Source organism: Granulosicoccus antarcticus IMCC3135, assembly GCF_002215215.1.
In the GTDB taxonomy this organism is placed as follows: Bacteria; Pseudomonadota; Gammaproteobacteria; order Granulosicoccales; family Granulosicoccaceae; genus Granulosicoccus; species Granulosicoccus antarcticus.
In genome coordinates, this window is the sequence record NZ_CP018632.1 from 2,344,756 (window position 1) to 2,402,426 (window position 57,671).

Annotated in this window: 55 protein-coding genes (2 of these 55 only partly in view); 32 read left to right on the forward strand and 23 right to left on the reverse strand. The window is 53.8% G+C overall.

The window, feature by feature from the left end; all coding sequences use genetic code 11:
* A protein-coding gene (locus IMCC3135_RS10215) for a BCCT family transporter (RefSeq protein ID WP_088917510.1) crosses the window boundary here: on the forward strand, positions 1-12 show its 3' portion. Its footprint begins 1,602 nt before the window's first position; 12 of the gene's 1,614 nt are visible here — the last part of the coding sequence; its start codon lies off the left edge, out of view; its stop codon occupies positions 10-12.
* A gap of 600 nt (positions 13-612) precedes the next feature.
* Positions 613-2,661: a DNA topoisomerase 3 gene (locus IMCC3135_RS10220; RefSeq protein WP_236994765.1), complete on the forward strand. Its 2,049-nt coding sequence runs from the start codon at positions 613-615 to the stop codon at positions 2,659-2,661.
* A gap of 84 nt (positions 2,662-2,745) precedes the next feature.
* Here IMCC3135_RS10220 and IMCC3135_RS10225 read toward each other — a convergent pair whose 3' ends face one another.
* The 3 genes from IMCC3135_RS10225 to IMCC3135_RS10235 all read right to left on the reverse strand — a co-directional run bounded on the left by IMCC3135_RS10225 (position 2,746) and on the right by IMCC3135_RS10235 (position 5,399).
* The gene (locus IMCC3135_RS10225) at positions 2,746-3,156 is read right to left on the reverse strand and encodes a thioredoxin family protein (RefSeq protein WP_088917512.1); all 411 of its coding nucleotides are present in this window, start codon (positions 3,154-3,156) and stop codon (positions 2,746-2,748) included.
* A 315-nt stretch (positions 3,157-3,471) separates the two neighbouring features.
* Entirely contained in the window at positions 3,472-3,909 is a 438-nt protein-coding gene (locus IMCC3135_RS10230; protein WP_088917513.1) for a response regulator, read from the reverse strand.
* Positions 3,906-5,399: a sensor histidine kinase gene (locus tag IMCC3135_RS10235; RefSeq protein WP_088917514.1), complete on the reverse strand. Its 1,494-nt coding sequence runs from the start codon at positions 5,397-5,399 to the stop codon at positions 3,906-3,908. The genes IMCC3135_RS10230 and IMCC3135_RS10235 overlap by 4 nt, the downstream gene beginning before the upstream one ends.
* A 290-nt stretch (positions 5,400-5,689) precedes the next feature.
* On the opposite strand from IMCC3135_RS10235, the gene IMCC3135_RS10240 reads away from it, so the two are divergent.
* Positions 5,690-6,598, forward strand: coding sequence for an ATP adenylyltransferase family protein (locus tag IMCC3135_RS10240; RefSeq protein WP_088917515.1), 909 nt, complete (start codon positions 5,690-5,692; stop codon positions 6,596-6,598).
* A 51-nt stretch (positions 6,599-6,649) separates the two neighbouring features.
* Here IMCC3135_RS10240 and IMCC3135_RS10245 read toward each other — a convergent pair whose 3' ends face one another.
* The 7 genes from IMCC3135_RS10245 to IMCC3135_RS10275 form a co-directional block, all read right to left on the reverse strand.
* Positions 6,650-7,789: a M20/M25/M40 family metallo-hydrolase gene (locus IMCC3135_RS10245; protein WP_088921788.1), complete on the reverse strand. Its 1,140-nt coding sequence runs from the start codon at positions 7,787-7,789 to the stop codon at positions 6,650-6,652.
* 80 nt (positions 7,790-7,869) lie between these two features.
* On the reverse strand, positions 7,870-9,036 hold the full coding sequence (locus IMCC3135_RS10250) for a M20 aminoacylase family protein (protein WP_088917516.1): 1,167 nt from the start codon (positions 9,034-9,036) through the stop codon (positions 7,870-7,872).
* Positions 9,033-10,718 carry an ABC transporter ATP-binding protein gene (locus IMCC3135_RS10255; RefSeq protein WP_088917517.1) on the reverse strand — a complete coding sequence of 562 codons (1,686 nt, stop codon included), beginning with the start codon at positions 10,716-10,718 and terminating at the stop codon, positions 9,033-9,035. The genes IMCC3135_RS10250 and IMCC3135_RS10255 overlap by 4 nt, the downstream gene beginning before the upstream one ends.
* 2 nt (positions 10,719-10,720) lie before the next feature.
* Positions 10,721-11,608, reverse strand: a complete 888-nt coding sequence (locus tag IMCC3135_RS10260; RefSeq protein ID WP_088917518.1) for an ABC transporter permease — start codon at positions 11,606-11,608, stop codon at positions 10,721-10,723.
* 1 nt (position 11,609) lies between these two features.
* Positions 11,610-12,551, reverse strand: coding sequence for an ABC transporter permease (locus IMCC3135_RS10265; RefSeq protein ID WP_088917519.1), 942 nt, complete (start codon positions 12,549-12,551; stop codon positions 11,610-11,612).
* 66 nt (positions 12,552-12,617) lie between these two features.
* Positions 12,618-14,216 (reverse strand): ABC transporter substrate-binding protein, encoded by a 1,599-nt coding sequence (locus IMCC3135_RS10270; protein WP_088917520.1) that lies wholly within the window; start codon positions 14,214-14,216, stop codon positions 12,618-12,620.
* Between the two features lie 2 nt (positions 14,217-14,218).
* Entirely contained in the window at positions 14,219-15,718 is a 1,500-nt protein-coding gene (locus IMCC3135_RS10275; RefSeq protein WP_169727437.1) for a M81 family metallopeptidase, read from the reverse strand.
* Positions 15,719-15,854: 136 nt separating this feature from the next.
* On the opposite strand from IMCC3135_RS10275, the gene IMCC3135_RS10280 reads away from it, so the two are divergent.
* From IMCC3135_RS10280 to IMCC3135_RS10300, 5 genes are all read left to right on the forward strand, one after another.
* The gene (locus IMCC3135_RS10280; RefSeq protein ID WP_205737990.1) at positions 15,855-16,664 is read left to right on the forward strand and encodes an IclR family transcriptional regulator; all 810 of its coding nucleotides are present in this window, start codon (positions 15,855-15,857) and stop codon (positions 16,662-16,664) included.
* 398 nt (positions 16,665-17,062) lie between these two features.
* Entirely contained in the window at positions 17,063-18,268 is a 1,206-nt protein-coding gene (locus IMCC3135_RS10285; protein ID WP_088917522.1) for a cystathionine gamma-synthase family protein, read from the forward strand.
* 340 nt (positions 18,269-18,608) lie between these two features.
* Positions 18,609-19,739 (forward strand): spondin domain-containing protein, encoded by a 1,131-nt coding sequence (locus IMCC3135_RS10290; protein WP_157735903.1) that lies wholly within the window; start codon positions 18,609-18,611, stop codon positions 19,737-19,739.
* A 200-nt stretch (positions 19,740-19,939) separates the two neighbouring features.
* Positions 19,940-21,364, forward strand: a complete 1,425-nt coding sequence (locus tag IMCC3135_RS10295; RefSeq protein WP_157735904.1) for an HTTM domain-containing protein — start codon at positions 19,940-19,942, stop codon at positions 21,362-21,364.
* Between the two features lie 241 nt (positions 21,365-21,605).
* Complete coding sequence (locus tag IMCC3135_RS10300; protein ID WP_088917525.1) at positions 21,606-22,070, forward strand: methylglyoxal synthase; 465 nt, start codon at positions 21,606-21,608, stop codon at positions 22,068-22,070.
* Positions 22,071-22,279: 209 nt separating this feature from the next.
* Here IMCC3135_RS10300 and IMCC3135_RS10305 read toward each other — a convergent pair whose 3' ends face one another.
* Positions 22,280-23,752 (reverse strand): hypothetical protein, encoded by a 1,473-nt coding sequence (locus IMCC3135_RS10305; RefSeq protein ID WP_088917526.1) that lies wholly within the window; start codon positions 23,750-23,752, stop codon positions 22,280-22,282.
* 204 nt (positions 23,753-23,956) lie between these two features.
* Between IMCC3135_RS10305 and IMCC3135_RS10310 the strand changes: the two genes are divergently transcribed.
* The 6 genes from IMCC3135_RS10310 (at position 23,957) to IMCC3135_RS10335 (ending at position 29,757) form a co-directional block, all read left to right on the forward strand.
* A complete protein-coding gene (locus IMCC3135_RS10310) occupies positions 23,957-24,697 on the forward strand; it encodes a zinc metallopeptidase (RefSeq protein ID WP_205737991.1) in 741 nt (246 codons plus the stop codon).
* A 251-nt stretch (positions 24,698-24,948) separates the two neighbouring features.
* Complete coding sequence (locus IMCC3135_RS10315; protein ID WP_088917528.1) at positions 24,949-25,710, forward strand: amino acid ABC transporter substrate-binding protein; 762 nt, start codon at positions 24,949-24,951, stop codon at positions 25,708-25,710.
* Between the two features lie 6 nt (positions 25,711-25,716).
* Positions 25,717-26,391, forward strand: coding sequence for an amino acid ABC transporter permease (locus IMCC3135_RS10320; RefSeq protein ID WP_088917529.1), 675 nt, complete (start codon positions 25,717-25,719; stop codon positions 26,389-26,391).
* Positions 26,388-27,119 (forward strand): amino acid ABC transporter ATP-binding protein, encoded by a 732-nt coding sequence (locus IMCC3135_RS10325; protein WP_088917530.1) that lies wholly within the window; start codon positions 26,388-26,390, stop codon positions 27,117-27,119. The genes IMCC3135_RS10320 and IMCC3135_RS10325 overlap by 4 nt, the downstream gene beginning before the upstream one ends.
* A gap of 121 nt (positions 27,120-27,240) precedes the next feature.
* The gene (locus IMCC3135_RS10330; RefSeq protein WP_088917531.1) at positions 27,241-27,762 is read left to right on the forward strand and encodes a dihydrofolate reductase; all 522 of its coding nucleotides are present in this window, start codon (positions 27,241-27,243) and stop codon (positions 27,760-27,762) included.
* Between the two features lie 3 nt (positions 27,763-27,765).
* Positions 27,766-29,757 (forward strand): acyltransferase family protein, encoded by a 1,992-nt coding sequence (locus IMCC3135_RS10335; protein ID WP_088917532.1) that lies wholly within the window; start codon positions 27,766-27,768, stop codon positions 29,755-29,757.
* 5 nt (positions 29,758-29,762) lie between these two features.
* Here IMCC3135_RS10335 and IMCC3135_RS10340 read toward each other — a convergent pair whose 3' ends face one another.
* Genes IMCC3135_RS10340 through IMCC3135_RS10365 form a run of 6 tightly spaced genes read right to left on the reverse strand, consistent with a single transcriptional unit; the run spans position 29,763 to position 36,455 of the window.
* A complete protein-coding gene (locus IMCC3135_RS10340) occupies positions 29,763-30,569 on the reverse strand; it encodes a symmetrical bis(5'-nucleosyl)-tetraphosphatase (RefSeq protein ID WP_088917533.1) in 807 nt (268 codons plus the stop codon).
* Positions 30,570-30,621: 52 nt separating this feature from the next.
* A complete protein-coding gene (gene apaG / locus IMCC3135_RS10345) occupies positions 30,622-31,005 on the reverse strand; it encodes a Co2+/Mg2+ efflux protein ApaG (protein ID WP_088917534.1) in 384 nt (127 codons plus the stop codon).
* Between the two features lie 26 nt (positions 31,006-31,031).
* The gene (gene rsmA, locus IMCC3135_RS10350) at positions 31,032-31,841 is read right to left on the reverse strand and encodes a 16S rRNA (adenine(1518)-N(6)/adenine(1519)-N(6))-dimethyltransferase RsmA (protein ID WP_088917535.1); all 810 of its coding nucleotides are present in this window, start codon (positions 31,839-31,841) and stop codon (positions 31,032-31,034) included.
* Positions 31,838-32,872, reverse strand: a complete 1,035-nt coding sequence (gene pdxA, locus IMCC3135_RS10355) for a 4-hydroxythreonine-4-phosphate dehydrogenase PdxA (RefSeq protein WP_088917536.1) — start codon at positions 32,870-32,872, stop codon at positions 31,838-31,840. Before pdxA ends, rsmA begins: the two co-directional genes overlap by 4 nt.
* Positions 32,869-34,206, reverse strand: a complete 1,338-nt coding sequence (locus IMCC3135_RS10360; RefSeq protein ID WP_088917537.1) for a peptidylprolyl isomerase — start codon at positions 34,204-34,206, stop codon at positions 32,869-32,871. The genes pdxA and IMCC3135_RS10360 overlap by 4 nt, the downstream gene beginning before the upstream one ends.
* Complete coding sequence (locus IMCC3135_RS10365; protein WP_157735905.1) at positions 34,203-36,455, reverse strand: LPS-assembly protein LptD; 2,253 nt, start codon at positions 36,453-36,455, stop codon at positions 34,203-34,205. The genes IMCC3135_RS10360 and IMCC3135_RS10365 overlap by 4 nt, the downstream gene beginning before the upstream one ends.
* A 131-nt stretch (positions 36,456-36,586) precedes the next feature.
* Here IMCC3135_RS10365 and ung point away from each other — a divergent pair, with 131 nt between their 5' ends.
* From ung to IMCC3135_RS10405, 8 genes are all read left to right on the forward strand, one after another.
* Positions 36,587-37,285: a uracil-DNA glycosylase gene (gene ung / locus IMCC3135_RS10370; protein ID WP_088917539.1), complete on the forward strand. Its 699-nt coding sequence runs from the start codon at positions 36,587-36,589 to the stop codon at positions 37,283-37,285.
* 47 nt (positions 37,286-37,332) lie between these two features.
* A complete protein-coding gene (gene mltB / locus IMCC3135_RS10375) occupies positions 37,333-38,400 on the forward strand; it encodes a lytic murein transglycosylase B (protein WP_157735906.1) in 1,068 nt (355 codons plus the stop codon).
* A complete protein-coding gene (locus IMCC3135_RS10380) occupies positions 38,397-39,308 on the forward strand; it encodes a septal ring lytic transglycosylase RlpA family protein (protein ID WP_088917541.1) in 912 nt (303 codons plus the stop codon). The genes mltB and IMCC3135_RS10380 overlap by 4 nt, the downstream gene beginning before the upstream one ends.
* A gap of 73 nt (positions 39,309-39,381) precedes the next feature.
* Positions 39,382-40,557, forward strand: coding sequence for a D-alanyl-D-alanine carboxypeptidase family protein (locus tag IMCC3135_RS10385; RefSeq protein ID WP_088917542.1), 1,176 nt, complete (start codon positions 39,382-39,384; stop codon positions 40,555-40,557).
* 4 nt (positions 40,558-40,561) lie between these two features.
* Complete coding sequence (locus IMCC3135_RS10390; RefSeq protein WP_088917543.1) at positions 40,562-40,822, forward strand: YbeD family protein; 261 nt, start codon at positions 40,562-40,564, stop codon at positions 40,820-40,822.
* Positions 40,819-41,427: a lipoyl(octanoyl) transferase LipB gene (gene lipB, locus IMCC3135_RS10395; protein WP_088917544.1), complete on the forward strand. Its 609-nt coding sequence runs from the start codon at positions 40,819-40,821 to the stop codon at positions 41,425-41,427. Before IMCC3135_RS10390 ends, lipB begins: the two co-directional genes overlap by 4 nt.
* A gap of 45 nt (positions 41,428-41,472) precedes the next feature.
* Positions 41,473-42,435: a lipoyl synthase gene (gene lipA, locus IMCC3135_RS10400; RefSeq protein ID WP_088917545.1), complete on the forward strand. Its 963-nt coding sequence runs from the start codon at positions 41,473-41,475 to the stop codon at positions 42,433-42,435.
* Positions 42,436-42,514: 79 nt separating this feature from the next.
* Positions 42,515-44,275 (forward strand): response regulator, encoded by a 1,761-nt coding sequence (locus IMCC3135_RS10405; RefSeq protein WP_088917546.1) that lies wholly within the window; start codon positions 42,515-42,517, stop codon positions 44,273-44,275.
* On the opposite strand, the gene IMCC3135_RS10410 is transcribed toward IMCC3135_RS10405, so the two are convergent.
* From IMCC3135_RS10410 to IMCC3135_RS10420, 3 genes are read right to left on the reverse strand one after another with little or no spacing between them, the layout of a single operon-like run.
* Positions 44,246-44,704, reverse strand: a complete 459-nt coding sequence (locus IMCC3135_RS10410; RefSeq protein WP_088917547.1) for a DUF1499 domain-containing protein — start codon at positions 44,702-44,704, stop codon at positions 44,246-44,248. The two genes, IMCC3135_RS10405 and IMCC3135_RS10410, sit on opposite strands and share 30 nt — an antisense overlap.
* Before the next feature lie 19 nt (positions 44,705-44,723).
* Complete coding sequence (gene pdxH, locus IMCC3135_RS10415; RefSeq protein WP_088917548.1) at positions 44,724-45,392, reverse strand: pyridoxamine 5'-phosphate oxidase; 669 nt, start codon at positions 45,390-45,392, stop codon at positions 44,724-44,726.
* A gap of 32 nt (positions 45,393-45,424) precedes the next feature.
* On the reverse strand, positions 45,425-45,829 hold the full coding sequence (locus IMCC3135_RS10420) for a DUF423 domain-containing protein (protein WP_236994766.1): 405 nt from the start codon (positions 45,827-45,829) through the stop codon (positions 45,425-45,427).
* Between the two features lie 72 nt (positions 45,830-45,901).
* Here IMCC3135_RS10420 and IMCC3135_RS10425 point away from each other — a divergent pair, with 72 nt between their 5' ends.
* Entirely contained in the window at positions 45,902-46,384 is a 483-nt protein-coding gene (locus IMCC3135_RS10425) for a YajQ family cyclic di-GMP-binding protein (RefSeq protein WP_088917550.1), read from the forward strand.
* Between the two features lie 17 nt (positions 46,385-46,401).
* Here the strand turns inward: IMCC3135_RS10425 and IMCC3135_RS10430 are convergent, their stop codons facing one another.
* Complete coding sequence (locus IMCC3135_RS10430; RefSeq protein WP_088917551.1) at positions 46,402-47,235, reverse strand: class I SAM-dependent methyltransferase; 834 nt, start codon at positions 47,233-47,235, stop codon at positions 46,402-46,404.
* Between the two features lie 53 nt (positions 47,236-47,288).
* Between IMCC3135_RS10430 and IMCC3135_RS10435 the strand changes: the two genes are divergently transcribed.
* Positions 47,289-47,873, forward strand: a complete 585-nt coding sequence (locus IMCC3135_RS10435) for a Rieske (2Fe-2S) protein (RefSeq protein ID WP_157735908.1) — start codon at positions 47,289-47,291, stop codon at positions 47,871-47,873.
* Positions 47,874-47,877: 4 nt separating this feature from the next.
* On the opposite strand, the gene IMCC3135_RS10440 is transcribed toward IMCC3135_RS10435, so the two are convergent.
* Positions 47,878-48,114, reverse strand: coding sequence for a SlyX family protein (locus IMCC3135_RS10440; RefSeq protein WP_088917553.1), 237 nt, complete (start codon positions 48,112-48,114; stop codon positions 47,878-47,880).
* Positions 48,115-48,199: 85 nt separating this feature from the next.
* Here IMCC3135_RS10440 and gatC point away from each other — a divergent pair, with 85 nt between their 5' ends.
* From gatC to IMCC3135_RS10470, 6 genes are all read left to right on the forward strand, one after another.
* Positions 48,200-48,487: an Asp-tRNA(Asn)/Glu-tRNA(Gln) amidotransferase subunit GatC gene (gene gatC / locus IMCC3135_RS10445; RefSeq protein ID WP_088917554.1), complete on the forward strand. Its 288-nt coding sequence runs from the start codon at positions 48,200-48,202 to the stop codon at positions 48,485-48,487.
* 14 nt (positions 48,488-48,501) lie between these two features.
* A complete protein-coding gene (gene gatA, locus IMCC3135_RS10450) occupies positions 48,502-49,956 on the forward strand; it encodes an Asp-tRNA(Asn)/Glu-tRNA(Gln) amidotransferase subunit GatA (RefSeq protein ID WP_088917555.1) in 1,455 nt (484 codons plus the stop codon).
* A gap of 38 nt (positions 49,957-49,994) precedes the next feature.
* Entirely contained in the window at positions 49,995-51,431 is a 1,437-nt protein-coding gene (gene gatB / locus IMCC3135_RS10455) for an Asp-tRNA(Asn)/Glu-tRNA(Gln) amidotransferase subunit GatB (RefSeq protein WP_088917556.1), read from the forward strand.
* Positions 51,432-52,367, forward strand: coding sequence for a hypothetical protein (locus tag IMCC3135_RS10460; protein ID WP_088917557.1), 936 nt, complete (start codon positions 51,432-51,434; stop codon positions 52,365-52,367). It abuts the gene before it with no gap.
* Between the two features lie 6 nt (positions 52,368-52,373).
* Positions 52,374-53,291: an Hsp33 family molecular chaperone HslO gene (gene hslO, locus IMCC3135_RS10465; RefSeq protein ID WP_088917558.1), complete on the forward strand. Its 918-nt coding sequence runs from the start codon at positions 52,374-52,376 to the stop codon at positions 53,289-53,291.
* 141 nt (positions 53,292-53,432) lie between these two features.
* Positions 53,433-55,412, forward strand: a complete 1,980-nt coding sequence (locus IMCC3135_RS10470; protein ID WP_088917559.1) for a glycoside hydrolase family 16 protein — start codon at positions 53,433-53,435, stop codon at positions 55,410-55,412.
* 18 nt (positions 55,413-55,430) lie between these two features.
* Here the strand turns inward: IMCC3135_RS10470 and IMCC3135_RS10475 are convergent, their stop codons facing one another.
* Positions 55,431-56,189 (reverse strand): HesA/MoeB/ThiF family protein, encoded by a 759-nt coding sequence (locus tag IMCC3135_RS10475; RefSeq protein ID WP_088917560.1) that lies wholly within the window; start codon positions 56,187-56,189, stop codon positions 55,431-55,433.
* A gap of 29 nt (positions 56,190-56,218) precedes the next feature.
* Between IMCC3135_RS10475 and IMCC3135_RS10480 the strand changes: the two genes are divergently transcribed.
* Together IMCC3135_RS10480 and ppk1 are read left to right on the forward strand one after the other, a co-directional pair.
* Entirely contained in the window at positions 56,219-56,842 is a 624-nt protein-coding gene (locus tag IMCC3135_RS10480; RefSeq protein ID WP_088917561.1) for an acyl carrier protein phosphodiesterase, read from the forward strand.
* A gap of 35 nt (positions 56,843-56,877) precedes the next feature.
* A protein-coding gene (gene ppk1 / locus IMCC3135_RS10485; RefSeq protein WP_257790422.1) for a polyphosphate kinase 1 crosses the window boundary here: on the forward strand, positions 56,878-57,671 show its 5' portion. Its footprint extends 1,333 nt past the window's final position; only the first 794 of its 2,127 coding nucleotides appear in the window; it begins with the start codon at positions 56,878-56,880; its stop codon lies off the right edge, out of view.

Consider the following 57,671-nt stretch of genomic DNA (forward strand, 5'->3'; position numbering starts at 1 on the left):
GAGCCGCGTTAGTAGATATTTCAACGGTTAATCAGGCACCTCCCTTTTTAGGGGGGCGCCTGTAGCAGTGAGACTACCGGACTCAATGGCGGTTGGACTTCCGGCAAATTTCCCGACAAAAACCCAGAAAATTTATCCCGTAACTGTCACCAAACTTGTCCTGGCTAGGCATGATTTAATTCAGGAAATGAAGAATTTGTCAAAGAACGATTCTTCGATCCATACGGTTTTGATAGTGCAGGATTTGGCCCAGATACGACCGTCATGGACGCCTTCGGCTCATTCGCCTGACGCGTGATTGCTGGCAACACGTACAGTACGTCGGTTCTGTGACGGCGTATGGATTATGTACACAACGCCATTGCCTTGGGCATCAATCAAAAATTTACTGCTAGAATAAAAACTGTTATTAATTACAGTAAAATCGGTATGATGCCGTATTCCAGCAAGGTGCCATGAGACAATTTTCTGGTCGACTTTCATGGTTACGAAGCGAGCAAACGAGTTGCGGCTCGCCAGCCATCGGCTTCATGACAGCTGCTTTTCAAATACTGCTTGACGATTGCTATACGCAAATGTGCATCAAGCAAAAAAATTTACAGGATGGACTCGGTGGGACGCTTATTCATTGCAGAGAAACCGTCGGTAGCCAAGGCCATTGCTGCCGAGTTAGGCAAAGCATCGCGCTCGGATGGTTATTTATGCTGTGGTAACGATGTAATCACCTGGTGTTTCGGGCACATGCTGGAATTGGCTTCACCGGATGAATACACGAGTGATGATGTGCCAAGGAGCAAAGCGGGCAGAAAGCGCTGGCGTGTTGACGAGTTACCGATCATTCCCGATAAGTGGAAGTCTCATCCTAAAGAGACCGCACGCAAGCAACTGAAAATCATGGGCAGTCTGTTGAAACGGGCTGACCTGACAGAAGTGGTTCATGCTGGAGATCCGGACCGCGAAGGACAGTTATTGGTTGATGAGGTGTTGGCGCATTTCAAGAATCGCAAACCGACGAGGCGTTACTGGGTATCAGCACAAGATCCGGTAACGGTGCGTCGAGGCCTGTCATCGCTTGAAAACAATAGCCAGTATCAGGGTTGGGCTTCTGCAGCCAGAGCCCGTGCACGCGCAGATTGGCTCACCGGCATGAATCTTTCTCGTGCGTATACCTTGGCTAGTGAGCGTAGTGGTGCCGGGGCGTTACTCACCATCGGTAGAGTTCAGACACCGACGCTTGCACTGGTGGTGCAGCGTGATCAGGATATCGAGAGCTTTGTATCGATTCCGTTTTATACGCTGGAAGCTACCTTCATTCACAAGGTTGGTAAATTCTGCGGTACATGGCAGCCTGCAGATGATCAGGCTGGTCTGGATTCAGAGGGGCGTTTGCTGGACAAGGCGGTTGCCGATTCCATCATTGCCAAGGTGCAGGGTAAGCAGGGTGTGGTATCTGTGTTCAAGCAACAGAGGCGCTCGCAACCTCACCCGCTGGCTTTTTCGTTAGCTGATATAACATTGCTCGGATCCAGAATTTATGGCTTTAGCGCCGAAGAGACGCTCAAAGCCTGTCAATCGTTATACGAAAAGCACAAATTGACCAGCTATCCACGAACCGATACCGGCTACTTGCCCGAATCTCAGTTTGCCGATGCACCCACTGTGCTGGCCTCTTTGCGCTCGATGCATTCCGGTCTGCAAAGTGCAATTGATGGAGCCGATACCGCCATTCTATCGCGAACCTGGAATGACAAACAGGTCACGGCACATCATGGCATCATTCCCACGCAATACAAATCCTCATTGAGCGCTCTGACAGATACTGAACGCAAACTCTACGAGCTTATTGTGCGGCGTTATATCGCCCAGTTTTATCCAGAACATCAGTTTATGGCAACAACCATCGAGGTCCTGATCAAGGCAGAGCGGTTCAGGTCCTATGGTAAGCGCATTCTGGTGGAAGGGTGGAGAACCGTGTTGTCCAGCGGGCATTCCGACAAGGAGCAGGCTCTGCCAGCAGTTGCATTGAAGGATAAGGTGGATTGTGACAATGTCATGCGTCGAGATGCAAAGACCAAGCCGCCTGCTCGATTCAACGAAGGTACATTAATCCAGGCGATGGCCAATATCCATCGCTATATTGTCGAGGCTGCCCAGAAAAAAGTATTGCGAGAGGGTGATGGTATTGGTACCAGTGCAACCCGTGCAAGCATCATCAGCGAGCTTAAAAGACGGACGTATCTGGAGACATCCGGTAAGCACATCATCAGTACTACATTGGGTCGTAGCCTGTGTTCTGCACTGCCTGAAGTGCTGAAAAGTGCCGTCAGTACAGCCGTAAACGAACGATTATTAAAAGAGATTGAAACAGGGGCGCCGGAGTTTGATGCTTTTTTGCGAGCACACGAAACGTTCATCAGGGGACAGGTGTGCAGTGTTAATCAGAGTGCTATCGTGGTTAAAGGGGCTGAGAGCCAGCAGTCCGGGAAAAAACCGAAAAAGCGTCAATCGCTCGCGGTATCAAAGCACAAATGCAATGCCTGTTCAAAAGGACTGGTGCGTCGTCCCTCAGTCAAAGCCAAGGGCGATTGGTGGTGGGGATGCAGCGGTTTTCCGGAATGCAAGAATACTTACAGAGACAAGGCGGGTAAACCGGTGTTTTGAATAGTCCGGGTAGGGTAGGGGAAGATATGAAACAGGCCGCACCGACTATTCGTGTGCGGATGACTGTCGAGGGTAAAGTAGGGGTTACGTTGCCGGTGGAAAACTGCGTGCAAACAGACTTTCAAGCTGTACATTGGTCTGCAAGCCCACGACCGTATCTATCAGCTTACCTTTCGCATCAAACAGTAAAAGGGTGGTTTTTTGAACACCATATTTATTCTGTAGCTCACGCCCTTCGGAGGTTGAGATATCAGCCAGTCTAAATTGAATTTCCGACTGATTCTCGAGAACGTTCAGAGAACGCGACTTGAGGCTTCGGCAATCAGGACAGCTGGTATCGTGAATTTGTACGACGACGGGTTTGCCTGCACCTATGCTGGTCAAGTCATGTAATTCGCGCTGTTGGGTGTCGTAACCTGAAATTGCGCCAGCGGCAACGCCCAGTACGCCCAGTGATACGACTGACTTGATCAGTAGACGACGCTTTTTTTCCATGGGCAATTGCTTGAAACGCTCCAAAGCGCCAGGGCTTGTGGAAACTTGTTTTTTTCGTTTGATGCTGATTCTCCCTGTTTATCTGTTTTCAGCTGGACTTTCTCCACGGCACCGCGTTTCTTGTTCTGTGTTGCGTATTGCATACAACTGAGCGAGCCAAGGTGCACGTGATCTGGTTGCGTCTGACAACTATATGACCAGTTCGTTCACACCAAATTACGTGGATCGCAACCCATTGACAAGATTGTTAGTGTAATGATCGTTGTGTAATACAGACTTCAAGTCACTCGTTTGATCAGCTTGACTGGTCGCTGATCAGTCGTTGACCTGCCAGCTATCAAGTTTGTCTGCTAACGCGTGCGCATCCGCTGTGCTGAAGGGCTTGACCAGGTAATCAACAACCCGAGTGTCGCTTAGTGCCTTTTGTCTGTCTGTGACGGCGCTGGAAGAGGTCAGCATCACGATAAAGCGCGGATCATCGGTAATGCTCAACGTGGCTAGTCGATCAAGCAAATCGAAGCCATTCATGACCGGCATGTTGATGTCCAGCAGCATGAGCATTACCGGGAATCGCTCTGGTTCTGCTAACCGGCTGGCCGCGTGTTTCTCCAGAATTTCCAGTGCTTCCTTGCCAGACTGTGCAGTTTTGACGGTGTCGAATCGGCCACTACGTTTGAGCGCTCGGCAATGCACCATAATGTCGATCTCATTATCATCGACGAGAAGTACACTGTGCCTTTTGGTGGTCATCATTGTGGTTTATCCGGCAAGCTGATACTGAATGTTGTCGGTTTGCGATGATTTGTGATCTGCACCTGGCCGCCGACTCTGTCGATATGCTTTTTAACGATGTACAGGCCAAGGCCGTGGCCAGAATGTTGCGCCGAACCACGGGTAAATATCGTAAAAACGTCATGACTCAGATCGTTGTCAATGCCAAGACCATTATCACTGACTTCCACGACAGTACAAAAACCTTGTTTGAATGATCTGACTGAAATTCTGGGTTCAGCTTCAGATTCATCACGAAACTTGCGAGCGTTCGATAATAAATTGGTCATCACCTGAGTGATGCGGGTTTTGTCTGAATTGAGTGTTTTGACCTCCAGATGCAGTTCGACATCATTGGTAGAGTCAGGGTCGTTGTCCAGATGCTGAGTGGCACCGATTTCATGGATCATTGCGGCCAGATCGAGCTCAGTGGCGTTAACCGTTGCGGTATCGGCTCGTGCAAGTACCATCAGATCATTGACAAGATTGCTCAGCTTGAGTAATTGCCCCTCCGCCATGGCTATCATCTCAGGCAACTGTTCATATTCAGCGTCTTTGATGTCCTCAGCGATTGTGCTCAATAAGCCGCGGGTGCTGGTGATCGGTGACACGAGATCGTGTGAGACGTGGTAATTGAACTGAGAGAGCTCATCATTGGCTTGCAGCAGTTCTTTCTGGGCAAGGTGCTGCTGAGTAACGTCGTATAACACTGCGACGCTACCCGAGATGGTGCCGCTGGCGTCGTGCCAGGGCCTGCTCTCGATTTCAATCCAGCTATCTACGTTTCCTGGTGACGATATCGCTTCGACTCGTCTCGGTGGCTGCATGCCCTCCATAGTCGCATCGATATCGCTTAGCAGAGGCAGAATTGCTTCCAGTTGATTAACGTAATCTTGCCCGAGAAGCTCTTCGATTGTGATCGGTTGTGCGAGCAGGGTGGTCAGCAATCGTGCAAACTCTTCACTGCAGGCCAGAATGCGATGTGCGGAGTCGAACATGACCACGGCGCTAGGCATGGCTCTGACCAGTGTGCGCAGTGACTCTGTTGACTCCTTGCTTTCGGTCCTTTTTTTTGATGTTTGCGCGATCAGGGCAGAATCAGTCACGGGGCGGCTGACACCGACCTGTCGGACGACCTCTCCATCAGCGTGGATCGGACTCTTGATCGTATGCATATAGCGTACGGTGCCGTTTGCATCGGTGATAGGCTCTGCCGGTATATCGATATTCAAGCCTGTTTGAAACACTCGGTGATCATCTTTGACGTATTGCAGAGTGTCGTCAGGATCGCTGTGTTTTCCATCGATTAGCTGGCGCAGCTCTTCGTTGGAGAGGCCGTAGTATTCACGAAATGTGCGGTTGGCCCATAGCAGACGCGACTTCGGCCCTTTGACCAGAACCATGTCTGGCATGGCGTCCAGAATCTGTTCGTACCAGTCAGCGCTGTGGGTCGTCGTTTGTTCGTCGGTCATATTGACTCTGCGAAGTGGGTCCGAAAGAAAGTCGAACTCTGGCTGTTATCAGTAGAATTCTGGCGCAGGCTGTGATTGTGTGCTCGGTGGTCGTTGTCCCTACATGAAGGGTAGCGGCATCACGAGAGTAAACATGAGGTATTGATATCTGATTCGCCTGTTTCTCGGCGCTCGATTGCAGAGCTGTGCGTTCAATCGATTGACCTTCATGCCACAATTGCCATACCGTTGTCTTTGAGAATCATGTCGCTTTTTGCAGGCGGCGATAAGCGAGTCACGAGAGGGTTGAAATGACAAGCACGTGGATGAATGCGATTGACAAGTGCAGTGCGAGTGCACTGACTTCTGGTGATTTGCAACCGGTGCAAGTGGAGCAGGACGTTATGGAGGATGCCGGCATGCGGTTCGTCGTACGCTGGGTCTCTTCGCTGGCAGCCAAAGATGCGCTCAAGAATGATGCGCCCAAAAATGAGGTCAGGAACGAAGTCAAGGTTGCGATTCCGGGTGGGCCGCGTGATCCCGATTTCAACCCGTTCCTGAATCCTGATCCGGAGTTGACGGTGGGAGCACTGGGTGATGAGCATGTGGTGATCCTGAACAAATTCCCGCTATGCGATCGGCATCTGGTGCTGGCGCGGCGCAGCTTTGAGGAGCAATTGCTGCCGCTGACGCGCAGTGATTTTGCAGCGCTGGCAACCATCATGGGTGAGGCTGGTGGCACCGGGCTGTACAACGGCGGTGCGGCGGCGGGCGCTAGCCAACGCCACAAGCATTTGCAGTGGATTCCAGCAACACACGGCAATGCAAGTCTTGAATTCTATGCTGCCGGACTACCGACTGATCTCCAGGAGCAAGAGGTGGCGACGCATGCTTCTCTGGTGATGAAGCACTGTTTTGTGCGTGTGAACTGTGGGCAGGACGTGCCGATAGATGCTGCCGCGGATAGCCTGTTCGCAGGCTTTGAGCGTGCCTGTCATCAGCTGGATCTGACGCCGGGCGTCGATGGGCTGCTGGCGCCATTCAATCTGTTAGCGGGCAACGGCTGGTTATTGTTGGTACCACGTAGTCAGGAATGCTTCGAGCAGATCTCGATCAGTGCGGTGGGTTTCGGCGGCACTCTGTACACCCGCACGCCTGAGCAGATAGAAGCCATACGTCAGGAGGGTCCCTTACGCGTACTGGCGGCTGTGAGCTGCTGACGCTGTTAGAGTCACGTCAGCCTCACTAGCCGCTTTTATTGGCCTTTGTTTCTATGCCTTCAAACGGCAGAAAAGCGCGGCAGCGAGGCGTGCGCGTTCGACCAGACTATCGACTTCGATATGCTCGTTCAGTGTGTGCAGCCCTTTGCCGCGCACCCCGATGGAGTCGAGTGTTGCCAGGCCGAGAGAGCCGGTGAAGTTGCCGTCAGATCCACCTCCGTCGGAACAACCTGACATCTCGAAGCCGATCTCGCCAGCGATTTCCTGGGCGATTGACAACATGGCCATGGTACCGGGCTGATCCGGCTCCCATACTGGACGGGTTACGCTCTGACAGACATTCATCACCACGTCGCCAGCGTCAGAGTTGAGCGCCAGCATCATGGCCACACCTTCGTCCAGAAGTTCCTGCGTCTTGGCCATGCTCAACACTTCAGCATCGCAGACTGATGATACGCAATTTACCCACTGACCCGCGTGAAACACACCAAGAGAGAAGGATCTGTCCTCTGTGGTCATGTTCTCGATTTTTGCGACAGATTTGGCCATTTCGGCAATTGCCGAGCGGCCGTCTTTCAAGGCCCAACTTGCATGGCTCGGCCTGCCTCGTGTCTGAAGTTTGAAACGGGCTATCGCATAACGCCCGATCACGGCACCCCCATCCTGACGAGCGGGTTCGGGAACAAGAATGTATTTATGCCGTTTTGCTTCTGTTTCGATCAGCTCACGGGTCGAGGGGGTACCTATCTCTTCATCCGGTGTGAAGAGAACGGTGACAGGAAGAGAGGTCTCAATACCTGCCGCCAACAGTTTGCGCAGGGCATCAAGGTAGACATAATTGCCGCCTTTCATGTCCATGAGGCCGGGGCCATAGCAGATGTTTCCCTCCCGACGGAACGGCAGTTTCTCCAAGGTACCAATAGGATGTACAGTGTCGAGATGGCCGAGTAACAAGATGCCTCCCTGGCCTGTATTCTTGTGCGGCATGGTTGCCCGTACGCTATCACCAAGACCCATGCGTCCCGGAATCCGTTCGACTCGGGCGCCTAGTGCTGCCAGTTCGTACTGAACCAGATCCATCATGCGATTCACGGATGCAGCGTCGAAAGTCGGACTTTCAGTTTCGATCCAGGGTTTGAGTCCCAGAAGCATTTCATCTGTGTTAAAGGGCAGGTCAAGAGGGTTAGTCATGTAAGCGGTCTCTGCATATGCCAGACTCACGCAAGGTGAGCCGGAGGTGTCTGAAAGTGATTAATCAGGGAGCAAGTGATTCAGCTATTGGGTAGACGGGTCTCGACAATGCGCGCATAAATAGATGCACCTACAGGCAAAATGCCGTCGTCAAGTACAAAGGCTGGGTTGTGTAGTGGAATGCTGCCCGCATGGCCAACCCGGCAATAGGCACCCGGGACCACCTTGAGCATATCGGCGAAATCCTCAGAGCCGGTCGACTGTTCAGTGGATTCCGTCGCCATGTCCGCACCGACGATATCGGCAGCTGCAGCGACATAGGCGGTAGTGAGTTCGGCATCATTTATCAGCACATCGAAGACGTTGCGCAGCTCTACGGTGATCTCGACCCCATAGGCCTGTGCCATTCCTGCGCAGAGTTCACGGATACGTGTATCTGCCATCTGCGAGACCTCGTCGTGGAAATACCGGACCGTACCCGATAGGGTGGCTGTGTCGGGTACTACGTTATAGGCTGAACCTGCATTGAACGTGGTTACCGATAGCACAATGGGTTTGTTCGGCGATGTATTACGACTGACGATGCTCTGTAACTGCTGGACCAGGCTAGTGCCGATGACAATAGGATCCTTTGACTGGTGCGGCATGGCGGCATGGCTGCCGGTACCTTTGATAGTGATATCAAAGAACGAGGCGCCGGCCATGGCTGGACCGGGAGTCACTGTCACAACGCCTGGGTCGGAATTAGGGTCGTTGTGCATGCCGTAGATTTCCTCGCAGGGGAATTTATCAAACAAGCCCTCACTGATCATGCGTCGTGCACCGCCCAGCCCTTCTTCGGCGGGTTGGAAGATCAGTACGACAGTACCCGCAAAGTCGCGAGTCTCCGCCAGGTAGCGCGCCGCACCCAGCAGCATGGTGGTATGACCGTCATGCCCGCAAGCGTGCATCCTTCCTGTGTTGGTCGAGGTATAGGGCACGCCTGAGGTTTCCTCAATGGGCAGGGCGTCCATGTCGGCGCGCAAGCCGATGCGGCGATTACTATCACCCTTGCCCTTGATCAGCCCGACCACCCCTGTGCCGCCCAATCCTTCAAACACCTCATCCACTCCATAGCTGTGAAGTTGTTGGGCAACGATGCCGGAGGTGCGGGTCTCTTCGAAGCCCAGCTCGGGGTGGGCATGAAAATCCTGACGGATTTGTGTCAATTCTGGGGCAAATGCTTCGATCTGAGGGATAACGTTCATGCTGCAGTTCCTGTAAAAGTTGAGGCGCGATCCAGCGCGCAGAAATTGGCGAAATCCCAGTCACGTCCAGGGGCTGCCTCTATCAGATTTCTTGTGTAGTCGTGGTGTGGGCTGGCCAGTACCTCGCCAGCGGGCCCGTGTTCTACGACCAGTCCCTTTTGCATCACCAGAACTTCATCGCATATCTGCGCCGCGACACGCAGATCGTGGGTAATGAAGAGCATGGCGACACCAAATTTGTCCTGAATGTCGTCAAGCAGATCCAGAACCTGTGCCTGTACGCTGACATCGAGTGCCGACACCGCTTCATCCGCAACCAGTAGGTCAGGTTTCATGGCCACGGCTCGTGCTATAGCGATTCGTTGACGTTGCCCGCCCGAGAACTGATGAGGATAACGCTCCAGAGCATCGCGAGGCAGGTCCACCAGTTCCATTAGCTCGGCAGCATGCTCCATGGCCACTTCGCGGGAGGTGCCGAAGTTAATGGGCCCTTCGCACAAGCTGCGTGCGACGGTCCAGCGCGGGTTGAGTGAGCGGTAGGGGTCCTGAAAGACAATCTGAAAATGTTTGCGATGCGGCTGCAATTGGCGGCGGGTGAGTTGGGCTATCTCTGAACCTGCGATGGTGATCTTGCCCGCGGTAGGATCAATCAGCCGCATGATACAGCGTGCCACTGTGGATTTACCGGATCCTGACTCACCGACGATTCCCAGTGTGCGGCCCGGAGCAATGGAAAAGTTTACGTTGCGGGCAGCCTTGACCCCTTCGGATTTAAAGAAAAAGCCGTTGCCGCCATAGGTCATGTCCAGGCCTTCGACGGCGACGATGTCCGGTCCCGCCGAGACCTGTCGTGCGGCGCGCGGTGCAAGGTTCGGCACGGCGCTTAGCAGTTTTTTGGTGTAGGCCACTTGCGGGTTTGTCAGCAGATCCCGGATCGGTGCATGTTCGACAATCTGACCCTTTTGCATGACGCTGACCGTGTCGGCAATCTCGGCCACAACACCCATGTCATGGGTTATGAACAGTACGGCGGTGCCGTTGCGTTCCTGCATCTCGGCTATCAGTTTCAGAATCTGGAGCTGCGTGGTGACATCCAGCGCCGTCGTTGGTTCGTCCGCGATGAGCAGGTCAGGGTCGAGGATCAGTGCCATCGCAATCATGATGCGCTGCCGCTGGCCACCTGAAAGTTGATGTGGAAAAGCGGTGTAGATCCGCTCCACATCCGGCAGATGGACCTGTTCCATCATGTCGATGGTGCGCTTTTTAACTTCTGAGCCGGTCATGTTGGTGTGCGTATTGAGTACTTCCTCGATCTGCTCGCCGACTCGCAGAACAGGGTTCAGTGCAGTCATCGGCTCCTGAAAGATCATTGAGATTTTACGGGCGCGCAGATCGCGCATCTGCGGTGCGGTGGCATTTGTGATATCAAATCCATTGAGATCGATCAGACCGCCCTGAATTTCCAATGCATCCTTTGGCAGCAAGCTCATCGCGGCCAATGAAGTGACGGATTTTCCCGATCCGGACTCGCCGACAAGGCAGTGCGTTTCTCCGGCGCGGATATCAAGGTTGATGCCGTTGAGTACGAGCTCGGCATTGGGTCGACCCGTCAGGCGTACTTCAAGGTTGCGAATCTTGAGAACGGGCTTGGCGTCACTGAAGTCCTTTGATTTGAATTCCATGTTCAACCCTCCCGTTTTTTCATACGTGGATCAAGTAGATCGCGCGCTGTATCACCCAGCAGGTTGATGGCGAGAATACATAGGGACAGCAACAGTCCTGGCCAGAAAATCAGCCCCGGTTTAATCTGAAAGTAGGTGCGTCCCTCAGCCATGATATTGCCCCAAGTAGGAATCTCTGTTGAAACGCCGGCACCCAGGAAGGACAGAATTGCCTCGATCAGGATAGCTGATGCGCATATATAAGTGCCTTGCACGATCAGCGGCGCAAACGTGTTGGGCATCAGATGTTGAATCAGAATCTTTGGCATGGAAGAGCCAAGTGCGATGGCTGCTTCTACAAAAGGTTCTTCGCGGGCCGACAATACAACCGAGCGGACAAGGCGCACGACACGCGGTACCTCCGGTACGGTGATTGCGATGATGATCGAAGACAGGCTCGGGCCGTTCAAGGCAACCAGGGCTATGGCCAGCAGGATTGCCGGGATCGCCATGAGGCTATCCATTATCCGCATGATCACGCCATCGGCGGCGTGAAAGAAACCTGCGACCAGGCCGATCATCATGCCGACAGAGATGCTGACCAAGGCGGTGCCTATACCGATCAACAGCGATACCCGCCCACCCATCATGACACGGGAAAAGGTGTCCCGACCATAGGGATCGGTGCCCAGAAGATGTGTGTCGGAAGGTGGTTTCAGGCGTGCCATTGCATCCATTGCGAGCGGATCATAGGGGACATAGAGTGGTGCGAAGAGTGAGGCCAGAACGATCACCACGAGGATCACGGCAGCAATCATGGGACCTATACCTATGCGGGCATCGGCAGGTAGGGAAAACAGGCCGCTCAGTACCTGAAAGGCACTATGCCGCGAATTGGAAATGGCTGTCATGTCAGTACCGGATCCTTGGATCGAAGAAGGAATATGAGATGTCGACGAGCAGGTTCACAAAGACATAGATGCCCGCGGTCAACAGGATCATGGCCTGAATTACCGGATAGTCGCGCGCCAGGATGGCGTCGACGGTGAGACGTCCAATACCGGGAATATTGAATACACTTTCTGTCACGACCACACCCGAGATCAGTAGTGCGAAACCGGTACCGATGATCGTCAGAATGGGTACCGCAGCATTGCGCAGTGCATGGCGGAACAGTACAACGTTTTCACGCACACCCTTGGCACGGGCAGTACGGATATAGTCCTCGCCCAATACTTCGAGCATGGAGGCTCGGGTCATTCTTGCGATCAATGCGATATAGATGGTTGCCAGCGTAAGAGAGGGTAGGAGCGCTCGCGAAAAGAAGGCGCCAAAGCCATCTGAAGGATCCTTGTAGCCTTGCACGGGTACCCAGCGCAGCTCGATGGCAAAAATCTGAATCAAGATGTAGCCGATAACGAAGACCGGTACGGAAAAACCAAGCACTGAAAAGGACATTACAAGAAAATCGATCCAGGTGCGATGGCGCCAGGCAGCGATAACCCCCATGGGGACCGCCAGCAGGACCGAGATTGTGATGGTCATCAGAGCGATATTGATTGTCGGTCCCAGTCGTTCAGCGACCATGCCCGCAACGGGTGTATTGGACAGCAGCGAGGTGCCCAGATCGCCATGTAACAGCTGGTTCATCCAGGTCATGAATTGCGTGATCAGTGGGTCGTTCAAGCCAAGTCCGTCGCGAATGCGTTCGAGTTGGGCAGGAGTTGCAGCATCTCCGGCTAGGATCGCAGCAGGGTCGCCGGGCGTCAGGCGCAGGAGCAGGAACACAAAGATGGCGACGATGATCATCACCGGGATCGTGGCCAGCACGCGTTTGAGAATATAGAGAAACATGGTCCGTGCTTTCCTTATGAGCTGGCGAGGCGGAGGCTGCGTAATACACAGCCTCCGGGACGGGGGTTACTCGTCTTCTTTGGTCATGTTCCAGAAAACAGGGACCGGTGAGGGAAGCATGTTCTGAATGGTGGTTCGACGCGCCTGCGGAATGATGTATTCGCCCATCATTATGTAGTTGACGTTGTCCATCACATGTTCCTGAATCTCAAGGGCCACTTCTTTCTGGGCTGCCATATCGCCAGCTGCGACAAAGTCGGCACGCAGCTTTTCAATCTCAGGATCAGTCGGCCAGCCAAACCAGGCCTCGTCGCCACGACCGTTTGCCATGACGTTGATCAATGGATCGGAAACCTCAGGCACTATCCAGTTGGTGAAAAACAGGTTCCAACCGCCCTCGGACACGGGTTGTTGCTGGGCACGTCGTTGTACAACTGACTGCCAGTCCATGGATTGCATATCAACCTCAAAGCCGGCTTCTCGCAGAGCCTGTGCCGCAACGACGGGTTGGTTGATCAAGCTGATGACATCCGTTGGTGCCATCAGGACGATGGGTGTTCCGTCATAGCCGGCCTCTTTAAGAAGGGCTTTGGCCGTATCGACATTGGCACCACTGGTCAGAACTTCAGAGCCAGCTTCATCCCCAAGCGGCGTTGAGCAGCCGAAGATTGCGCCACAGACATTGTAGTATTCGGGATCGCCCTGCATCGTTGCAAGCATCGACTCCTGGTCAAGTGCTGCCATTGCGGCCTGGCGAATCAGTTTGTTATCGAACGGAGGCAACAAGTGGTTAGGGCGTCCGATGGTCACGTAACCCAGTTCATCGCGTTTTTCGACAATAACGTCCGGATTGCCTCCGACGATCGGCATCAGGTCGATCTGAACCTGTTCAAGGTAATCGATCTCACCGGCTGACAAGGCGTTGAGTGCTGTCAAAGCGTCGGGCATCGTGGTCCAGATTACCTTGTCTACGTTGACAACCTTGCCACCTGCCATCCATGAGGCGGGTTCGGAGCGCGGTACATAGTCGTCGAATTTTTCGTAAGTGACATTGACACCGGGCTTGTATTCCGATTCGTTGAACACGAAAGGTCCTGAACCGACATACTCAGTGATAGTCTCGTCTGCCGATGTCTCGGCGACTCGAGCCGGCATGATAAAAGGCGGTACAGCAGATTGTTTGGAGATCACGTCAAGCAGCGGTCCGAACTGCTTGCTCAGTCTCCAGACAACGGTCTTTTCGTCTGTAGATTCAAGGCTTTCAGTGACATCAAAGATGAGCTGGCCGCCCGAATCCTTTTTACCCCAGCGTTTGAGCGAGGCGACTACATCAGCTCCAGTCACGGGCGCACCGTCATGAAACATCAGTCCGTCACGCAGAGTGAATGTGTAGCTCAATCCGTCCTCGGAGATCTCCCAGCTGGCCATTTGCGGTTGGGGGGCAAACTTGTCGTCCACTGCTGTCAGCACGTCATAGATCATGTAACCATGGTCTCGCGTGATATGGGCCGTGGTGATTACCGGGTCCAGAACACGCAAACCCGAATGCATCACAGCGGTGACGGTTGTCTCGTTTTCCTGTGCGCTTGCAAGCAGCGCAGTTCCCATCAGTAGCGCTGCGGTAATATAGTGTGTGTTTTTCAGTACAGACCTAAAAGTCGACATTGCTATTTCTCATCTTGGTTTGTGTTTGGTGACAACCGTAATCCCGGACGTAGCCGGGTAAACGGCAGTTTGGAAGGGTTGAACGGCATTGGGCCAGGTGCCAGAGCGACGATTATGTTTCGGGCAATGGGGGCAAAGTCAGCTCGGAAATGCGTTGAGCTTTTGACAACCAGAATCGATTGTTCCTCTGGGGCTACCCCGATAAAGCGGAACATCTCTCGGTCAGCCATTTGTGCTATCTGGCTGGTGACGACGACACGCACGCCACCAATGCGCAGACAAGCAGAGAGGCCTAGATCCAGATGAGTGCCGCCATAGTAGGGGCCTGTTGCACGCAGCCGTCCATCTGACAGACTCTCGACGATGGCCATGGTTGAGACGGGCACCTCATCGGGCAGGCCGGGGTGACCACCGATATTGAATTGTGCGGTGGCGCCTTGTCCTGCATCGTGTGCCGCTTGAGCGGTGGCGGGATCCACGATCAGCCCGATGGCGGCATCGGTTGTGTCAGCCGCAATCATCGCACGCAACATCCCTGTGGTCGCGGAGACGCCACCGGCTCCGGGGTTATCCTGCGTGTCGGCTATGACAACAGGTCCTCGGCCTTCAATTGCCAGAAGCCTTGCAGCCTCCACCATTGCATTCTCAGGTGTGTAAGTCACTGTGTTGAAGTCAGATTCCGCCGCTTCGTATGCTGCGAAAATACGTTCTGCCGCTTGATCTGCCGCAACTTGCGTATTGGCAAAGGCGATAGCTGTCGGGCCACAGTCAGGCGTGTCGGTTGCTGGAAATCCCATAAAGAGCGAGGCGGATAAAGCGCCTTCTGCCTCGACTGCGGCAAGCTCTGCATAGAGTTTTTTCGCAGGCGCCAGGTCAGTAGATTGGGATGGAATGGGTACAAGGTAGGACATTTTCCGATAGGCTTTGGCAGGACGTATTCCCGTTTTCATCATGTCGTCCAGGATCCGGGCTGCACTGGCTCCGGTGACTGCCATATCGACATGTGGGTAGGTGCGAAAACCGACGAGTGCATCAACGAGATCTACCATTTGTTCTGAAATATTTCCGTGTAGATCCAGCGCGACTGCTATTGGGACCTTGGGGCCGACAACGGCCCGCACACGTCGTACAAGTTCGCCTTCACCATCGTCGATATGCTCCGCCACCATCGCGCCGTGAAGATCGAGGAATACGCCGTCAAGAGGTCCTGCATCACGAATGCCTGACACAATTTCTTCTGCGATCTGTTCAAAGGCGATTTGTGTGACATGTGCCGAGGGAATGGCTCCAGCCCACAGAACAGGAATCAAGTGCCAACCTTGTGTTTTAGCCACAGAGATTGCACCTGACATTCCCAGGTTTACATCCCGGAAAGCTTCAAGCAATTCAGGGCCGCGTACCATAGGTACGTAACCACCACCTGAACGAAACTCTTCAAGACCCGCTTTTGACGGGGCAAATGTATTGGTTTCATGAAGAAATCCAGCCAATGCTACTCGCAATTCTGACTCCTGTTCTTCGGCAACCTACAGTGTCAGCAGAAGGTTGCTATTATGGTGTATCGCACTGCGATATAACTATAGTGCAATAGAACGATCATACAATCACATTTTAAGCTTTGTCAAGCGAGAACAATTCATGTCTATAACTCATAGAGCAGTCCCGACTACAGTGCCCAATTATGAGGCAGACGGTGATCGTTTATTCATCCGCTCGGCAGCACGTGCAATGCAGGTTTTAAGTGCCTTTCATAATGCAAGTGGTGCACTCAGTTTGTCGGACATTGCCAGGGAGGCCGATATTGATCGTTCGGCTGCGCAGCGTCTGGTGCACACTTTGGTGAAGCTTGGCTATATGCGGCGCAGCGCAGATGACCGAGGTTATCTTCCCGGAATTCGATTGCTTGATCACACACTGGATTTGCTTCGTCTGGATCCTGTTGTGCAAAAGGCGACGCCAGTTTTACTGGAGCTACGCAGGACAATTCAGGAGCGTGTTGATTTCAGTCTGTATGACGACACTCGCCTGATCTATGCTCTTCGGATGCAAAGCAAGCGCGAAACTTTCTACGCATCTCTCGTTGGTCACAGTGTTCCGGCCTATTGCACAGCGGGAGGTCGTGCGGTTCTGGCAGCACTACCTGAGGCGCAAGTGAAGGATGTTTTGAAGCGATCCGTACTTCAAAAACATACCGGCAAAACCGTCATCAATCCAACCACTCTCATGAAGCTTGTGCGACGAGCAAGCAAGGACGGTTACGCGGTCGTTGTCGATGAATTCGTACAAGGCGAGGTGGCTGTCGGTGTCGCGGTGAAAAGTCCTGACGGGGCGCCCCTTGGTGCTATTCATGTAGCAGGATCACTCTCGGAATGGACACCAGAGGAGTTCGTCGGACAGGCGTCCCCTTTGGCGAGCGAGGCGGCGCTGGCGATCAGTGGCAGTCTGTAAAGCTGTAATGATTGCCTGAGCGCTTGCGCATGGCTGGTTCAGTTCTGGCCCCTGATTGTTCATGATAATAGGGACATGCTTGTAAATACTATCAACAGATTCATGTTTGTACAGAGCCGGACAAGGTTCATTAGTGCGTCAGTTATCTGTGCCGGAATGCAGGATGTGGCGATCAATGGAGATCTTGGTGCGCGGTCGCACCAATCAGGGGCGTAATAGTTGGCATGGCTTTTGGCTGTCAGGCCCAGTTTGCTGAATCAAAGGCGCGGGTTTGCTAAAACTCGCTCTGCGTGTATGATCCGTCTATCAAGATAAAGGCTTTTAAAGCGCTGCCTTGAAATTAACTCGGGTTTTCATCGACTCGTCTTTTTTCTCAAATCAGTTGCAAAGGAGCATTTATGACTGATACATCCCCAAAAAGCCAAACACCTGGTCAATCCACACTCAGTATCTGGGGTGGCGAGCAGGAGCACGAGCTGTACGAGCGCTCGACACAAGTTCCCGTGGTGCACAGCGTATCCTTTGCGTATAAGGATATTGATACCTGGCATGCGGTCGCGTTAGAACAAGCGCCTGGACATATCTATTCGCGCAACACCAATCCGACCGTTCGTGCCTTTGAAGATAAGGTCAAAGAGCTGGAAGGCGCTGAAGCTGCCACCAGTTTTGCCAGTGGCATGGCGGCTATCAGTAATATCTTTGGAACATTCTTGCGCCCGGGTGATCGTGTTGTGTCTATCAAAGACAGTTACGGTGGTACCAACAAGATATTCACTTCTTTTTTGCCGCCATTAGACATCGATGTGACACTTTGCGACACGGTGGAATACGCCGAGATTGAGGCTGAGATCGCCAAAGGCTGTACTCTGCTTTATCTGGAGACGCCGACTAACCCCACGGTCAAGATCATCGATATCAAGCGTCTTGCCGCTGCTGCAAAAAAGGTAGGCGCATTGGTCGTGGTTGACAATACATTTGCGACGCCGATAAACCAGAACCCGTTGCAACTGGGTGCTGATCTGGTTTTGCATTCGGCTTCAAAGTACCTGGGTGGACATGCGGATGCTTTGGGTGGTGTTGCTTGTGGCAGCAAGGATCTGATCAAGATGGTTTATCACTACCGTGAAATCAATGGTGCAACGCTTTCTCCTATGGATGCGTACAGCTTTATCAGAGGTATGAAAACTCTGAGTCTGCGTGTAAAGCGCCAGAATGAGAGTGCCATGACCATTGCAACCTGGTTGCAGAATCACCCGGCCATTGAGCTGGTTAATTACCCCGGGCTTGAAACACACCCTCACCATGATGTTGCCAAGGCTCAGATGAGTGGTTATGGCGGCATGTTGAGTTTTTCGGTTAAGGGTGGGTTGGATGCGATAAAGTTGTTCTTGCCACGCTTGCAATATGCACACATGGCGGCAAACCTGGGTTGTGTTGAAACAGTTGTTGGACCTCCTGTCACCACCAGCCATGTCGAGTGTACCGCCGAGGAGCGTGCAGCTGCGGGCATTCCTGAGGGCTTGGTTCGTTACTCAACGGGTATAGAAGATGTTGAAGATTTGCTCGCGGATCTAGAGCAGGCTCTGAGCTGCCTGATAACTTGAGCAGAGCCCAGGCTGACTGCGATTTGAACTGAAAATTCGTGCTCAAGGATTGGCGATGCGACTCAAGGAGGAGTCGGGCAGGGTGAGGCTTGGGCCGATATTGCAAGCATTAATACAAATTTGGGGTGCCCACAGAGACCAGAATATTTTTCTGTCATATTTCTGTTATAAAAAATTCATATTCACGTTATAAAAAGGATAGAAAACTAACCCTGTCAATAGTGAACTTTACAAGAGAGCCGGCGACAAACGCACTAGTGGCCATTAACGAGCTGGCATTACTGTTTTGCTCGACCTCTTCAATATTTCAGAGTCCATTATGACAAAAGGAAAATTCCCAATGAGCAATCAACTGAAAAGCGCTTTGACGCTTTCAGTGCTACTTGCATTAGGCGCATGTAGCAGTGACGATGACAATGACGATATAGGGGACAATGTCGAACAGCCTGATGGCAGTGAGACACAAACCATTTCAGTCACTCTGAGCAGCGCACAAGAAATACCTGTGCCAACAGGTGTACCGGCCGGTGCCAGCGGTGCTGCAGATGTCGCTGTTGATGCTAATGGTGTTGTAACCGCCACCGTTGGTGTTAGCAACCTGTCAGGGGCTGCAACCATGGCTCACATCCATCGAGGATTTGCCGGATCGGCTGGTCCGGTACTGATAGGTCTATCCAGTGATGATGGTGGAACGACATGGACGGTACCTGAGGATGCTCGTGTATTGACTGAAGAGGAAATAGGCGCATTCAATCGAGGTGAGCTGTATTTTAATGTTCATACAGAAACCAATTCAGCTGGCGAAATCCGTGGTCAGATCGATGCGGGTAACGCGACAACATTCTCGGTGCTGCTGGAAAATATCTCCACAACCGAGACACTGGGTGTTGCTTCAGATAGCACCACACAGGCTGTTCCTTTATCTCCTGGGGTTTTCATCGTTCATCGTGATGCAGCTGACAGCCCGCTGTTGTTGCCACGTGATGCCGCCAATGCGGGTTTGGAGGCCGTTGCTGAAGATGGCAATGTAGCTCTCTATGCCGAAGCGGTTCCTGGTTCTGTGCCTTTCAATACTCCAGTTGGTGCAGATGCACCGGGTCCGATTGGTCCTGGCGGTGCTTATGAGTTTACCCTGCAGGCGGTAGACGGTGACAAACTTGATTTTGTCGCCATGTTTATCCCTTCCAACGATTGGTTCTATACGGCAACTGATGCCGACAACAGTCTTGATCTATTCGTCAATGGCCAGCCTGTTTCCGGAGAAGTGGCCGAGGGCGAGATAGCTATCTGGGATGCTGGTACAGAAATTGACGAAGAGCCAGGCACAGGGGCCAATCAGGTTCAGCGTCAGGCAGAGGCTAATACCGGTGATGTTGATCCCGACACACGGGTCAGCAGTCTGACTGGCCGTGGCCAAACGGTCAATTTGAATGGCCGCGTACTACGAGTGACCATCACTCCACAGCCATGAGTCGTCTCTTGAACTCGTAGAGTCGGTACGAGCAAACCCGGTGTGACAGTGATCGCACCGGGTTTGCGAACCGACACACGATCACGAAGCGCAGTGATATCAGACGGCCATCAAGATTGGCTCCCGGTGAAATGAATCCGGCATAAACATGAAACTGCTACCATAAAACGACTTGCACGCAAATGGAGCGGATGATCAGCATGCGTGATCGGTTAAGGCAGTTGTTCTTCAAGCCAGTGGATGCCATTTCGCTGTCAGTGTTCCGCATTGTGTTCGGTGCACTGCTGCTGTTCGAGAGTGTCAATTACGGCATCTTTCTGTGCCTTGATTGCATGTACCGTGACACCTCGCTGCTGTTCAAGTATCACCATTTTGAATGGGTGGGTTTACCGCCGGGTAACGGGCTGGAGTGGATGTATCTGGCCATGGGCATCAGCGCATTCTGCGTGATGGTTGGCCTCTACTACCGGGTCGCCATCATCGTGACCGCTCTGCTGTTCAGCTGGTTGTTTCTGCTTGATCAGGCGTTGTACCTGAATCACTTCTATCTGGTCATTATCTACGCGGTGATCATGATCTTTGTACCCGCGCATCGACACCTGTCGCTCGATGCCATGCGCAAGCCCGAGTGGGCCAGTGCGGTTGTGCCCAACTGGGGGCGGTTGTGGCTAGGTGCGCAGACCGAGATCGTGCTGCTCTATGCCGGTGTGGTAAAGCTGAATCTTGATTGGCTCAACCTGGAACCGATGCGTTTGTGGATGAACTGGCGCAGTGCCGACGCCGCACCATTTTTCCAGTGGATCACTCAGGACTGGGGCATTGGGCTGGCAAGTTACGGAGTTATCGTGCTGCATCTGGTGGGTGCTCCTCTATTGCTCTGGCGTCGTACCCGCTTGCCGGTGTTTCTGGTGTACTGCTGTTTCCATCTGATCAACGCGTTCGTGTTCAGCATCGGTATTTTTCCGTTTCTGACGATCAGTGCCACGCTGATTCTGTTTGATGCCGATTGGCCAAGGCAGTTTGCGCGCTGGCTGAGTGAGAGAAAATGGGCGAGGCGCACTGGTGATCCTGGCGGGTTTTCCCGCTGCCTGGCTCATATAGCCGAACCGCTGAGTAGCGTGGCATACAGACCCGGATTGACACTGTCGCCTGTCTGGCGGCGGTCGATCGTGATTGGAGTTTGCGTCTGGTTGAGCGTGCAGCTGGTAGTGCCGTTACGACATTTGGCAGCACCCGGCAATGTGGCCTGGAACGAGGATGGGCATCGTTTCAGCTGGCGCATGAAGCTGCGATCAAAGCAGGGCACGACGAAGTTTGTGGTCATCCGCGAGGATGGCAAACGATGGCAGGTAGATCCGGCTGAATATCTCAACAAGAAGCAAGTTGGCAAGATGGCCTGCATTCCTGATCTCATCTGGCAGTTCGCCCAGTTTCTTGATACCACCTACAGCGAGAACGGTCGCTTTCAGATTGCGGTACATGCTGATGCGATGTGTTCACTGAACACTCGTGAGCGAGCGCCTTTGGTAAATCGTTTGGTGGACCTGAGCATGGTAAAACGCTCCGAGCCGGTGACGCAGTGGACCTACCCACTGACAAAGCGGCTACCGCATCAATTGTTTTGAATGGAAATATATTCTGAATTAAATAGACGGTGAGATTTTAACGGGTTCAGCTCAGAGTGGTCGGCAGTCAGGCAAAAGGTAATATGAGGGGTCTATAGGACAGATAAGTGGTTCGCGTTTCTCTACAATATCTATGGTTACATTCGCGTAGTGTTTGCGCTCAATTGCAGGCGTCTATATCCGCATATTTATTTGTTTTTGACAAATGAACTGCAACTGCCATTTCTACTAGAGCTAAGTAATGAACGTTAAACCACGAGTTGCCCTTATTGCACACGATAATACCAAGCCCGATTTAATCGAATGGGCTGGACGACATCGAGCTGAGTTGAAAAAATTTGATATTGTATCTACAGGCACCACAGTTGCCTTGCTAAGCAGATCTTATCCTGAATTTTGTCTCACAGCTGTTCGAAGCGGGCCGCTGGGCGGTGATCAGCAAGTGGGTGCAATGATCGCCAATGGGCAGTTGGACATGATGATCTTTTTCGAAGACGTGATGACAACGCAGCCGCACGATGTTGATATCAAGGCGCTGTGGCGCCTGGCTGTTTTGTACGAACTACCCATTGCCAGTAATCGTATCACCGCTGATTTGTTGATGGCGAATCTGGACATCGCGTTTACCTACAAAGAGCGTTATCCGCACCCGGAACAAAAGCATGTGAAATATTTACGCCGTTCAGTTGAGCCGAGTCTGGAGTGATGTGCCGAGCATAATAGGTACTGCCCGGCGCATTTTCTAACGCAAGCTGTTAGGGATCGTGAAACAATTAATTATCATTTTCAGTCGTCCCTGCATCCTGCCCTGCAGCGTTGTTCGGCGGTTGAATAGCAAGCTATTCGCCCTTCTCACGCCTTGCCGGACAGGCGCAGGACCAACTGAAAACTGATACTTAATTATTTCACGATCCCTTAGTTGTCACTCGTCTCAACACTGACGCCGTTAAATCCCAATATGGATCCATCCTGACTGACGGCAAGGACATCGTAGTGATAGCTTGAACCCGGCGTGACGCTATTATCGTAGAAACTCGTGCCAGGGGTGAATGCATGGAAAACGTGATTTCTCCAGATTTCGTAGCCATTGAAATTTACGGGCAATGATGTCGGACGATCCCAGAAAAGTTCCAGGTCCTTCGCGCTGTAATTCACAGCCCTCAGCCCTGTGGGTGTTAATGCCCGGTTTACCGGGGTGTAGTCTGAGCCCATGCCGCTTGAATCCCTGTCCGAATTCACGGTGATAGGGGGGCTTTGTGCGCCACGTTCTCCTGTGGACATGTACAGAGCTACGGAATATTCATAGTCGACACCCGGGGTCAGTGTGTCATCAATAAAGCTGTTTCTGTTCGTGGTGGAGGTAAGGAGTGCACCATCGCGATAAATGTCTGCCCCAGCCAGCGTAAAAACGTTGTTGATGTCAGTGGTGATTCTCCATGATAGTTCTACTGTCGAATCTGAGTACACATCAGCGCTAAGGTCGAGTGGTGCGTCGAGCATCGGCAACCCACTATCAGGCAGAAGCGGCTCCCCCGAGTTTTCTCGACCAAAACAGTCAAATCCGTCATCGGCAGTTGAGTAGCAAATTTTCGTAAAATACCCACCACCGCCATATAAAGCGACAACCTCAGCTCCATTGTTGATATCTGCAATTTTTCCGTCCAGATATTGCTGCCAATCCTGGTTACTGTTGTTGCTTCTACAGCTCAGCTCCCCTGTGGATTGCAGCCCACAAACCAGATCTCCGGTCATGGCAACATCGATCATGTTTGTGCCGCTCGGTGCCAGAGACTCAAAGTTGCAGAGAATACTGCTGGTCTCAGTCAAACCGCATAGATTGTTGTCCTTGAGTGCTATTTTCGTAAACGTTTCCTGTTCGTTGAGTTGCGTTGCCAGGTCGTATTGCCCCCAGCATGACAATTCGTTATTCAGTTTCAAACCACAACTGCTGTTAGCGTCAAGCGCGAGTTGCAGGAAGCGTTGATCTGATGGTGGCTCTGCATCACCCTGTGTATCCAGGCCCCAACAAAGGGCTCGGCCATCTGTAGTCACGCCGCAGGAAAAATTGATCCCTGCGCTTATGCTGAGAAACTGCTCATCCTGAGGTGCATTGAGCTGCCCGAAATCGTTGTCACCCCAGCAATAAGCCGAACCCGATTCAGTCAGTCCACAGACATGGACATCGCCTGCGGCAATCGAGGTGAGCACCGGCGTAGTGGAGGGTGGTTGCAGACGTGTGGATGCGTTGTCGGTCGCACAATTCAAAGCTCCACTGTCATTAAGCGCACAGATCATGCGGCCGCCAACAGCATAGGACTTGGTTGATTGGGCATGTGCGCTGGTGGTGCACACGATGGCCAGGGTGAATGCCAATAAAATGTATTTCACTGTTTATTCCGCTGCCTTTGGAAAAATCAGTCTACTCACTACGATGTATGCAAACATCAAATACAGTGGGCATAATTACCATCGAATGTAAAAAATGATGACGACATCGCATCCCTTTTCGGTCGACGTCACGACATCACATGATGTTTTACATATCAATGTCATTTTTGCGCAAAGTTTGATTTACAGTGAACATAATAGATATTGAATGGAGCTCGTACCTTGATGGGTTTTGACATGAATTACCTGCTGATGGTCATGTTGCCGGGCATGGTCCTGTCTGGACTGGCATCCATGATGGTCAAGCGCACGTTTGCAAAGTACGAGAAGGTGGGTACGCAGGCGAATATGACAGGGGCGGAAGCTGCCAAGCTCATGCTTGAGCGTCAAGGTGTGACCGACTGCAAAATCGAAGCGGTATCAGGCCGGCTCAGCGATCACTATGATCCACGCGATAAAACCTTGCGATTGTCCGAACCTGTCTATAACGCTCGTTCCATATCGGCTATCGGGGTTGCCTGCCACGAAGCTGGTCACGCCTTACAGCATGCGCAGGGCTATCGCTGGTTGCAAATGCGTTCAAAACTTGTGCCCGTGACCAACATTTCCAGCAAGATGTCGATGCCAGTGATTATGGTCGGTGGACTCTTGATGGGGCTGGTTCCAGTATTTGGCATGCCGGTGTTGTTATTCGGTTGTGCCTTGTTCGCTGCTGCAGTTGTATTTTCAGTAGTAACGCTACCCGTTGAGTGGGATGCCAGCGCTCGTGCAAAGAAAGCGATGGTTGATGCCGGAATCGTAACTCAGCAAGAAGCGGGTGGAGCCAGCAATGTGCTCAATGCCGCGTTCCTGACGTATCTTGCTGCCGCCATCGCATCCATCATGACCCTGCTTTATTATCTGCACCGAACCGGTGTGCTCAGAATGTTGATGAATCGACGTTAGTCCGGATTAGTGCCGTGGCATCAGGTGCTGTCGGTATATTCTTTTGCAATTCTGAGATTGCGCATTCAGAAGTGAGGATATCCGTTAGAATTCAGAACTCCAGGCTCTGATGCCCGTGTTGTCTATTACAGTTCTTCTCATTCAGGGCAATGCGCTATTCATGAAAAATGAGCCAGATTCCTGGTCTGGCTCAGGTGATGCTTCTGTCACGGATGCCCCATAGGTTCAGGCCCTTTAAAGGAGATCCTCTCATGCTCAAACTCATTGCCCTGGTCGCCGCGCTGTCGGCAGCCCTGCCTGCCACTGTCTTTGCCCAGGATGCGGGGCAGTTGCGGGTTGGTATGTCAGGCGGCTACTTCCCTTTCACTTTTGTTCGTCAGGACAAGCTTCAAGGTTTTGAAGTTGACGTGATGAATGCGGTGGGCGAACAGGCCGGTCTGGATATCTCTTTTGAAACGATGTCCTTTTCCGGATTGATCGGCGCGCTTGAATCCGATCGCATCGATACGATCGCCAACCAGATCACTATTACGCCAGAGCGCGAAGTGAAGTTCGCCTTCACTCAGCCTTACGTCTACGATGGCGCGCAAGTGGTGGTGAAAGCCGGTGAGGAAGACAAGATCAAGGGACCCGAAGACCTGAAGGGCAAGACGGTGGCTGTCAATCTGGGTTCGAACTTTGAGGAGCTGCTGAACGATCTGCCCTATGCCGAGCAGATCAACGTCAAGACTTACGAAAGTAATATCGCACTGGACACCTCGCTCGGACGAGTCGACGCTTTCGTGATGGACCGCGTCTCCTCGGTGCAGCTGATTGCGAAAAGCCCGCTGCCGCTGGCTCTGGCCGGAAAGCCTTTCGACGAGATTCACAATGCACTTCCGTTCCGCAATGATGACGAAGGTCGTGCGATGCGCGACAAGGTCGACACGGCTCTGAGCACGCTTCGGGAAAACGGCACGCTGGCTGAAATCTCGGCTAAATGGTTCGGCAGTGACATTACGGTTGCGGAGTAACTACCGATGCAGGGCCTCGATCTAGACTACATGCTCGGCCTTGTGCCGGTACTGCTGAGCTACATACCGCTGACACTGGGTATGGCAACTGCCAGCATGGTTCTGGCTCTGATTCTGGGCTCGCTTCTGGCGGTCGAGCGGGTAGTCCGGGTGCCTGTGCTCGACCTGTTTGTCATGCTTTACATCAGTTTCTTTCGCGGTACACCGCTACTGGTGCAATTGTTCCTGTTCTACTACGGGTTGCCTCAGGTGCTGGCATTTCTGACACAGATCAATGGCGTCACGGCCGCCATCATGGGGCTGACTCTGCACTTCTCGGCTTATATGGCCGAGAGCATTCGTGCAGCGATTGTCGGCGTCGATCGCAGCCAATGGGAAGCCGCCCAGTCAATCGGCATGACTCAGGCGCAGATGATGCGACGAATCGTATTGCCGCAGGCAGCCAGGGTTGCGGCGCCAACGCTGGTCAACTATTTTATCGACATTATCAAAAGCACCTCGCTGGCGTTCACGCTGGGCGTGACAGAAATGATGGGTGCTACTCAGAAAGAGGCGGCCGGCAGCTTTTTGTATTTCGAGGCCTTTCTGGTGGTCGCTATTCTCTACTGGATCATTGTGGAAGTACTCTCGCAGTTACAGAAGATTCTTGAAAACCGACTCAACAAGGCGTTCGCTCGATGATCAAGGTTCAAGGCCTTACCAAGCGTTTCGGGAAGACGACTGTCCTGGATGGTATTGATCTGGAGATTGCCGATGGCGAACGGATCGTGGTGATCGGCCCATCAGGTACCGGCAAGTCGACACTGCTGCGTTGTCTGAACTTTCTGGACAGTCCCGAGGCAGGTCATATCAGTATTGGCGATCTGGAGTTGGATGTGGCGACAGCCAGCAAAGCCGACATCCTTACACTGCGTCGCCGCACCGCCTTCGTCTTTCAGAATTATGCACTCTTCGCCAACAAGACGGCCCGTGAGAATATTACCGAGGCGCTGATAGTGGTACAGAATCGATCACGTGCCGACGCCGAGGCACGCGCTGACGGAATTCTTCAGGAAACGGGGTTGGCCGATAAGGCCGACTCTTATCCGGCAGCGCTCTCGGGTGGTCAGCAGCAGCGCGTTGGCATAGGGCGGGCGATGGCGCTTGACGCCCAGCTCATGCTGTTTGATGAACCAACCTCGGCTCTCGACCCGGAGTGGGTTGGTGAGGTTCTCGATCTCATGCGCCGCGTTGCCGAACGTCGGCAAACAATGCTGATTGTCACGCACGAGATGCAGTTCGCCCGTGAGATTGCGGATCGTGTGATCTTCATGGATGGCGGTCGTATCGTTGAGCAGGGACCACCGGAGCAACTCTTCGATGCTCCTCAGGATCCGCGAACCAAAGAATTTCTCAGACGGGTCGGTTGATATTCTGGACTCAGGTGCTCTGTTTACTGTTGCTTAACGTGGCCCGTATCTCGGTGTTGTCGCTCAACCAGTGTCATGGCTGACGTATAATATGCCGGTCTCCCATTGCAGCATCGGCAGAATGAAACAAAAATCTGAACCGGTTCTCGCCATGATGATGGCGATGGATAAAAACCGGTTGATTGGCCAGAATGGTCAAATGCCTTGGCATATACCCGGTGAAATGGCCTATTTCAAGTCAGTGACTCTGGGCAAGCCCATTGTCATGGGGCGCAAAACCTTTGACTCCATTGGGCGTCCCTTGCCGGGACGACCCAATATCGTGGTGACGCGCAATCCGGATTGGACGGCGGAGGGTGTACAGGCTGTGGCAGGTCTGGATGAGGCTCTGGAAATGGCAGGCAATCTGGCAGCAGACTCTGGAGCAGAGGAGCTGATGATCATCGGCGGCGCTGTTTTGTGTCGCGATGCTATGCCGCGTACGCAACGTCTTTATCTGACCGTTGTGGATCATGAGTACGAAGGCGATACCTGGCTTGAGAGTTTCAACTGGTCAGACTGGCAAGTGATCTCAGAGGATGTTCGTGATCCTGAGACAACCGGTGGCGTGCCCGTCACTTATTGGGTGCTGGAGAAACCCTAGATCATGAAGCAAAATTCTGAAGCGGTTAGTGCGATGACGCCTAGCCAGAAATATCAGCCGGAAATAGATGGTCTGAGAACCATTGCCGTGATGAGTGTCGTGCTGTTTCACCTGGAATTCAAATGGATTCCGGGGGGCTTCGTCGGTGTTGATGTTTTTTTTGTGATCAGTGGATTTCTGATTACGCGGTTGCTGGTCAAGGATGTCCAGGCTGGTAATTTCAGCTTCAAGCATTTCTATCTGCGCCGCATACGCCGTCTGGGTCCGGCATTGATCGCGGTCTTGCTGGGGACATTTGTTGTCGCGGCCTTCTTCCTGACCCCTGATCACTTTCAGCGATTCAGCGGCGCTCTGCTGGCCTCGCTATTCTCGGCATCCAATCTGTTTTTCTGGGCAGAATCGGGCTATTTCGATGCAACAGCCGAACTCAAGCCGCTGCTGCATACCTGGTCACTGAGTGTCGAAGAGCAGTTCTATCTGGTTTGGCCGGCCTTGATTTTCCTGGTAGGCAGGCGTTCACGCTGGGTGTTGCCGGTGGTGGTTCTGCTGCTTTCATTGCTTAGTCTGTATGGTGCGCTGGTATTCACGAAATACGAGCCATCAGCCGGCTTCTTCCTGATGCCCTTCAGAATTTATGAGTTTGGTATTGGTGCAGGTCTGGCTCTGTTGGCGCTGCAACCATTGCGAAATACATTCCGAGAGTTTTTCTGTCTGCTGGGTCTGTTGATGATTGGCTACAGTCTGTTGGCATTTGACAAGCTCACACCCTTTCCGGATATCTATGCCTTGCTGCCTTGCATGGGAGCGGCTCTGGTGATAGTGGGTGGCAATGCCCGTTTCCTCGGTTATTTACTGCGAAATCCGATTAGTGTCTGGGTTGGCAAGATATCCTATTCTCTCTACCTGGTTCACTGGCCGATCGTGGTGTTGTACAAACACGTGACCTTTGCGGATGCGGTGCTCGGCAAGACTCGGATTGCTTTGTTGGTGCTGATGTTCATGGCAGCCCCCGTGATGTATTACGGTATCGAGAAACGTTTCAGGTTTGGCGCTGGCAGTAACAAGCCCGGTGCAAGCCGTCGGCTTTGGGGCTGGCTGGCAGTACCGTTGGTTTTATCGATGCTATCGGTGCATGCCTATGCCATTAACGGCTGGTCCTGGCGTTTTGATGATGCCGTTATCCATTCCATCGGCATTCTCGAGGAAAGACAGCAAGATCGACGACAGTTCATCGATAATGAGCAGGCGACATCCAACCTGCCTTTTGATGCTGCTGCAGAGAAAGTGCTGGTAATGGGAGACTCGCATTCGACTGATATGTTCAATGCCCTGTACCTGAATGTGGAAGGGGATAGCCGCATTTCTGTGAGGCGGCTTGAGTTGGACGACGTCTGTCTGTACTTGTTTGCAGATAAACCTGACGAACAGGTAACCGGCTTGTCTGCCTCCGAACTTGTTCGCTGTGGCGAGCAGTATGATGCTGTGTTGGCGTCTGAGATGCTGGCTCAGGTCGATCGAATCGTTATATCGACGCGCTGGCAAGAGACATCCTTTCCCAATATCGAGCCATTTGCAAACTTTCTGAGGTCAGCCGGAAAGCCAGAGTCGCCGCCTCAAGTGGTTGTGATGGGACGCAGTGCAGAATTCAAGAATGTACCGGCTCTGATTCTGCAGATCGGCCTTGACGATACTATCGATCAGCAATTGGCTGCAACACGAACGACAAACCTGGATGCGCTGAATGAGAATCTGAAGCAACAGGCTGAAGTGTTGCAATTGCCATTTGTTGATAAAGTGTCGTACCTGTGCAGCGATGAGGCGAGCCGCTGTGATGCCATTGATGAGCAGGGGCTGGTTTTGTACACCGACTATGGCCACTGGAGTCTTGAAGGGGCTCGCCTCTTCGGTCAGCGGATGCTGGCAGACTCAGCGACAGCCGTCATGCTGACCGGTATGAGTACCAGTGAGCTCAATGCTCGCTCAACAGCTAACTGAAGAGCTCAGGCTTGGCCGCTGACCCAATGGCTGGTGGCGGTTTCGATAGCGTAAGCTGCCAGATCACCACCCCAGGCGCAGCCCCGATCGGTAGGAATAACGCCGGGACGGCATAGGCTGGGGTGGCTGGACCAGTGGCCGAAGATGAGCGTGGTGGGCAGCGATTTGCGATCGGGCAGGGCATACCAGGGAAGCAGTGATTCGGGTGCCCGTGCGGGTGCGCCGTTAAAATCCAGCTCCAGGCTGCCATCCGAACGACAATAGCGCATGCGGGTGAACGCATTGATGGCAAATCGTCGGCGTTTTTTGGGAGAGAGTTTCTTGCTCCATTGATCGGGTGTATTGCCGTACATATACGACAGAAAATCTTCCAGCTCCCGGGTCAGTGTCAAGTGCAGCTCGGCGCTGAGTTTTTGTGCGTTCTGCAGTGTCCAGTGAGGATGAATGCCCGCATGCACCAGCGTATGGCCCAGTGCTTTGTCTACATGCATCAATGGGCGTGCAGCCAGCCAATGCAGAAGCTCGTCTCTATCCGGGGCGTCCAGAATTTCCTGCAAGGTGTCCTTGCCCGAATTTTTCCGAATTCCATGGGCTACTGCAAGCAGGTGCAGATCGTGGTTGCCCAGAACACTGATGGCACTATCGCCCAGGGAGCGGACGAAGCGAAGCACATTCAGGGAGTCCGGACCTCGATTGACCAGATCACCGACAAACCACAAGGTATCGGCGTTTGGATCAAACGCCAGATGATCGAGCAAGCGATGTAGCGGTGTCAGGCAACCGTGCAGATCGCCGATGGCATAAGTTGTCATGCGGGTTGTCTGCAGGTTTACCGGGTCGAAGTCCGGATAAGGTCGATAGAGTCTAATGCAATGTGCGAGGCGCTGAGAGCAGGAAGTCTGCGATCGGTGCCTTGAATTCCTCGCCTGTATCGGTCACCAGGCAATAACTGCCTCCCATGGTTCCCATGGAAGTTTCCAGCATTGTGCCGCTGGTGTACTGGAAGCCTTCGCCGGGTTTCAGGTGAGGCTGTTCGCCGACCACACCGTCGCCCTGGACTTCCTGCACCTTGCCATTCGCATCACGAATGACCCAGTGACGAGTCATTAATTTAGCCGGGATTTCGCCTATGTTACGAATAGTAATGGTGTAGGCGAAAACAAAGCGATTGTTATCCGGGTCTGATTCGGATTCCACATACAGGGTATCCACATCTACCTGGATACCATCACTGATGTTGAGGTCCATGGTGTCGGAGTCCTGAGTGAGATTGCCTATTTTAACACCGCTTGCACATCACCCAACTGTTTTGCTATGCGATAAAACGCTTCAAGGTTCAGAGTTTCTGCTCGGGCCTGGGGGTTGATTTGCAGATTTTCCAGTGCCGCCTCATCAAGATAGCCCTTGAAGTTGTTTCGGAGCGTCTTGCGTTTGCTGGCAAAGGCGATACGGGTACAGGCTTGCAATGCTGCCAGAAATGCCTTGTCAGGGGCATCCGTGCGTGGTTTCAGGCGCACCACCGCTGACTGTACCTTGGGTGCCGGGTCAAATGACTCGGGCGGGACCGTAAACAGTGGGGTTACTTCAAAGACGCTTTGCATCAATACGCTGAGTCGTCCAAAAGCGCGAGTGCCGGGATCGGCATGCAGCCGGTCGACGACTTCCTTTTGCAGCATGACGTGTACATCACGAATCTGTTCATGGCAATCAAGCAGTTGTATCAGCAACGGTGTGCCGATGTTGTAGGGCAGGTTGCCGACCACGCGCAATGAGTGCTCTGTCGGCGCGCTACCTGCCAGTTCCGCGGCCAGAGCATTGAAGTCGAACTTCATGACATCGCCGTTATGTATGGTCAGGCCATCAAGGTTGCGGGCTTCCAGTAGCTGGATGAGATCTCTATCGATTTCAACCACGGCCAGGCGATCGAGTCGCTCCAGCAAGGGAAGGGTCAGTGCGCCCAGGCCGGGACCCACTTCCACCACCGGATCGTCTCTTTCCAGACGCATGGCGGCCAGCATGCGTTCAATGATGCTCAAGTCTTGCAGGAAGTTCTGGCCAAAGCGCTTGCGAGCTCTGTGATTCACGAGTTGTTTGTAGCCTGTCGCGATGCCACCAGTTGGGTGGCGAGTGCGATTGCGGCGCCGAGGCTGCCGCTGTTGATGTTGCCGCTACCCGCCTTGTCCAGGGCGGTGCCATGGTCAACGGAGGTGCGGATGATGGGCAAGCCCAGAGTGATATTGATGGCCTTGCCAAAACCTGCGTATTTGAGCACTGGCAAGCCCTGATCATGAAACATGGCCATGACCGCGTCTGCATGTTGCAGATGCTGTGGTGTGAACAAGGTATCGGCAGGCAGTGGTCCTGTCAGATCCATACCGCTGGCACGAAGCTCGGCGAGTACGGGTTCGATGACATCAATTTCCTCACGACCCATATGTCCGCTTTCACCGGCATGGGGGTTGAGTCCGGCGACCAGAATTCGGGGTTGCGCCAGGCCGAACTGTTCAATGAGATCCTTGTGCAGTATCTGCAGGGCACGGCGCAGCACCTGGGCGGTGAGTGCCGCTGGCACAGCCGATAACGGTAAATGTGTCGTGGCCAGAGCGACCCGCAAGGGACCGTCAGCTGTCTGGGCCGTCAGCATCATGACAGGCTCGCTGTGGGTGCGTTCAGCCAGGTATTCAGTGTGCCCGGTGAACGCAATGCCCGCATCGTTGATGATGCCCTTGTGCAAGGGGGCTGTCACCATGGCGCCATACTGGCCGCTCAGGCAACCATCCACGGCAGCATTCAGTGTCGCCAGAACATAGGGGCCATTGCTGGCGTCCAGCTGACCGCATCTGACTTTGTTGTGCACCGGAACATGCTGTACGAAAAGTTCGCCGGGCAGGTCCATGGCTTCACCCGATGGAGCCGCTTGGCAGTGCTGCGGATTGTCAGGTTGAAAATCGTGTATCCGCAGGGGCAGTTTGAGCAGTTCTGCCCGTTCCTGCAGCATTTCACGATCGGCTATGGCGACGATGCGTGATTGGCGCGAGCTCTGCGCCAGCATGACTGTCAGATCAGGCCCGATACCCGCAGGTTCTCCGGGGGTCAGGGCAATGCAAGTACTCAATTGCGAATTTCCACGAAGGACTCATCACGTAACTGCCGTGACCAGCGTTCGATTTCCTGCTCAACCTTGCCTTGACGCAGGGCGTTATTGGCCTGTTCACGCAAGGCATTCTCATCGATTTCTTGCGTACGTCGTTCTACGACCTCCAGCAAGTGCCAGCCAAACTGTGTGCGAAAAGGTTCGCTAAGCTCGTTCAGAGCCAGAGAGTTGGCCATATCTTCCATAGCAGGTGGCAACTGTCCTTCGGAGAACCAGGGTAGTTCGCCGCCTTTCTTGGCACTGTTCGGGTCCTCGCTGAATTTGGCTGCAAGCTCGTCAAACGAGCCGCCTTCAAGTAGCTGTGTGCGCACCTCGCGCAAACGATTCTCAACATCAGAGTCGTCGCCGGCAATGAATATATGGCGTGCCAGAGTCTGTTCCTGCTGTGTCTGGTCGCCACTTTGACGGTCAGACAGTCGTATTACGTGCAGGCCGTTAGCCGAGCGCAAAGGTTCGCTGAGATCGCCAGGGGACATGTCTTTCAGAGCCGTGGATAGAAACTCGGGTAGCTCCTGGAGTGTTCGCCATCCCAGATCGCCACCTTGCAAGGCACGGGCGCCATCCGATAGCGCTGTTGCAACTTCCGCAAAATCGTCGCCGGCGCGCAGGCGTGTCAGAACTTCCTCTGCACGACTTTCGGCATCGGTCATTTGCTCGGCCGTGGCCGATTCTGGGACCGCCAGCAGAATGTGCTGGATACGGTAGCGTTGCTGTTCTTCAGCATCATTCTTGATGGAGTCGACGTAGTCGTCGATTTCCTGTTGGCTCACGCGAATGCGCGATTGCACTTCACGTTCTATCAGGCGCTGCATCAGAAGCTCCTGCTCGATGTTCTGACGGAACAAATCGTAATTGAAACCCTGGTTCTGCAATGTCTGACGAAATTGCAGAGTATCCATATTGTTATTGCGGGCGATCTGCTCGATGGCGCGATTGACACTGGCAGCATCTGTGGAGATACCTGTTTCACGGGCGTGCTGTCGCCGAATTTCCTGATTGATGAGATCTTCGAGCACCCGGTTGGCGAGTACATCATCGGGCGGAACAGTCTGGCGATTACTGCGAGCCTGTTGCTTGAAGAACTCGATAGCCGAGATAACATCGCTATCAAGTACGACCCCTTCGTTGACCACGGCACGAATACCGTCCAGGACGATATCGTCGCTGGCGGTTGCAGGCGTGCCTGGCTGACTCTGAGCCTGCAGAGTTGTGAGCGGTGCTGTGCACAGGCAGGCCAGTAATAGTGCAACTGTGCAGCTGGAGGGTTTTTTCAGAACCATTGATCTGTCAATCATTGAACGTCGTCTCGATAACCCAAAATGGCATTTTCCAACAAGTCGCCATAGTTTTGCCCAAGTGGAGCAAGCCCCTTCAATACCAGCTGGAAATAGATGCTGGTGTCATGTTCTTCACCATCGTCCGCTATATAACGTCTGGCGGCAAAACGTACTGCCCAGCAACAACTGTCATATTCGAGACCCAATAGCGTCTCTATACTTTGATCAGCATCCAGCGAGTAGTTCCATCGACTGGCGAGCTGCCAGTTGTCGCCTATGTCCCAGAGTGCCGAGAGATCAATCTGCTGTGAACTGGCCTCACTATCATCGCTGCCATCGCTGTTTACGACACGATGTGTCAAGTTCAGAATGCGACTGGGTGCGGGGCGGTAGCTGAGTGATAAGGAGCTGCGCACAGTACTTTCGTTGTCAGGATTCCACTGGATGCTGCCTTTGCCGTTCCAGTCTTTGCTCAGACTGGTGGAAACTTCGCCGACAAAATCCGAATAGTAACGCTCATCCACTTCATCAGTCGTCGATAAGGTTACCTGACGATCTTCGAAATAGCGGATTTGTCCAATACTGGCACTGAACCGTTCCTGGCCGCTGGCACCGTCAATCATGCGTGTCGTCAAAGCCATGGACAGCTGATTGGCATCGGCGACTCTATCGGCGCCACTGAAGCGGTTTTCGCGAAACAGCTGGCTGATGTTGAAATCGAAGGCACTGGAATCGAATATCGGAATGGTCGATTGATCCCGATAAGGGACTTTCAGGTAGAACAGTCGAGGTTCCAGTGTCTGCACAGAGCCATGCTCATCCAGCGAACGATCAAAGAACAGGCCGCTGTCGACACTCAGGGAGTCAAGATTACGGCTGCGGCTGGGTTCGAAGCCGGTGTCTTCACCACCCGGACTGGTATTGTTCAGGTTGTAATAGGTGAACTGGTGAGCGACGCTGGGTTTGATGAACCAGGCATCACGCACGATAGGCAGCGACAAACGTGGCCTGATGTCAACTCGTGCACCGGTGACGGCATTATCTTTGTCGAAATAGACAAATTCGCCCTCGATGTCACTGCGAATACCGAATGGCAGTCGTTTTGAACGTGCAGAGGCTTTGAGTTGAGGCAGTCGTCGATGGGGTCTGTCCTCAGCGGAGATGCTGTCGTCAACCGTCTGAAAACTTTGCAAACGAGCCAGCGCCGTCACGCCGCCGCGTTCATAGTTCAGATCTGCTCGTTGCTCCAGATGAGTGATGCTGGCAATCTCTGAGCTGTCACTCAGGTCGTCCAGATAATCCGTGTCCGATACCCGCCTGGCCAGGATGGAGGAGGTGAGATCAGAACTGAAACTGCCTTCATGCGCTAGTTGAGTGAAATACCGCGACTGTCCATCCAGCACACTATCTTTAAGGTACTCGTGGTCCAGTGTCCACAATCCCTGGCGATTCAGGTAGCGCAGTTCGCTTTTCAGCTGTACCCCACGTTTGCTCATGAAACGGGGTGTGAAAGTGGCATCCAGGTCAGGGCGGATGTCCCAGTACCACGGCAGATGCAGTTCCAGCCCTGTGGTATCCCTGCGTGCCAGAATCGGTGCCAGAAAACCGGTCTTGCGTTTGTCGCTGATGGGGAAACTGAAGACTGGCAAGGCCAGCAAGGGCACGCCCTTGAAGACCAATCGCAAGTCTCTGGCAGTGCCGACGCCTTCTTCGGTGTCAAGATCAATACGATCTGCACGAACGAACCAGCTCAGATCACCTGGAGGGCAGGTCGAATAGGTGGCGGCTTCCATGATGAAATGGCCGTCAGCATTGCGTTCCATGGTTTCTGCGGTACCCGTCGCACGCTTGCCATTGAGATCGAGCTCGTATTCACTTTGTCCTGTTCGGAACAAGTCATCGTCCATGTCGATGACTGCATCACTGCTCTCCAGTTGAAAGCCTTCACCGAGAAATTTCAGATCACCGGTGACGGAGACTTTGCCGGTTGTCGGGTTGTAAGAGGCGTTTTCTGCCGCCAGCTCACGTCCCTGATAGCGAACCGTCGTATTACCTTCCAAGGAGACAGTGCCGTCTTGTGAGGTTATTCGATCTGCCTCTGCTTCTATCTGCTCGCCGGGCACCTTTGCAAAGGCCCCCGGTTCATAGACGAACCGGGAAACCGGGCACTGGGCGGCCTGCACGTCTTTGACGATGAAGGTACTGCCGACCAATGATAAGGTCGCGACCGGCAACAGGCCGAGCAAACCGGTATAGATTAGGTGCACGGGCCTGATGTCGAAAGTCCGGAGCGGTGATAGATAGGTCTGATGATAGACGGCTTTGTTGCCCGTCTCAATCACGGCGACGACATACTATACCTCAGCCATTCGCCCGACCAAGCAGGTAGACTCTGTGTATGGCACAACAATCCGCAATTGACCCCAGCTGGCAGACCCGTCTGGACGCTGAATTTGCAGCTCCCTACATGCGTGAGTTGCGAGAATATCTCGCAACCCGTAAAGCGCAGTCGGCAGTGATCTTTCCGCATTCGAGTAACTGGTTCAAGGCGTTCTCGCTGACACCATTCGATCAGGTGAAGGTCGTGATCCTGGGGCAGGACCCTTACCACGGACCCGGGCAGGCACAGGGGCTGAGTTTCTCCGTGCCCGAAGGTGTCCGTGTGCCACCTTCGCTATTGAACATGTACAAGGAAATTGACAGCGACCTGAACGATGGTGAGCCAAAGATGGCTGCTGCGCGCAATGGCTGTCTGATTCCGTGGGCCGAGCAGGGTGTTTTCCTGCTAAACAGCGTTCTGACGGTGGAGAATGGTCAGGCGGCCTCCCATCAGGGGCGTGGTTGGGAAACCTTTACGGATAATGTGATTCGGCAACTCAGTGATGAACGTGACGACCTGGTATTTCTTCTCTGGGGCAGTTATGCACAGAAAAAGGGGCAGGTCATTGATGAAAAACGTCATCATGTATTAACCGCACCACATCCTTCACCGTTATCGGCCCACCGTGGATTCATGGGGTGCCGGCATTTTTCGAAGACCAATCAGTGGTTACAGGAGCATGGACAGGCACCGATTGACTGGTTTGATGTCAGATAGGTAAAGATCACCTGAATTGTCAGGATCTGTGAACTAGAATGTCGATAATGATCAAGCTTTCAATTCTTGCCGTATTGGCAACGGTACTGTTGAGCCCGATGACAAGTGCATCGCTGCTCGCAGATTCCACTCAGACACCGACCGAGGTACCCGATGGGAATCCGCCAGGTAAATTCCTGCAGCGCACGGATGTGCGCGACTTTCTGGATGAGCTGAGTCAGAGCAGCGGTCTTGATCGCAATCGCCTCGCAGGTATCATGTCGCGTGCCACCTACCAGCAGGCAGTGATCGATGCGATTTCCCGACCGGCAGAACGTACACTGACCTGGGCCCAGTATCGCCCCATCTTTCTGAAACAGAAACGAATCGACCAAGGTCAGGAGTTCATGAGCGAGCACGCCGAGTTGCTCGAACGTGCCAGGCAGACCTACGGGGTGCCGCCCGCCATCATTACGGCCATTATTGGTGTGGAGACCTTCTACGGACGCATCACAGGCAAATACGATGTACTGGATTCCCTGAGCACTCTGGGGTTTGACTACCCACCCAGAGCCGAGTTCTTCCGCAAGGAGCTGGGAGAATTCCTGATACTGGCCGAGAACGAGGGTTGGGATGTTCATCAGCGTCAGGGCAGCTACGCGGGGGCCATGGGAGTGCCGCAATTCATTTCCTCAAGCTATCAGCAGTACGCAGTGGATTTTGACAACGATGGCAAACGAGATCTGTTCAATTCGATTGCGGATGTGATTGGCTCGGTTGCCAACTACTTTTCGATACACGGCTGGGTCGAAGGTGCGCCGGTTGCAGATCGCTGGGAATTTGATGGCGCCATTCCTGATGCGGTAAGTACCCTGGTGCAAAGTTCACTCTCACCTGCGGTGACGGCTCAGGGCGTTTCGGCATTGGGTTTCAGATCTGACAAGCTGCAAGCCGGTACGGCTGACGAACGTCTGCTGTCAGTCATGGTGCTCGATGGTGCCGACGGTGAAGAGGCCTGGGTGGGCTATCAGAATTTTTATGTGATAACACGTTACAACCACAGTCGTCTGTATGCCATGGCTGTCTTGCAACTGGCACAGAATATCGACTCGACCCTGGCTCAATCTGACCCATGAAAATGTTGACCTTACGTGTCGGTGTCTGTCTCTTGGCAGCAGGCCTGACGAGTAGTTGCTCTGCGGTAGGCGCTCAGCCAGCCTGGAAGCTGGCCGTTGCCGGCGATGGCCCCGGCGACCCCGCCAGTCTGAGCATGCGTAAGGTGATCGTGGAGAACCTGCCCAAATCACGCTACGGCAACGCGACTCAATACAAGGTCTTCGGCAAGGACTACCAAGTGCTGGACAGTGCCGAGGGCTTCAAGGAGAGGGGCGTGGCGTCCTGGTATGGCAAGAAGTTTCATGGTCGGCCCACCTCCAGTGGTGAACCTTATGACATGCACTTGTTGACAGCGGCCCACAAGCATCTGCCGTTGCCCACTTTTGTACGTGTAACACGTGTCGATACAGGGCAATCGATCGTGGTCAAGGTTAATGATCGTGGTCCGTTCGTGGAAGATCGAATCATTGATTTGTCATATGCAGCCGCGGTCGAGCTGGATATGCTGGAGCAGGGCAAGACGGAAGTTTTCATAGAAGCCCTCAGCACTCACGAGCCTGAGATTCAGGCAGAGGCAGAGGTTGCACCGCCAAAGGTTGTTGTGGTTCAGGCCGAAGTCGCAAGTCCGGCCGAGGCGTTATCCGAGCCGCTGCCCGAACCACTATTGAACGCTGAATCAGAAGATGCGTCCGAGTGGACCTACCTCCAGGTGGGGGCTTTTGCCAATGCTGGCAACGCGGAGACGATGCTCGACAATTTGCAGAACTTTCTGGCTGAAGTGCCGGCAGAGATCAGTCATGATGCGGCTCTCAATTTGTTCCGCGTGCGTATCGGCCCCCTGTCCAGTGAGCAGTCGATGAAAGATGCACAGAGTTCTCTGACGCAGGCTGGAATCCAGAGTTACAAGGTAATTTCGGCCAACCCCTGATTAACTCTAACCACTAATCCCTTAAACTGTTGTGCAGATTTTACGGTTTGCGCCTATCCAGCCAGGTTTTACTATGAAGTTCCCTCGAGTCATATCCACCCGCCTTCTTCTCTGTTTGGGTTTTAGTGTCGCCCTGTTGATGGTTTTGCTGACAACGGTGAACCCTGCCGTGGCAGCCGCGCCGTTGCCGGCACCGCCGCAGCTGGCGGCTAAAAGCTATCTACTGTTCGATTATGCCAGCGGCAGGGTTCTGGCCTCCAAAGAGCCGGACATGCGCATCGAGCCTGCCAGCCTGACCAAGCTCATGACCGCCTACGTTGTCTCAGAAGAGCTCAAGCGGGGTAGTGTGACGCTGGATGAGCCGGTCATTGTCTCAGCCGCGGCCCAGGCCATGCCGGGTTCACGCATGTTCATTGAAGCCGGCACCCTGGTACCACTGGGTGATTTGCTGCGCGGGCTGATAATCCAGTCTGGCAATGACGCCAGTGTTGCACTGGCTGAGCATATTGCTGCCAGCGAAGCCGGTTTTGTCGACATGATGAACCGCACCGCGGAAGGGCTGGGCATGAGTGCAACGCATTTTGCCAATGCCTCGGGCCTGCCTGATCCGGAGCACTACACAACCGCCAGCGATCTTGCCTTGATAGCCAGTGCCATCATTCGCGAGCATCCAGAAACCTACGAACTGTATTCTGAGCGCGAATTTACCTACAACGAAATAACCCAGAAGAATCGCAATACGCTGTTATGGCGTGACGATTCTGTCGATGGCATGAAGACTGGTCATACAGAGGCTGCAGGCTATTGCCTGGTGGCATCAGCAGTTCGTGATGATATGCGACTGATCACAGTGGTTCTGGGTACCAGCAGTGACAAGGCACGTGTTACCGAGAGCCAGCGCCTGCTCAATTATGGCTATCGTTTCTTCAAGACCCGCAAAGTCTATTCGGCAGGTGAACAGCTGACTCAGGCGCGCATCTGGATGGGAACTCAAGAGACTATCGGCTTGGGAGTGGCTGAAGATCTGTATCTGACTTTGCCACGTGACGCCTTCGACAATCTGGAAACCCGGCTCGAAGTTACCGAGTACCTGCGGGCGCCGATGCGTATCGGTCAGGACGTAGGGCGCAGCGTGTTGATGGTTAATGAAGACATCGTTAGCGAAGTTCCATTGCTGGCCTTGCAAAAAGTGGAAGAGGGCGGCATCTTCTTGCGCATGAAACATTCCATCCAGCGCTATTTCCAGTAAGGGCATGACAACAGAAACTCTTATAGAATTTCCGGCTGAGATTGCGGTCAAGGCCATGGGCCTAAACGCAGACGACTTCGAAACACTGATTGCCACAACGGTCATGCCCCTGATCGAACCTGAGCCAGTACGTTTCGATACGCTATTGAGCAAGGAAGGCAAGTATCTGTCCGTTCGTGTGCATTTTACTGCCCGTGATCATGAGCACCTGCTAAGTATTTATGCGGCGCTGAAGTCTGAGGAACGGGTGTTGTATACGCTGTGATAACGCGCTATCTAGGTCTTGCGGATTATCACGCTACATGGAAGGCCATGCGCGAGTTCACCGATCAGCGATCAGCGGATGATGCTGATGAGTTGTGGGTCTGTGAGCATCCGGCTGTCTATACCCTGGGTCAGGCGGGAAAGCGCGAGCATATCCTCAACTCGGCAGACATTCCCATCGTGCAGAGCGATCGTGGTGGTCAGGTTACGTATCACGGGCCGGGTCAGGTCGTTATCTATACCCTGATCAATCTGCGGCGATCGAATCTGGGCGTGCGCGATATGGTTATCCGGCTGGAAAACAGCGTTATCGAATTGTTGGCAGAGCACAACATCGAAGCGGCCGGGCGTCGTGATGCGCCAGGCGTCTATGTCAAAGAGGCCAAAATTGCTGCATTAGGGCTTCGCGTCCGGCGCGGCTGCACGTATCACGGCCTGGCCATGAACATTGATGCCGATCTGACCCCTTTTTCCGGTATCGACCCTTGTGGTTATCGTGGCCTGGAAGTCACGTCTACCAGCCTGCAGGGTGTTACTGTAGCCAAAGATAAAATCATCGAACAACTCGTGTCCCACGTTCGTGGTCAATTGGCCGGTACGCCATGAAGCCCATTAACGGTAACCCGGCATTGAACTGGTAGAATTCCACTTATGGACCATACAGCCCCCTCTCGATTCGACCCCGAAGGTCACCAGCGTGGCGCTGCCAAGCTGGCGCGCATCCCCGTCAAGGTAGCTCCCACCACCGAGCTTGTTCGCAAGCCTGAGTGGATCCGAACCCGGGTTTCAACCAACCCCCGGGTACAGGAAATCAAACAGATGATGCGGGAGTTGAATCTCTCCTCTGTCTGTGAAGAGGCCAGCTGCCCCAATCTGGGGGAGTGCTTTAGTCATGGCACGGCAACCTTCATGATCATGGGCGATATCTGCACACGCCGCTGCCCGTTCTGCGACGTGGCACACGGTAAGCCTAATCCGCTGGATGCCGATGAGCCAGCCAACCTGGGGAAGGCGGTAGCGCAGCTGGGTCTGAGTTACATCGTGATCACATCGGTTGATCGGGATGACTTGCGAGACGGTGGTGCCAGTCATTTTGACGCTTGCATCAAGGCCGTACGAGCCGCCAGTCCTGGTATTCAGATTGAAGTGTTGGTACCTGACTACCGAGGCCGTATGGAAAAGGCATTGGATGGCATGTCCAGCAATCCGCCAGATGTGTTCAATCATAATCTGGAAACAGTGCCAAGGCTGTATCGACAGTGCCGACCGGGTTCCGACTACGAGTGGTCGCTGGATCTGCTGGAAAATCACAAGAAGCGTTTTGCTCATGTGCCGACCAAATCGGGCCTGATGCTGGGTCTGGGAGAAACCATCGAAGAGGTGCAGCAAGTCATGCAAGACTTGCGAGATCATAATGTCGACATGCTGACACTGGGTCAATACCTGCAACCCAGCAAGTCGCATTTGCCAGTATCACGTTTTGTCCATCCCACCGAGTTTGATGAGCTGGCTCGTGTTGGTAATGAAATGGGTTTCTCGCACGTTGCTAGTGGTCCCATGGTGCGCTCGTCCTATCATGCCGATCGGCAGGCTGCGAACGTCGTCGCAAAATAGTTGGTGCACGTTACGTAAACCTTACCTTACGCTCGATGCAGGCCGATATCTGTTCAAATTCAATGAATAGATCGTGCACATGGAGCCGCAAGGTGAAGTCAGAGAGGTAAATGCGGCGCTCCAGCGGGCTCTGTTTGATGACGCGCTATCATCCTGGTTGCTGGCGCTGATCATCTTTTTCAGTACAGTGGCATTTTTCTATGATCGCGTGGCAGATGATGCCTTGCTGTACTGGTCGATCGCTGCTGTTGCGGTGTTCGGTTTGCGGCTGGCGTTGATTTTCTGGGCACGCGCTCATCACGATCGGCCCTTACCCGTGCTGCTGTTTACCGCCTTGATGGCCTTGACGGGCATGTGGTGGGGCTCCATTGCCTTGTTGTGGAGTCCCCAGCTCGAATTGGCTGATCAATTCATCATTGCCGTGTTGCCAGTCATCGCAGCGCTGGGTGCCGTCGTCTCCCTGGGTCATTGGCCGGTCTGCTATCAGGTCTTCATTGCTGGCGTCCTTGCAGGCCTGGTGCTGTGCTTGAAGGACATCATCGACGAGAGTTTTTTCCGTGTTCTGGTGCCCGTGGCCTTGATCAGTGCAGGCTGCCTGTATCTGGCTTATCGCTTCCATCAGCAGAAACGTGAGACCTTGCTTTTGCGCCTGCGCAACCAGCGAGCCTTGCTGGGCAAGGATGAATTTCTGACCCGCATGAGTCACGAGTTACGTACGCCCATGAACGGTGTGCTGGGCATGGTGAGAATGCTGGGCAAGACCTCGTTGAGTCGCGAGCAGCAAAGCCTGGTGGAGACCCTCAACGTGTCCGGTGAGGAAATGCTCGAGTTGGTGAGTGATCTGCTGGATGCTGCCAGTCTTGCCAGTCAGGATATCAAGCTGGTTATCGATGGTGGTGACCTGGGCAATATCACGCAGGAAGTGGTTGATGTGTCGCACAGTAAACTGCGAGGCAAGCCCGTTGCTCTGACACTGGATATCGACCCAGGCTTTCCACCCTTCGTTTTGGTGGATTCGCAGCGCTGGCGACAAATATGTCAAAAGCTTCTCAGTAATGCGGTGAAGTTCACCGAGCAGGGCGAAATTACCATTCAGCTGATAGCAGAAGGCGACATGCTGGAGCTGAGTATCTGCGATACGGGTTGCGGCATCCCGGCATCCGATCTGAAAGCGGTCAGACAGCTATTTCACCAGGTGCCGGGTAATTCCAAACGGCCTGCGGGTGGTAGTGGTATTGGACTGACCATCGTCCAGGGGCTGGTTGATCTGATGGATGGCAGTTTGCAGATTGACAGTGAGCCCGGGCACGGGACGGTTGTTGCCGTGCGTGTGCCCCTGAATCCTGTGGATATGCTCAGCCCACCCGTAACCCGAATGTCCAGGGATGCTGCTACCCTGGCTGATTCTGAGTTCGCCAGACAAATAGCCGATGTACAGCCTGTGCTGCCAGTGCGCACCTTGGTGGCGGAGGATAATCCGATAAATCAGCTGGTTATAGAGGCTGCGCTGGAGGATCTGGGTTGTGATATCACGGTTGTCGAAAATGGTCTAGAAGCTTTGCTTGCACTGCAGGCGTCAAGTTACGACATCATCTTCATGGATTGTCAGATGCCAGAGCTGGATGGTTATGAGGCTACACGACAGGCTCGCGAGAACGGTTGCACGATTCCCATCATTGCCGTTACTGCCAATGCGATGGCAGGGGACCGTGAGCGTTGTCTGGAGGCGGGTATGGATGACTATGTCATCAAGCCCATCGCCGAGGGGGCCTTGCAGCAGATGCTCGACAAATGGTTGAGCAAGCCGAATTCAAAGCCGATTGATGCTATCGCGGCGTAGGGCTTCCACGCGTTTCGCATTGGCTCCCAGATCGCTCTTGCCGAGGCGTGAGGCGCTGCGAACCAGCACCCGTGGTTGTGAGCCTGTCTGAGCGTCACCATCAGTGTCGAGCAGGAACTCCACATCGTCCACGAACCCCATGACACGTGTGGAATAGGTGGCGTGCAGATAGTCTGAACCCTGTGTGATGATTTTTACGCCGGGTTGCCCGCTGACGATATCCGCCAGAGTGCTGATGGCAAGCGATGGATCCGCTGAGATGGTGAATTGATCACGATGACAATTGGGAGTGTCCGGGCAATCGGCCAGGCTTACCCGACCCTCAAGCTCCACAATTCCACCAGCGACACTGTGGCCCAGCCTTGGGGCCACAAGCCGCACACCAATGGCCAGCAGAGCCAACAGGATCAGAATGACAAGTAGTTTCATGAAGGCTCTGATGATTTAACTAAGGTGAGATACGTTGAATGGACCAGTTCTGATGGTCATCGCCTGCCTGGTAGATAAATCGATCATGCAATCGATCCGCACGGCCTTGCCAGAATTCCAGGCGCTGCGGCCGAATGCGATAACCACCCCAGGCATCGGGTCTTGGAACATTGCCGTTCGGATGCTGCTGGTGTAATTCGGCGACCCGGTGTTCAAGCACCTCGCGGTTGGCAATCGGTGAGGATTGAATCGAGGCGGCGGCACTGAAGCGGCTGCCCTCAGGGCGTGACTGGAAATAGATTTCAGCGTCTGCAGGATCAAGTTTCTCGACTGTGCCTTCTATGCGAACCTGACGTTCCAGAGCGCTCCAGTAGAACAGCAGTGAAGCCTTCGGATTGGCGGCCAGTTGGCGGGCTTTGTCACTTTCCTGGAAGGTATACCAACTGAATCCTTCGGTATCAAAATGCTTGAGCAGAACAACCCGTGAATGCGGCTGTCCCTGAGCATCTGCGGTGCTCAGCATCATGGCTGTGGCATCCTTCAGCTTCGCGTCACGAGCATCTTGCAGCCACTGGGTAAATTGTGTGAAGGGATCACTTGCCAGCTCTTTTCGTCGCAATGTATTGGCCGTGTAATCACGGCGCTCTTCGATCAGAAGGCCAGGGTCTTTAGTGAATTCTGTGCTCATGTGCGTCTCAGTATTTACGCGGGTTTCAGGGTTCAGCCACCCACAGGGGTGGGGCGCAACCGGCTGGCAGCTACCGCCAGAGTGCACCAGGCAATGATCAGCAACAAGCCTCCAATCGGTGTAATCATGCCTAGACGGGTAATACCGGTGAAGGCCATCGCATACAGACTACCCGAGAATACAAATGTGCCGCTTGTAAAGCAGATGCCAGCAATTTGCAACCAACGGCTACCCGGGCCCTGGCCGGTATGCAGTGATAACAGCCCGCAAGCCAGCAAAGCCAGGGCATGGCCGGCATGATACGTCACAGCCGTGCCATACCAGCCTTGGGCCTTGTCGGATAGCAAGCCTTGCAAGGCATGGGCGCCAAATGCTCCTGACATGACACCCAGCGCGCCAAGCACAGCGCCAATAACCAGCATCCATCTACCTGTCACGGGCTTATTTGTTGGGGTGAAGGCTGCTAACATGAGTGAATCATTCTGAACGAGTCCCTACGGAGCACACGCATGCCCACATTCGATGTTGTATCTGAAGTTGATCAACATGAACTCAGCAATGCCGTTGATCATACTCAGCGAGAGATTGGCACTCGCTTTGATTTCAAGGGTACATCAGCCAAGGCCGAGTTGGCTGATGGAAACATCATGTTACACGCCGATAGTGATTTCCAGATTCAGCAGATTCATCCAGTGCTGTATCAGAAATTGACGGCGCGCAAAATTGATATCGCCTGTCTGGAAGCTGGCAAGGTGGAAAACAGCGGCAAAGGTGTCAAGCAGCTGGTCAAGGTCAAGCAAGGTATCGACAAGGACGTTGCCAAAAAAGCCATGGTCAAGATCAAGGAATCCAAGCTCAAGGTACAGGCGCAGGTGCAGGGCGAGCAGTTACGGGTTACCGGCAAGAAACGTGATGATCTGCAGGCTGCCATGGCGTTGCTGAAAGCGGCAGAGCTGGGCGTACCATTGCAATACCAGAACTTCCGCGACTAAGCGACCGACCCGACCTCTTATCGACAATGGTAGACGTCATACCGGGTATTGGGTGATTCCATCTCGGTTCGCTGGCCTTGCCAGGTGCCCGTGTCTCCCAGAAGCTCTGCTCCCCGTGGACGTTTGACAACCACGCGATCAACCGGGCACTGCAAGGCTGCGTGCAGGAGTCTGGCGCCAGCTTCAGCCTCGGCCGGACCCAGCAGGGCATGCAGAAATTGCATGCCCTTGCGTGAGCCGGCTTTTTTGCGGCTGCGCTCCGGGTACATCGGATCCAGATAGATCACCTGTCCGGTAGCGGTGGGGAGCAATTGTTCCGCTGTGCCCGCAAGCAAGGTGATACGCGATGCAATCTCACAGGTGTCAGGATGTTCGATGGCTCTTGCCAGAGCATTGGCCAGTAAGGCATGCACGATCGGATGGCGCTCGATCATGGTGATCGGCATGCCCAGCGATGCAAGTGCCCAGCTATCCTGTCCCAGTCCGCCGGTGGCATCAATGATGGAGGGCAGGGTTCCGAATTTCTTGCGATAGCCGGGTGCTCCCAGAGCCCTGGCCAGTGGCTGAATACCCTTGCCGGCCTCTTTGGCGCGATGACGGGCTTTGCCCGAACTGAAATCGATGGATAGTTTCACCCCATCGGGTCTGACAAGCTCCAGAGTGTCAATCTGCTCTGCATCGGCAGGCTCTGCTGAGCGACGCTGTACCAAGGCCCAGCTTTGGCTGGGCAGGCAATCCTGCACAGCGATGCCCAATGCATCAAAAATATTGGCCACCGGCATGCCCGAGCTGGCCGGATCACAGGCTGACTCACGAAAACCGATAAGTATCGGAGGCGTCCATTCATTCATCGGTGCCGTACACTCTGTATTCCACCCATCTGCCTGCTAAGGCACTGCCATCCATGTCCGTTAAACCCACCTCTGTTGAAGACCAGCAACGGCGTCTGAAATTGCGCGTCGCTGTCAAATTGATGTTGTCCCTGGGCGTACTGGGTGTGCTGTATGTCTTTATCGCCGGACTTCGCTCGGGTGGCGGGGATGTGGACGATGTGCCTAGTCTGCGCGTCAGTACGGCCGATTTGCTGCCTGGCCAGCATCGCCTGCTGTCCTGGGAAGGGCGGCCTGTCATGCTCTACCGACGGCAAGACAGCGATTATGCCAATCTGCGAACACCTGACGAGCGACTGAGCGATCCGCAATCGGCAAAATCGATACAGCCTCAGACCATGGCTACGCCATTCAGATCGGCGACGCCCGATGTGTTTGTCGCCATAGCGCTGGGTACCGATCAAGGTTGCTCGATCAGTTTCCTGCCACCGGATGACAGCCTTTTTCAGAGGCTGCCGTGGACGGGGGGCTTTGTCGATAGCTGCCGCAAATCCCGATACGATGTCGCCGGCCGCGTCTATGAGACGCAGTACGCAGACAAGAATCTGGTGGTGCCACCGTACACCTTCAACGATGAGGTGCTTATTCTGGGGCGTTGACAATTTAATAGTGCGGCGGCAGTTCATCAGTGGTCGATGGTGTGTCTGCTGAGTCAGTAGAGCCGTGCATACGATTCATCAGTTCGTTTTGCTGAAGCTGCAGGCGTTCGATGTCACGGTATTGCCGCAAGATGACTTCATGCAGCTCCTGTACGGTGTTTTCAACGTCCATGAGCTTCAGTTCAAGCGTCTCGATTCTGGCATCAACGGCAGGATCGGTGGGGTATGTGGATTCACTCATGTGTGCTTGCTTGCGGGTTATCAGGGTCTGAAGGCCTACAGTATGATAGATTGCGGCGCTTGAAACCAAGACTGGACTGACGCTTGTGTCCCTGACGACAGACGATATCAAACAGATTGCCCATCTGGCACGTTTAGGAATAGACGAAGAGGCGCTAACACCGCTGGCCGCCGATCTGTCCACGATGCTGGAACTGGTAGAGCAGCTACAGGCCGTGGATACCGACGGGGTAGAGCCCATGGCGCATCCTGCCAATGCCACTTTGCTGCTGCGCGATGATGTGGTTACTGAAACAGATCAGCGAGAACAGTTGCAGGCACCGGCTCCCGCAACCCAGGATGGTTACTTCCTGGTGCCTCGCGTAATTGAATGACAGGTGCTGACCACATGCATGACAAGACTTTGGCCGAACAGGCCCGACTGCTCGCTAGCGGCGATATCACCAGTATGGATCTGGTTGATCATTACCTGCAGCGCATCGAGCAATACAACGGCCAGCTCAACGCTTATCTGGCGGTTGATGCCGAAAGTGCGCGCCGCGGAGCCGAAGCTGCCGATCAGGCTCGGCAAAGCGGTGAGGCAGGCCCCCTGACCGGGGTGCCGATTGCTCACAAGGATATATTCTGCACCACCACCATGCCGACTACCTGTGGTTCGCGCATGCTGGAAAATTTTGTCTCCCCCTACAATGCAACGGTGGTGGACAAGCTGAAGGCTGCAGGCGTGGTGACACTGGGCAAGGCCAACATGGATGAATTTGCCATGGGATCCTCCAATGAAAACAGCTACTACGGTCCGGTTGCCAATCCCTGGCAGGATGATCGCGTGCCGGGCGGCTCTTCGGGCGGCAGTGCTGCCATTGTTGCCGCTCGACTGGCCTCAGCAGCCACAGGCACTGACACAGGGGGCTCCATCCGGCAGCCAGCGGCCTACTGCGGTATTACCGGCATCAAGCCTACCTACGGTCGCGTGTCTCGCTACGGCATGATCGCCTTCGCCTCGAGTCTTGATCAGGCGGGCCCCATGGCACAGACAGCAGAAGACTGCGCGTTGTTGCTGCAAGCCATGGCTGGGCATGATGTGCGCGATTCAACCTGCTCGCAAGATGCTGTACCGGATTTCAGTGCCGATCTGAACAAGGATCTGAAAGGTCTGCGTATCGGCATCCCTGAAGAGTATTTCGCAGCAGGGCTCGATAGCGAAGTGGGTGATCGGGTCAATGCCGCTTTAGCTGAACTGGAAGGGGCTGGCGCTATTCTCAAGCGTATCTCCCTGCCTAATCAGAAGCTGTGCATCCCTTCCTACTACGTGATCGCCCCGGCCGAGGCCTCCAGTAACCTGTCCCGTTTTGATGGCGTACGGTTCGGTCATCGCTGCGAGAACCCTCAGGATATCGATGATCTGTATACCCGCTCACGCGGTGAAGGTTTTGGTGCCGAGGTCAAGCGTCGGATACTGATGGGGGCTTATGCCTTGTCAGCTGGTTACTACGATGCGTACTACAAGAAAGCGCAGCAGGTTCGACAGCTGGTCAGTGATGATTTCACCCGCGCCTTTGCCGAAGTGGACGTTATCGCCGGCCCGACCACGCCGACACCCGCTTTCGCACGTGGCTCAAAAAGCGATAACCCGGTTGCCATGTATCTGAACGATCTGTTCACGGTGTCGGCAAATCTGTCCGGTCTGCCAGCTATTTCCGCGCCATGCGGTTTTGTTGAGGGTCTGCCGGTCGGACTGCAACTCTGTGCACCTGCGAATCAGGAAGCCCGTTTACTCAACGTGGCACATCGCTATCAGGGTATGAGTGACTGGCACAGTCAATCACCTTCCTCCTTTGCCTGAACGACCACTGGCTAACGAATGACACAGGTTTGTAGACCATGACATGGGAAACCGTAATCGGGCTGGAGATTCACGCACAGCTCGCCACACGTTCGAAGATATTTTCGGCCGCATCCACCGCCTTCGGCGCTGAGCCCAATACACAGGCGAGCGCGGTTGATCTGGGCCTGCCGGGTGTCTTGCCGGTCGTCAATCGCGAAGTGGTGCGCATGGCCGTGCGCTTTGCACTGGCCACGGGCGCCAGCATTACCAAACGCTCCGTGTTTGCACGCAAGAACTACTTCTATCCTGATCTGCCCAAGGGCTACCAGATTTCACAAATGGCCTTTCCCATCGTCGGCGAGGGCAGCATTTCAGTCACCTTGCCTGATGGCGAGGTCAAAGTGGTGGGTCTGACGCGGGCGCATCTGGAAGAGGATGCAGGCAAGTCGGTACACGATCTGTTTGAAGGCAATACGGCTATCGATCTGAACCGGGCAGGCACGCCATTGCTTGAGATCGTCTCCGAGCCTGATATGAGATCGGCAACCGAAGCGGTGGCCTATGCGCGTTTCATGCATTCTCTGGTGCGCTATATCGAAATCTGCGACGGCAATATGCAGGAAGGCTCTTTCCGCTGCGATGCCAATGTGTCGATTCGCCAGAAAGGCTCTGAGACTCTGGGTACGCGTACCGAAATCAAGAACCTCAACTCATTCCGTTTTCTGGAACGTGCCATCGATTTCGAGGTTGAGCGCCAGATCGATATCCTTGAAAGTGGCGGCAAGATCACTCAGGAGACGCGATTGTACGATGCTGATCGTGATGAGACGCGCTCCATGCGTAGCAAGGAGGAGGCGAATGACTACCGCTATTTTCCTGACCCTGATCTACCACCTCTGGTTATCGATGATGCCTTCATTGAAAGTGTGCGCAGCACCATGCCCGAACTGCCGACAGCCCGTCGGGCTCGCTTTGTCGAAACACTGGATATACCGGCCATCGACGCTCAGGCATTGTGCGCCGATCGTCAGACAGCCGATTACTTCGAAGCGGTTTTCGCAGGCCAGAGCTTTGCGCCACGACTGGCTGCAAACTGGGTGTTGGGCGAATTGTATGGCCGCATGAACAAGGAAGACGTTGTCCTGGCTGATGTGCCCGTCAGTGCTGCTGGTCTTGGAACCTTGATTGCCCGGGTCGATGACGGCACTCTTTCCGGCAAGCTGGGCAAACAAGTATTTGATGCCATGTGGAGTGGTGAGCAGGATGTCGATGCCATCATCGAAGCTCGCGGACTGAAGCAGATTTCTGATACGGGTGCGATCGAAGCCATGATTGATGAGGTCATGGCTGCCAATCCGTCGCAGCTGGAAGAATACCGTGCAGGCAAGGAAAAACTGTTGTCCTTCTTTGTAGGCGCGGTTATGAAAGCCTCTCGTGGCAAGGCTAATCCGGCTCAGCTGAACCAGATGTTGCGCGAAAAGTTAAAGCCCTGATTGAGTCAGTTTTTCGCTTTTCTGGGACGTCATGCGCGCTGGGTTCTGCCGGGTGGATTGCTTGCAGGTTTACTGCTGCCATGGGCGGCAGAACCCCTGCGACAAGGTATTCCCGGCTTCATCGCCTTACTGCTTTTTCTGGCGGTACTGAGAATTCTGCCTGATGCGGCAGCTGCTGCAAGCCTTCGCAGTCGTGTCGCCTGGATAGGAACCCTGCTGCGTGTTTTGCTAGCGCAGCTGGCTCTGCCTATCGTGGTTTTTTTCATTTTATCCCTCAGTGGCGTACCGCGACTCTGGGTGCTGGCTGCCACCCTGGTTGCTGCAGCACCACCGATCTCGGGTAGTCCTAATCTGGTGTTGCTACTTCGTGGCGATGCTGCGCTTGCAATGCGCTGGTTGATGCTCGGTACCGTTGTTCTGCCCTTGTCCAGTCTGCCGGTGCTCTACCTCTTGCATCCCGGGCAATCAGCCACCACGATGCTCGCTCCAGCATTGGTTCTGCTGGTCATGATTGGCAGTTCCGTATTGCTGGCATCGGTGATTATCCGACAAGTAAGGCGGGGCAGAATTCACCTGAATCACGAAGTACTGGATGGCATCAGTGCGCTGACACTGGCGTTGATGGTGATCGGTCTGATGTCGGCTTTGCATGCGCCAGCCAATGATTGGCTGGATATTGCGCAAATGCTGTTGTTGGCAGTTGCCATCAATGTCGGTTTCCAATGTCTGGGTGTGGCCGGTGCCAGCGCCATGAGACAGACCGCGGCCAGAAAGATCGGCACGGGTGTGGTTTATGGCAATCGCAATATCGCCTTGTTTCTGGCGGCTTTGCCTGCTGCTCAGATGGAACCGCTGTTGTTGTTCATTGCCTGTTATCAGGTGCCGATGTACCTGACCCCGTTGATTGGCGATCTGTTTTATCGTCGCCTGGAGTAAAGCCCGATGAGAAATCAAGATACCCAACAAAAATTCATGGTCGACACCTGCGATGTGCGTGGTCATATCGTGCAGATGGACGACACCTGGCGCAATGCCATTGCACGGGTAGATTACCCGGCACCGATTCGTCAGGTTTTGGGGGAGGCTTTTGCGGCGGCAGCATTGCTGGCCAGTACCATCAAGTTCGATGGCAAGCTGACCTTGCAGGTGCGTGGCGAAGGCCCCGTGTATCTGTTGGTTGTGCAAGTGACCGATGATGGCAGTCTGCGAGGATTGGCACGCTGGCACGAAGATCAAGAGCTTGCTGATGCCTCACTCGAGACCTTGTTCGGCTCCAACGCCCGCATGATTGTGACCATCGAAGCCAAGCGCAATGCCGAGTCCTATCAAGGTATCGTGCCGCTGGAATCCGATAATCTGGCCGGTGCGCTGCAAGCCTATTTTCGTACCAGTGAACAATTGCCTACTCGCCTGTTCCTGGCGGTGAATGAAAGCAGTGCGGTTGGCGTGCTGATACAAAAACTGCCTACCGATGAACGTCAGGCACACGACAGCGATGGCTGGCAGCGGGCAGCGGTATTGTGCGAGACCCTGACCGATGAAGAGCTGTGCACAGAAGGCAGTGAAGTCTTGTTACACCGCATTTTTCACGAAGAGCAGGTACGTGTGTTTGAACCGGAGCCTGTGCGATTTCACTGCAGTTGCTCGCGCGAACGCACCGATGGCATGCTGGCAGGACTGGGAAAAACAGAGGTACACAGCATTTTGGAAGAGCAGGGCAAGGTGGAAATAATCTGTGAATTTTGCGACGCCGTCTACAACTATGACAAAGTTGATGTGGCCGCTTTATTCAAGGGTGTTGCCACCGAAGTTATTGCACCGCTGGCAGATGATGACGGATCAGAAGTCACTCGCCATTAATGTGATGTAACTGACAACGCGTATAAATAACGTGCCTGACGGGTAATGTTACCCGTCGTTGTTTACATTTGACGTCAATTTCTGAATATACGGCTGGTTATAATAGGTTTCATCGGCAATAGCCATCCAGAGCGTAATTCAATGAACATCAGGCATAAATTTGCCTGTGCCTCGAGTCTTTGGCACAAGGTAGGTACCAAACGGACAACAGCTTGTATTGTTGTATTAGCAGCTTTTGGCAGCAACGCAGCTTTGGCTGCACCCACTGTCGCCGGCAATACGATTTCCTGGCCCGACGACGGCTGGTATCAGGTTCAAAATGCAGCCACCTACGAATCCGTCTGTCAGGGTGGACAGTCCTGCGAAGTACCGGTTGGTAAATACATTGTCATCAACCATTCGACTGGTCAGCGTTTTGAAAATATATCGGTCGTAGCGAGCAGCAACAGTGCGACAGACGTGACGGTCGAAGGTATGACGATCAGCTGGCCAGACGATGGCTGGTATCAGGTCCAGAATGCCGCCACCTATCAATCCGTCTGTCAGGGTGGGCGCTCTTGCAGCGTGCCGGCTGGAAAATACATTGTCATCAACCACTCGCTCGGTAAACGCTTCGAGAACATTATCGTGGCAGATGAAGCTCCTGATTTGCCGCAGGATGATGATCCTGATGTTGGTTTGCCTGATGATCTGCCTGAGCCGCAGGTACCGGTGCTGGCAGATCCCTTCGCATTGCCATTGCCACTGCCCAATCCGAAAGACCCCTTTGGTTCTTTTCTGGAGGCAGACAACGAGCCGGCAGTTGTCGGTGGACCGCCGTCACAACCCAAGAACCTGCGATTGGATCTGGTGTCGAACAACTGGGCCGAGATCAACTGGGCACCCGCCAATGATGACGGTGAAGTGGTTCAATACACCTTGTATCGCAGCGATGGCGTGACCTATGAGATTCGTGGTGATCAAACTGATCCGTCCAGCAGCGTACAGAATGAACTCAGCAAATACTGGCTGACGACCTCGTTCATCGATTGCAACTACACACGCTTTGATCAGCTTTTTCATCGATGTGGTTCCAATACACCGACCGCTGGTGAAACCTATACCTATGAGGTCACCGCGACTGATGATAGTGGGCAGGAATCGGCGGCCTCGGAGCCTTTGACGATCACTTACCTGGAAAACTCCAACGCGCCTGTGCCGTTGTACGATGACCTGTACAAAGGGGCTAACGATCGCTTCGTACAAAATCATGATCTGTCGGCTGTGCCTTACTGGCTTGACGAGTTCGACCTGGTGTTCTCTGATGAATTCGACGGAGACTCACTCGACCCTGACAAATGGCAGACTAGCCTGACGTGGGGCGATAGTCGCATCGTCAATAGAGAGCAGCAATACCTGGTCAATGCGCAAAGGGATCCGGATTTCGGTTACGACCCTTTCAGCTTTACGGGTGAGTCGCTGGTTATCAGTGCTGTGCCGACACCTGAAGAATTGCGTGAGAAACTGCCCAGTGTCTGTGACGAAGGCGATGCCACAGGCCCTGAGCGCTGTGCCTTTTTGTCGGGAGCCTTGTCATCACACGACAAATTCCAGTTTATTTACGGTTATACCGAAGGGCGTTTCAAGCTCAGTGGTACTTCAGGAGCGTTGTCCAGCTTCTACCTGTATCACCGCTACGCCGGTAGTGGTGTCAATTATCATGCACCTGAGATTGATATCGTTGAATACCTGGGCGAGAACCCCTATGGCGATCCGGATGCTTTCCAGACCCACCATTTTGGTGACGTGAATACGGGTATTACTCGTTCTGCGCCCACCATGTCGTACAAGAAACCCGATGGTGGAAACTACGCAGATAACGACGAGTGGCATACATTCGGAGTGCTTTGGGAGCCGCAACTGGTGGTCTGGTACATCGATGGTCGTGAAGTGAAGCGTTTGTTCGGACCACAGGTTTCTCGCCAGCCGATGAATCTGGTCAGCTACCTGGTGGCGGGCAGTGGTTGGGCGCCGACTCCGGATCTGACGGACCCCAGTCAGTTTCCAATCACGATGGAACTGGACTATGTTCGGGTTTATCAGCGCGACGCATTCAAGCAGACAGCTACCTTCGGGCGCTAGAAGCCTACAAGCGGTAGTCTAGTCAGAATCACCGGAGTGTCCGCAGACAGGACACTTCGGGTTCTTGCGTAGTCTGATCTCGTTCCATTCCATGGACAAGCCATCCAGAAGCACCAGTCGGCCGGATAGACTGGTGCCGATCTCGCAGATCAGCTTCAGGGCTTCAATGGCCTGGACGCAGCCCACCATGCCTACGACGGGCCCCAAAATGCCAGCCTGGGCACAACTGTCTGCCTGTCCATCGGTGTCGCTGTACAAGCACCGGTAGCACGGAGCGTCGTTCTGACGTGAGTCATAGACGCTGATTTGTCCGTCAAAGCGAATGGCGGCACCGCTGACCAGAGGCACGCATCGCTTGACGCAAGCAGCATTGACTGCAAATCGGGTAGGGAAGTTGTCGCTGCAATCCAGAACCACGGTGCAGTCTGACAAGAGGCTCTCCAGATCCTCGTCATCCAGAGCGTAGTTCAGAGTGTCAATCTGACATTCCGGATTGATATCCAGGCAGGCCTGTCTGGCAGAGTCGGTCTTGAGCTGCCCAACGCGTTCGGTTGTATGGGCAATCTGCCTTTGCAGGTTGGAGACTTCGACTGTGTCGAAGTCTGCCAGTGTCAGTCGTCCTACACCCGCTGCAGCAAGATACATAGCCGCCGGTGAGCCCAGGCCGCCCAGACCGACGATGAGCACGTGGCTTGCACGTATTCTTGCCTGTCCTGATTCCCCGATCTGCTCAAGACTGGAGTGCCGGCTATATCGATTGTTCGGTGTCAGATCCATGAACGCAAGAATACAGTACATTCAACACCATGAACTTTTTAGCCCATACCCTGCTCGGGTTCGAGAATGCTGATTTGATCGCCGGCCAAGTGTGTGGCGACTTCGTCCGTGGCAGTCAGCTTCAGCACTTTCCTGCCGGAGTGGAAGCGGGTATCCGCTTGCATCGACATCTGGACGTATTCACAGACTCGCATCCGGCGCTACAAGCGGCACGAGGGCAGATGAATGATGTGCCCTATCGTTTTTCGGGCATTGTCATCGATGTGCTGTTCGACCATTTTCTGGCTCGGCAGTGGTCGCGTTTCAGTCAGTTGAGCCTGTCGGGGCACGCCAGTTCCGTGCACGCGGCGCTGGCGCTACACGAACCCCTCTTACCTCCGAGATTATTGCGATTCATGACGGTGCTGGAAAGTGAGCGTATCCTTGAACGTAATGTGGACCTGTCTGCCATCAAGCAGACATTGGCCAGATTGTCGCGGCGCTCAGAGCGGTTTGCTCCTCTTGCTATCGACGTTGAGCATTTGAGCCGATTGGTGGATCACTTGCAGGGCCCGTTCGAGTCGTTTCATCCGGACCTGCAAGTTGCCGCCAGACGGTATCTTGAAGTGTCTTTCGACTCACATATTTTAGTTAACGCCAACCTGCAGGAGTAAATGCATTGAGTAACAGTCGTGCCGGAAAGTCGGCTGTGTTACCAGAGCAGTGGTCAAGAAGTCAATATACGGCCTTGCCGCTGGCAAATCGTGAGGTCAGCTTCCTGGCTTTTGATAATCGTGTGCTGGAGCTTGCCAGTGACCCGAAGGTACCCTTGCTCGAACGCTTGCGGTTCCTGTGCATTTCCAGCAGCAATCTGGATGAATTCTTCGAAATCCGGGTAGCTGGACTGAAGCAGAAGATACTGGGCGGCATCGAGGGGGCTGGTATTGATGGGCTGTCACCGTTGCAGGAAATGGCCATTATCAATACAGAAGCTCAGGCTCTGGTGGAAAAACAGTATCAGCTTCTGAACGATGTTCTGATTCCCGAACTGGCGCAAGAGGATATTCGTTTCTTCAATCGTCAAAGCTGGACTCCCGAAATCAGTTCGTGGGTGAAGGATTTTTTCAGCAATGAAATTGGACCCGTACTCAGCCCTCTGGGGCTCGATCCGGCTCATCCGTTTCCGCGCCTGACCAACAAGAGTCTGAATTTCATCATCGATTTGCGTGGCGTCGATGCATTCGGTAGAGAATCCGGTTTTGCCCTGGTTCGGGCGCCGCGCTCGTTGCCGCGGGTTGTGCGTGTGCCCGCCGAGATCTGTGGTGTCCGCGATGGTTTCGTCTTTCTCTCATCCATCGTGCATTCGCAAATCGGTTCGCTGTTCAATGGCATGGACCCGGTCGGTGTCTACCAGTTCAAGGCCACTCGCAACAGTGATCTTTACGTGCAGGAAGAGGAGGTTGCCAATCTGCGGCGCGCATTGGAAAGTGAGCTGGTGCAGCG

Coding starts and splice junctions, on each gene's coding strand:
- IMCC3135_RS10225 (WP_088917512.1), bottom strand. CDS start 3,156: ATGGAAAAAAAGCGTCGTCTACTGATCAAGTCAGTCGTATCACTGGGC.
- IMCC3135_RS10230 (WP_088917513.1), bottom strand. CDS start 3,909: ATGATGACCACCAAAAGGCACAGTGTACTTCTCGTCGATGATAATGAG.
- IMCC3135_RS10235 (WP_088917514.1), bottom strand. CDS start 5,399: ATGACCGACGAACAAACGACGACCCACAGCGCTGACTGGTACGAACAG.
- IMCC3135_RS10240 (WP_088917515.1), top strand. CDS start 5,690: ATGACAAGCACGTGGATGAATGCGATTGACAAGTGCAGTGCGAGTGCA.
- IMCC3135_RS10245 (WP_088921788.1), bottom strand. CDS start 7,789: ATGACTAACCCTCTTGACCTGCCCTTTAACACAGATGAAATGCTTCTG.
- IMCC3135_RS10250 (WP_088917516.1), bottom strand. CDS start 9,036: ATGAACGTTATCCCTCAGATCGAAGCATTTGCCCCAGAATTGACACAA.
- IMCC3135_RS10255 (WP_088917517.1), bottom strand. CDS start 10,718: ATGGAATTCAAATCAAAGGACTTCAGTGACGCCAAGCCCGTTCTCAAG.
- IMCC3135_RS10260 (WP_088917518.1), bottom strand. CDS start 11,608: ATGACAGCCATTTCCAATTCGCGGCATAGTGCCTTTCAGGTACTGAGC.
- IMCC3135_RS10265 (WP_088917519.1), bottom strand. CDS start 12,551: ATGTTTCTCTATATTCTCAAACGCGTGCTGGCCACGATCCCGGTGATG.
- IMCC3135_RS10270 (WP_088917520.1), bottom strand. CDS start 14,216: ATGTCGACTTTTAGGTCTGTACTGAAAAACACACACTATATTACCGCA.
- IMCC3135_RS10280 (WP_205737990.1), top strand. CDS start 15,855: ATGTCTATAACTCATAGAGCAGTCCCGACTACAGTGCCCAATTATGAG.
- IMCC3135_RS10285 (WP_088917522.1), top strand. CDS start 17,063: ATGACTGATACATCCCCAAAAAGCCAAACACCTGGTCAATCCACACTC.
- IMCC3135_RS10290 (WP_157735903.1), top strand. CDS start 18,609: ATGAGCAATCAACTGAAAAGCGCTTTGACGCTTTCAGTGCTACTTGCA.
- IMCC3135_RS10295 (WP_157735904.1), top strand. CDS start 19,940: ATGCGTGATCGGTTAAGGCAGTTGTTCTTCAAGCCAGTGGATGCCATT.
- IMCC3135_RS10300 (WP_088917525.1), top strand. CDS start 21,606: ATGAACGTTAAACCACGAGTTGCCCTTATTGCACACGATAATACCAAG.
- IMCC3135_RS10315 (WP_088917528.1), top strand. CDS start 24,949: ATGCTCAAACTCATTGCCCTGGTCGCCGCGCTGTCGGCAGCCCTGCCT.
- IMCC3135_RS10320 (WP_088917529.1), top strand. CDS start 25,717: ATGCAGGGCCTCGATCTAGACTACATGCTCGGCCTTGTGCCGGTACTG.
- IMCC3135_RS10325 (WP_088917530.1), top strand. CDS start 26,388: ATGATCAAGGTTCAAGGCCTTACCAAGCGTTTCGGGAAGACGACTGTC.
- IMCC3135_RS10330 (WP_088917531.1), top strand. CDS start 27,241: ATGAAACAAAAATCTGAACCGGTTCTCGCCATGATGATGGCGATGGAT.
- IMCC3135_RS10335 (WP_088917532.1), top strand. CDS start 27,766: ATGAAGCAAAATTCTGAAGCGGTTAGTGCGATGACGCCTAGCCAGAAA.
- IMCC3135_RS10340 (WP_088917533.1), bottom strand. CDS start 30,569: ATGACAACTTATGCCATCGGCGATCTGCACGGTTGCCTGACACCGCTA.
- apaG (WP_088917534.1), bottom strand. CDS start 31,005: ATGGACCTCAACATCAGTGATGGTATCCAGGTAGATGTGGATACCCTG.
- IMCC3135_RS10360 (WP_088917537.1), bottom strand. CDS start 34,206: ATGATTGACAGATCAATGGTTCTGAAAAAACCCTCCAGCTGCACAGTT.
- ung (WP_088917539.1), top strand. CDS start 36,587: ATGGCACAACAATCCGCAATTGACCCCAGCTGGCAGACCCGTCTGGAC.
- mltB (WP_157735906.1), top strand. CDS start 37,333: ATGATCAAGCTTTCAATTCTTGCCGTATTGGCAACGGTACTGTTGAGC.
- IMCC3135_RS10380 (WP_088917541.1), top strand. CDS start 38,397: ATGAAAATGTTGACCTTACGTGTCGGTGTCTGTCTCTTGGCAGCAGGC.
- IMCC3135_RS10385 (WP_088917542.1), top strand. CDS start 39,382: ATGAAGTTCCCTCGAGTCATATCCACCCGCCTTCTTCTCTGTTTGGGT.
- IMCC3135_RS10390 (WP_088917543.1), top strand. CDS start 40,562: ATGACAACAGAAACTCTTATAGAATTTCCGGCTGAGATTGCGGTCAAG.
- lipA (WP_088917545.1), top strand. CDS start 41,473: ATGGACCATACAGCCCCCTCTCGATTCGACCCCGAAGGTCACCAGCGT.
- IMCC3135_RS10405 (WP_088917546.1), top strand. CDS start 42,515: ATGGAGCCGCAAGGTGAAGTCAGAGAGGTAAATGCGGCGCTCCAGCGG.
- IMCC3135_RS10410 (WP_088917547.1), bottom strand. CDS start 44,704: ATGAAACTACTTGTCATTCTGATCCTGTTGGCTCTGCTGGCCATTGGT.
- pdxH (WP_088917548.1), bottom strand. CDS start 45,392: ATGAGCACAGAATTCACTAAAGACCCTGGCCTTCTGATCGAAGAGCGC.
- IMCC3135_RS10425 (WP_088917550.1), top strand. CDS start 45,902: ATGCCCACATTCGATGTTGTATCTGAAGTTGATCAACATGAACTCAGC.
- IMCC3135_RS10430 (WP_088917551.1), bottom strand. CDS start 47,235: ATGAATGAATGGACGCCTCCGATACTTATCGGTTTTCGTGAGTCAGCC.
- IMCC3135_RS10435 (WP_157735908.1), top strand. CDS start 47,289: ATGTCCGTTAAACCCACCTCTGTTGAAGACCAGCAACGGCGTCTGAAA.
- IMCC3135_RS10440 (WP_088917553.1), bottom strand. CDS start 48,114: ATGAGTGAATCCACATACCCCACCGATCCTGCCGTTGATGCCAGAATC.
- gatA (WP_088917555.1), top strand. CDS start 48,502: ATGCATGACAAGACTTTGGCCGAACAGGCCCGACTGCTCGCTAGCGGC.
- gatB (WP_088917556.1), top strand. CDS start 49,995: ATGACATGGGAAACCGTAATCGGGCTGGAGATTCACGCACAGCTCGCC.
- hslO (WP_088917558.1), top strand. CDS start 52,374: ATGAGAAATCAAGATACCCAACAAAAATTCATGGTCGACACCTGCGAT.
- IMCC3135_RS10470 (WP_088917559.1), top strand. CDS start 53,433: ATGAACATCAGGCATAAATTTGCCTGTGCCTCGAGTCTTTGGCACAAG.
- IMCC3135_RS10475 (WP_088917560.1), bottom strand. CDS start 56,189: ATGGATCTGACACCGAACAATCGATATAGCCGGCACTCCAGTCTTGAG.
- IMCC3135_RS10480 (WP_088917561.1), top strand. CDS start 56,219: ATGAACTTTTTAGCCCATACCCTGCTCGGGTTCGAGAATGCTGATTTG.